Origin of the sequence: Rahnella sp. PD12R, assembly GCF_019200965.1 — a bacterium.
In the GTDB taxonomy this organism is placed as follows: Bacteria; Pseudomonadota; Gammaproteobacteria; order Enterobacterales; family Enterobacteriaceae; genus Rahnella; species Rahnella laticis.
Window position 1 is genome coordinate 108 of sequence record NZ_JAHTMS010000002.1, and the last position, 56849, is coordinate 56956.

The 56849-nt window shown below is 54.5% G+C and carries 55 protein-coding genes (1 of these 55 only partly in view); 27 read left to right on the forward strand and 28 right to left on the reverse strand.

Going from position 1 to position 56849, the window contains the following annotated elements:
* Positions 1–326 precede the first annotated feature (326 nt).
* From KWG64_RS04025 to KWG64_RS04050, 6 genes are all read right to left on the reverse strand, one after another.
* Positions 327–1421 (reverse strand): ABC transporter ATP-binding protein, encoded by a 1095-nt coding sequence (locus KWG64_RS04025; protein WP_218521000.1) that lies wholly within the window; start codon positions 1419–1421, stop codon positions 327–329.
* A 4-nt stretch (positions 1422–1425) separates the two neighbouring features.
* Positions 1426–2268, reverse strand: coding sequence for a carbohydrate ABC transporter permease (locus KWG64_RS04030; protein WP_218521001.1), 843 nt, complete (start codon positions 2266–2268; stop codon positions 1426–1428).
* A 10-nt stretch (positions 2269–2278) separates the two neighbouring features.
* Positions 2279–3202: a carbohydrate ABC transporter permease gene (locus KWG64_RS04035; protein WP_101078854.1), complete on the reverse strand. Its 924-nt coding sequence runs from the start codon at positions 3200–3202 to the stop codon at positions 2279–2281.
* Between the two features lie 58 nt (positions 3203–3260).
* The gene (locus tag KWG64_RS04040; RefSeq protein ID WP_218521002.1) at positions 3261–4544 is read right to left on the reverse strand and encodes a sugar ABC transporter substrate-binding protein; all 1284 of its coding nucleotides are present in this window, start codon (positions 4542–4544) and stop codon (positions 3261–3263) included.
* A gap of 65 nt (positions 4545–4609) precedes the next feature.
* Positions 4610–5788 carry an aminotransferase class I/II-fold pyridoxal phosphate-dependent enzyme gene (locus KWG64_RS04045; protein WP_218521003.1) on the reverse strand — a complete coding sequence of 393 codons (1179 nt, stop codon included), beginning with the start codon at positions 5786–5788 and terminating at the stop codon, positions 4610–4612.
* Positions 5775–6488, reverse strand: coding sequence for a FadR/GntR family transcriptional regulator (locus KWG64_RS04050; protein WP_101078857.1), 714 nt, complete (start codon positions 6486–6488; stop codon positions 5775–5777). Before KWG64_RS04050 ends, KWG64_RS04045 begins: the two co-directional genes overlap by 14 nt.
* Before the next feature lie 299 nt (positions 6489–6787).
* Here KWG64_RS04050 and KWG64_RS04055 point away from each other — a divergent pair, with 299 nt between their 5' ends.
* The 10 genes from KWG64_RS04055 (at position 6788) to nth (ending at position 17098) form a co-directional block, all read left to right on the forward strand.
* A complete protein-coding gene (locus KWG64_RS04055; protein ID WP_218521004.1) occupies positions 6788–7996 on the forward strand; it encodes an FAD-dependent oxidoreductase in 1209 nt (402 codons plus the stop codon).
* 798 nt (positions 7997–8794) lie between these two features.
* Positions 8795–10159 (forward strand): anaerobic C4-dicarboxylate transporter DcuC, encoded by a 1365-nt coding sequence (gene dcuC, locus KWG64_RS04060; RefSeq protein ID WP_218521005.1) that lies wholly within the window; start codon positions 8795–8797, stop codon positions 10157–10159.
* 169 nt (positions 10160–10328) lie between these two features.
* Positions 10329–10769 carry a DUF2569 domain-containing protein gene (locus tag KWG64_RS04065; protein ID WP_152326145.1) on the forward strand — a complete coding sequence of 147 codons (441 nt, stop codon included), beginning with the start codon at positions 10329–10331 and terminating at the stop codon, positions 10767–10769.
* Between the two features lie 39 nt (positions 10770–10808).
* Positions 10809–11390 carry an electron transport complex subunit RsxA gene (gene rsxA / locus KWG64_RS04070; protein WP_101078861.1) on the forward strand — a complete coding sequence of 194 codons (582 nt, stop codon included), beginning with the start codon at positions 10809–10811 and terminating at the stop codon, positions 11388–11390.
* Positions 11390–11956 (forward strand): electron transport complex subunit RsxB, encoded by a 567-nt coding sequence (gene rsxB, locus KWG64_RS04075; protein ID WP_218521006.1) that lies wholly within the window; start codon positions 11390–11392, stop codon positions 11954–11956. Before rsxA ends, rsxB begins: the two co-directional genes overlap by 1 nt.
* Position 11957: 1 nt before the next feature.
* Positions 11958–14081, forward strand: coding sequence for an electron transport complex subunit RsxC (gene rsxC, locus KWG64_RS04080; RefSeq protein ID WP_218521007.1), 2124 nt, complete (start codon positions 11958–11960; stop codon positions 14079–14081).
* Entirely contained in the window at positions 14082–15134 is a 1053-nt protein-coding gene (gene rsxD, locus KWG64_RS04085) for an electron transport complex subunit RsxD (protein ID WP_101078864.1), read from the forward strand.
* A gap of 9 nt (positions 15135–15143) precedes the next feature.
* The gene (gene rsxG / locus KWG64_RS04090; RefSeq protein WP_218521008.1) at positions 15144–15776 is read left to right on the forward strand and encodes an electron transport complex subunit RsxG; all 633 of its coding nucleotides are present in this window, start codon (positions 15144–15146) and stop codon (positions 15774–15776) included.
* The gene (locus tag KWG64_RS04095) at positions 15769–16467 is read left to right on the forward strand and encodes an electron transport complex subunit E (RefSeq protein WP_195816497.1); all 699 of its coding nucleotides are present in this window, start codon (positions 15769–15771) and stop codon (positions 16465–16467) included. The genes rsxG and KWG64_RS04095 overlap by 8 nt, the downstream gene beginning before the upstream one ends.
* Positions 16460–17098: an endonuclease III gene (gene nth / locus KWG64_RS04100; RefSeq protein ID WP_101078867.1), complete on the forward strand. Its 639-nt coding sequence runs from the start codon at positions 16460–16462 to the stop codon at positions 17096–17098. The genes KWG64_RS04095 and nth overlap by 8 nt, the downstream gene beginning before the upstream one ends.
* Before the next feature lie 150 nt (positions 17099–17248).
* Here the strand turns inward: nth and KWG64_RS04105 are convergent, their stop codons facing one another.
* The 8 genes from KWG64_RS04105 to KWG64_RS04140 form a co-directional block, all read right to left on the reverse strand.
* Positions 17249–17815 carry a hypothetical protein gene (locus KWG64_RS04105; protein WP_218521009.1) on the reverse strand — a complete coding sequence of 189 codons (567 nt, stop codon included), beginning with the start codon at positions 17813–17815 and terminating at the stop codon, positions 17249–17251.
* Positions 17815–18309: a DUF2501 domain-containing protein gene (locus KWG64_RS04110; RefSeq protein ID WP_101078869.1), complete on the reverse strand. Its 495-nt coding sequence runs from the start codon at positions 18307–18309 to the stop codon at positions 17815–17817. The genes KWG64_RS04105 and KWG64_RS04110 overlap by 1 nt, the downstream gene beginning before the upstream one ends.
* Positions 18310–18409: 100 nt before the next feature.
* Entirely contained in the window at positions 18410–19339 is a 930-nt protein-coding gene (locus tag KWG64_RS04115) for a LysR family transcriptional regulator (protein ID WP_218521010.1), read from the reverse strand.
* Between the two features lie 199 nt (positions 19340–19538).
* Positions 19539–20558: a Gfo/Idh/MocA family oxidoreductase gene (locus tag KWG64_RS04120; protein ID WP_218521011.1), complete on the reverse strand. Its 1020-nt coding sequence runs from the start codon at positions 20556–20558 to the stop codon at positions 19539–19541.
* A 66-nt stretch (positions 20559–20624) separates the two neighbouring features.
* Entirely contained in the window at positions 20625–21302 is a 678-nt protein-coding gene (gene deoC / locus KWG64_RS04125; protein WP_195825908.1) for a deoxyribose-phosphate aldolase, read from the reverse strand.
* An 80-nt stretch (positions 21303–21382) separates the two neighbouring features.
* Positions 21383–21652 (reverse strand): HPr family phosphocarrier protein, encoded by a 270-nt coding sequence (locus KWG64_RS04130; protein ID WP_195815881.1) that lies wholly within the window; start codon positions 21650–21652, stop codon positions 21383–21385.
* Positions 21653–21678: 26 nt separating this feature from the next.
* The gene (locus KWG64_RS04135) at positions 21679–23103 is read right to left on the reverse strand and encodes a PTS fructose transporter subunit IIC (RefSeq protein WP_218521012.1); all 1425 of its coding nucleotides are present in this window, start codon (positions 23101–23103) and stop codon (positions 21679–21681) included.
* 118 nt (positions 23104–23221) lie between these two features.
* Positions 23222–23677, reverse strand: a complete 456-nt coding sequence (locus KWG64_RS04140; RefSeq protein ID WP_218521013.1) for a PTS sugar transporter subunit IIA — start codon at positions 23675–23677, stop codon at positions 23222–23224.
* A 190-nt stretch (positions 23678–23867) separates the two neighbouring features.
* On the opposite strand from KWG64_RS04140, the gene KWG64_RS04145 reads away from it, so the two are divergent.
* From KWG64_RS04145 to KWG64_RS04155, 3 genes are all read left to right on the forward strand, one after another.
* Positions 23868–24905: an alcohol dehydrogenase catalytic domain-containing protein gene (locus tag KWG64_RS04145; protein ID WP_218521014.1), complete on the forward strand. Its 1038-nt coding sequence runs from the start codon at positions 23868–23870 to the stop codon at positions 24903–24905.
* Positions 24906–24928: 23 nt separating this feature from the next.
* A complete protein-coding gene (locus KWG64_RS04150) occupies positions 24929–25732 on the forward strand; it encodes a DeoR/GlpR family DNA-binding transcription regulator (RefSeq protein WP_218521015.1) in 804 nt (267 codons plus the stop codon).
* 114 nt (positions 25733–25846) lie between these two features.
* Positions 25847–26119 carry a YqjD family protein gene (locus KWG64_RS04155; protein WP_101078878.1) on the forward strand — a complete coding sequence of 91 codons (273 nt, stop codon included), beginning with the start codon at positions 25847–25849 and terminating at the stop codon, positions 26117–26119.
* A 94-nt stretch (positions 26120–26213) separates the two neighbouring features.
* Here KWG64_RS04155 and KWG64_RS04160 read toward each other — a convergent pair whose 3' ends face one another.
* Positions 26214–27128, reverse strand: a complete 915-nt coding sequence (locus KWG64_RS04160; protein ID WP_218521016.1) for a nickel/cobalt efflux protein RcnA — start codon at positions 27126–27128, stop codon at positions 26214–26216.
* A gap of 121 nt (positions 27129–27249) precedes the next feature.
* Here KWG64_RS04160 and rcnR point away from each other — a divergent pair, with 121 nt between their 5' ends.
* Positions 27250–27522: a Ni(II)/Co(II)-binding transcriptional repressor RcnR gene (rcnR, locus tag KWG64_RS04165; protein WP_218521017.1), complete on the forward strand. Its 273-nt coding sequence runs from the start codon at positions 27250–27252 to the stop codon at positions 27520–27522.
* Between the two features lie 55 nt (positions 27523–27577).
* Here rcnR and KWG64_RS04170 read toward each other — a convergent pair whose 3' ends face one another.
* Positions 27578–28996 (reverse strand): NarK family nitrate/nitrite MFS transporter, encoded by a 1419-nt coding sequence (locus KWG64_RS04170; protein ID WP_218521018.1) that lies wholly within the window; start codon positions 28994–28996, stop codon positions 27578–27580.
* Positions 28997–29358: 362 nt separating this feature from the next.
* Here KWG64_RS04170 and narX point away from each other — a divergent pair, with 362 nt between their 5' ends.
* Entirely contained in the window at positions 29359–31149 is a 1791-nt protein-coding gene (gene narX / locus KWG64_RS04175; RefSeq protein ID WP_218521019.1) for a nitrate/nitrite two-component system sensor histidine kinase NarX, read from the forward strand.
* A complete protein-coding gene (gene narL, locus KWG64_RS04180) occupies positions 31146–31796 on the forward strand; it encodes a two-component system response regulator NarL (protein ID WP_195815873.1) in 651 nt (216 codons plus the stop codon). Before narX ends, narL begins: the two co-directional genes overlap by 4 nt.
* A gap of 3 nt (positions 31797–31799) precedes the next feature.
* On the opposite strand, the gene KWG64_RS04185 is transcribed toward narL, so the two are convergent.
* A complete protein-coding gene (locus KWG64_RS04185; protein WP_255562082.1) occupies positions 31800–33233 on the reverse strand; it encodes a YchO/YchP family invasin in 1434 nt (477 codons plus the stop codon).
* 542 nt (positions 33234–33775) lie between these two features.
* Between KWG64_RS04185 and KWG64_RS04190 the strand changes: the two genes are divergently transcribed.
* Genes KWG64_RS04190 through KWG64_RS04200 form a run of 3 tightly spaced genes read left to right on the forward strand, consistent with a single transcriptional unit; the run spans position 33776 to position 37536 of the window.
* Positions 33776–34525 carry a gluconate 2-dehydrogenase subunit 3 family protein gene (locus tag KWG64_RS04190; RefSeq protein WP_218521021.1) on the forward strand — a complete coding sequence of 250 codons (750 nt, stop codon included), beginning with the start codon at positions 33776–33778 and terminating at the stop codon, positions 34523–34525.
* A gap of 15 nt (positions 34526–34540) precedes the next feature.
* Positions 34541–36304, forward strand: coding sequence for a GMC family oxidoreductase (locus tag KWG64_RS04195; RefSeq protein WP_165057389.1), 1764 nt, complete (start codon positions 34541–34543; stop codon positions 36302–36304).
* On the forward strand, positions 36301–37536 hold the full coding sequence (locus tag KWG64_RS04200) for a cytochrome c (protein WP_218521022.1): 1236 nt from the start codon (positions 36301–36303) through the stop codon (positions 37534–37536). Before KWG64_RS04195 ends, KWG64_RS04200 begins: the two co-directional genes overlap by 4 nt.
* 78 nt (positions 37537–37614) lie before the next feature.
* Here the strand turns inward: KWG64_RS04200 and KWG64_RS04205 are convergent, their stop codons facing one another.
* The gene (locus KWG64_RS04205; protein WP_104922006.1) at positions 37615–38034 is read right to left on the reverse strand and encodes a hypothetical protein; all 420 of its coding nucleotides are present in this window, start codon (positions 38032–38034) and stop codon (positions 37615–37617) included.
* 360 nt (positions 38035–38394) lie between these two features.
* On the opposite strand from KWG64_RS04205, the gene rstA reads away from it, so the two are divergent.
* From rstA to asr, 4 genes are all read left to right on the forward strand, one after another.
* A complete protein-coding gene (gene rstA, locus KWG64_RS04210; protein WP_152326119.1) occupies positions 38395–39126 on the forward strand; it encodes a two-component system response regulator RstA in 732 nt (243 codons plus the stop codon).
* Complete coding sequence (gene rstB, locus KWG64_RS04215; RefSeq protein ID WP_195815869.1) at positions 39123–40448, forward strand: two-component system sensor histidine kinase RstB; 1326 nt, start codon at positions 39123–39125, stop codon at positions 40446–40448. Before rstA ends, rstB begins: the two co-directional genes overlap by 4 nt.
* A 2-nt stretch (positions 40449–40450) precedes the next feature.
* Positions 40451–41932: a carboxypeptidase M32 gene (locus KWG64_RS04220; RefSeq protein ID WP_218521023.1), complete on the forward strand. Its 1482-nt coding sequence runs from the start codon at positions 40451–40453 to the stop codon at positions 41930–41932.
* 558 nt (positions 41933–42490) lie between these two features.
* Entirely contained in the window at positions 42491–42970 is a 480-nt protein-coding gene (gene asr / locus KWG64_RS04225) for an acid resistance repetitive basic protein Asr (RefSeq protein WP_195815867.1), read from the forward strand.
* Positions 42971–43010: 40 nt separating this feature from the next.
* Here the strand turns inward: asr and KWG64_RS04230 are convergent, their stop codons facing one another.
* Entirely contained in the window at positions 43011–43172 is a 162-nt protein-coding gene (locus KWG64_RS04230; protein ID WP_218521024.1) for a hypothetical protein, read from the reverse strand.
* 144 nt (positions 43173–43316) lie between these two features.
* On the opposite strand from KWG64_RS04230, the gene KWG64_RS04235 reads away from it, so the two are divergent.
* The gene (locus tag KWG64_RS04235; RefSeq protein ID WP_195824700.1) at positions 43317–44198 is read left to right on the forward strand and encodes a serine protease; all 882 of its coding nucleotides are present in this window, start codon (positions 43317–43319) and stop codon (positions 44196–44198) included.
* A 224-nt stretch (positions 44199–44422) separates the two neighbouring features.
* On the opposite strand, the gene KWG64_RS04240 is transcribed toward KWG64_RS04235, so the two are convergent.
* Entirely contained in the window at positions 44423–44620 is a 198-nt protein-coding gene (locus tag KWG64_RS04240; RefSeq protein WP_195815865.1) for a hypothetical protein, read from the reverse strand.
* Between the two features lie 117 nt (positions 44621–44737).
* Between KWG64_RS04240 and KWG64_RS04245 the strand changes: the two genes are divergently transcribed.
* Entirely contained in the window at positions 44738–45220 is a 483-nt protein-coding gene (locus tag KWG64_RS04245; RefSeq protein ID WP_218521025.1) for an Hcp family type VI secretion system effector, read from the forward strand.
* 21 nt (positions 45221–45241) lie between these two features.
* On the opposite strand, the gene KWG64_RS04250 is transcribed toward KWG64_RS04245, so the two are convergent.
* From KWG64_RS04250 to hrpA, 3 genes are all read right to left on the reverse strand, one after another.
* A complete protein-coding gene (locus KWG64_RS04250; protein ID WP_218521026.1) occupies positions 45242–45586 on the reverse strand; it encodes a DUF1493 family protein in 345 nt (114 codons plus the stop codon).
* The gene (locus KWG64_RS04255) at positions 45571–46035 is read right to left on the reverse strand and encodes an STM2901 family protein (protein WP_218521027.1); all 465 of its coding nucleotides are present in this window, start codon (positions 46033–46035) and stop codon (positions 45571–45573) included. Before KWG64_RS04255 ends, KWG64_RS04250 begins: the two co-directional genes overlap by 16 nt.
* 228 nt (positions 46036–46263) lie before the next feature.
* Positions 46264–50157 (reverse strand): ATP-dependent RNA helicase HrpA, encoded by a 3894-nt coding sequence (gene hrpA, locus KWG64_RS04260; RefSeq protein WP_195824697.1) that lies wholly within the window; start codon positions 50155–50157, stop codon positions 46264–46266.
* Positions 50158–50457: 300 nt separating this feature from the next.
* Here hrpA and KWG64_RS04265 point away from each other — a divergent pair, with 300 nt between their 5' ends.
* On the forward strand, positions 50458–51075 hold the full coding sequence (locus tag KWG64_RS04265) for an FMN-dependent NADH-azoreductase (protein WP_218521028.1): 618 nt from the start codon (positions 50458–50460) through the stop codon (positions 51073–51075).
* 120 nt (positions 51076–51195) lie between these two features.
* Here KWG64_RS04265 and KWG64_RS04270 read toward each other — a convergent pair whose 3' ends face one another.
* Genes KWG64_RS04270 through KWG64_RS04280 form a run of 3 tightly spaced genes read right to left on the reverse strand, consistent with a single transcriptional unit; the run spans position 51196 to position 54460 of the window.
* Complete coding sequence (locus tag KWG64_RS04270; RefSeq protein ID WP_255562083.1) at positions 51196–51534, reverse strand: YdbL family protein; 339 nt, start codon at positions 51532–51534, stop codon at positions 51196–51198.
* A gap of 8 nt (positions 51535–51542) precedes the next feature.
* The gene (locus KWG64_RS04275; protein ID WP_152326108.1) at positions 51543–51737 is read right to left on the reverse strand and encodes a YnbE family lipoprotein; all 195 of its coding nucleotides are present in this window, start codon (positions 51735–51737) and stop codon (positions 51543–51545) included.
* Positions 51734–54460, reverse strand: coding sequence for a YdbH family protein (locus KWG64_RS04280; RefSeq protein WP_218521029.1), 2727 nt, complete (start codon positions 54458–54460; stop codon positions 51734–51736). Before KWG64_RS04280 ends, KWG64_RS04275 begins: the two co-directional genes overlap by 4 nt.
* Before the next feature lie 237 nt (positions 54461–54697).
* Between KWG64_RS04280 and KWG64_RS04285 the strand changes: the two genes are divergently transcribed.
* Entirely contained in the window at positions 54698–55690 is a 993-nt protein-coding gene (locus KWG64_RS04285) for a 2-hydroxyacid dehydrogenase (protein WP_195815861.1), read from the forward strand.
* Between the two features lie 45 nt (positions 55691–55735).
* Here KWG64_RS04285 and KWG64_RS04290 read toward each other — a convergent pair whose 3' ends face one another.
* Positions 55736–56680, reverse strand: a complete 945-nt coding sequence (locus KWG64_RS04290) for a metallophosphoesterase (protein ID WP_218521030.1) — start codon at positions 56678–56680, stop codon at positions 55736–55738.
* Between the two features lie 18 nt (positions 56681–56698).
* Positions 56699–56849: the end of a carbohydrate ABC transporter permease gene (locus KWG64_RS04295; RefSeq protein WP_218521031.1), read on the reverse strand. 695 nt of this gene lie beyond the right edge of the window; 151 of the gene's 846 nt are visible here — the last part of the coding sequence; its start codon lies beyond the right edge, outside the window — the gene reads right to left on this strand; the stop codon is at positions 56699–56701.

Below are 56849 nucleotides of genomic sequence, written 5' to 3' on the forward strand. Positions count from 1 at the left end.
CTTTCAGAAAGCTTGCCGAGCGAAGTGTTTCGAGACCAATGGCTCGAAACCGAGTAAGGGAACCGCGCAGCGGCAAGTTTTCGCGGCAATAGCGGTAGCGCCTGAAACGTAGCCAGCGAGCGATAGCGCGCAGTTAAAAAGCGCGGGTGTCCAGAGGGCGCGCGCGTTAACGCGCCCTTTGGGCCAGTTTGGGCGGCGAGCCCAAGGTTTTGACCTTAAAGCCAGTTTGGGTGGCAACCCAAGGTCTTGACCTGAGCTGAGTGATAACAGCTTTTGAAAAACCAAATTTAGCTAATCCGCAGCGGGTTCAGGGCTGCCAGCCCGAATCACTCACCAAGTTTAGAAAACCGCCTCTGGCTGTCAGCCTCAAATAACTGCATCCGTGCAGTATCAATCTGCACCCAAACTCTGTCCCCCGGTGCGGCACCGGATCTCACCATGCTGTAAACACTCAGCCGTTCGCCACCGAAAGTACCGTGGATAAGCTCACTCAGTCCGGTGGGTTCGATGAGCGTGACGTCCAGAGGAACCGCGCCAGGCGCGCCCTGTTCGCACAAGACAATGGCTTCGGGGCGCACGCCGTAGGTAACTTCTGCGCCACTTTTCAGGTTCGTAATCTGCGGGTCAACCGGCAACGTCTGGCTGGCATTGATGCGCAGCTGCGGCGCGGAATCGCCCAGTTCGATTGTGCCGTTAATGAAGTTCATTGAGGGCGAACCGATGAAGCTGGCGACGAATTTATTGGCGGGCGTGTCATAGAGTTCCAGCGGTGTGCCAACCTGCTGGATGACGCCGTGGTTGAGCACCACGATGCGGTCGGCAAGCGTCATGGCTTCGACCTGATCGTGGGTGACGTAAACAATGGTGTTGCGCATGCGCTGGTGCAGGCTTTTGATTTCAATGCGCATCTGCCCGCGAAGCTGAGCGTCAAGGTTGGACAACGGTTCATCGAACAGGAAAACCTGGGGTTCGCGCACGATCGCCCTGCCCATTGCCACGCGCTGACGCTGGCCGCCGGAAAGCTCTTTCGGACGACGGTGCAACAGCGCCGTCAGTCCGAGAATATCCGCCGCTTTGTTCACGGCCGCGTCGATTTCGGCTTTCGGGCGTTTTTGCACTTCAAGACTGAAACCCATATTCCGCGCGACAGTCATGTGCGGATACAGCGCGTAGCTCTGAAACACCATCGAGATATCACGGTCTTTTGGCGCAACCTGATTCATCAGGCGCGTGCCGATGTGAATGTCCCCCGCCGTCGCCAGTTCCAGCCCGGCGATGGTGCGCAGCAACGTGGATTTTCCGCAGCCCGAAGGCCCGACTAACACCACAAATTCGCCGTCCTGAATCGTCAGGTTGATATGACGCAACACTTCGACATTTTCGTAACGTTTTTGAAGATCGGAAATCGTAATCTGAGCCATAAAATTATCCTTTAACCGCGCCAGCCGTCAGCCCCTGAACCAGGTAACGCTGAATGAATGCAAAGAAAAGACAGGCAGGGATCAGCGCCAGTACCGCCGCCGCCATCATGTCGCCCCAGGAAACCGCGAATTTCGACACAAAACTGAGCAGCCCGACCGGGAAGGTCATCACCTCGTTTTTGTTGATGAGCATCAGCGAGAACAGCAGTTCGCTCCACGCGGCAGTAAACACAAACCCCAGCGTGGCGGCCATCCCCGGCAGCGTCAGCGGTATAATGACTTTGCGCAGCGCCATAAAACGGCTGCACCCTTCGAGCATCGCCGACTCCTCCAGATCTTTCGGAATACTGTCGAAAAACGACTGCATCAGAAAAGTGGCGAACGGCACGTTGAACGCCGTGTAAATCAGGATCAGCCCCAGCAGGCTGTTGGTCAGTCCGAGCGGAGCCATCACTTTGTAAATCGGCGCGAGGATCATCACCAGCGGAAACATCTGCGTGAACAGCAGCAGTGCCGCCATCACGGTTTTGCCGCGAAAGCTGAAGCGCGAAAACGCAAAACCTGCACCGGCGGCGATTACAGTCGTCAGAAATGCCGTGCCGAATGACACAATCAGGCTGTTAAAGAAATACAGCGGAAACTGGCTTTCGGTAAATACTCGCTGGAAATGCACGAGCGTCAGTTCACTGGGCCACATCCGCACGCCTTCGCTGTAGAGCAGTTTGTCCGGCGTGAACGAAATCTTGATCAGCCAGTAAATCGGAAACAGCGCGAACAGCAGGTAAAAGAGGATCCCCAGCCGGTGTCCGCCTTTGCGGAGCCATAAATTTAATGACAGTGCGTTCATCGGGTTCTCCTTATTTCAACAACTGGTGACGGATACGCAGTAAAACCAGCGCGTACAGCGTCATCAGAACCAGCAGGAATACCGCCATCGCCGAGGCATAGCCAAAGTCGAGTTTCCGGTAGGCCGTGGTGAAAATGAAACTCGACAGAATCGACGTCGAATTCGCCGGGCCGCCGTCGGTCATGACCACAATCAGGTCGGCAAAATTGGCAATCCAGATGGTGCGCAGCATGACGGTAATCGCGATCATCGGTGCCAGAAACGGCAGCGTGACTTTGCGGAACTGCTGCCAGCCGGATGCGCCGTCCATCGCCGCCGCTTCATACAAATCTTTCGGAATCGACTGCAACGCCGCCAGCAGCGTGATGGCAAAAAACGGGATGCCGAACCAGACATTCGCCAGCACCGGGCCGTAAAGCGCCAGCGTCGGGTCTGACAAAATGTTGTAAGGCTCAGAAATGATGTGCAAATCCGTCAGCCAGTATGGCAGCACGCCGATCACCGGATTCAACAACCACGCCCAGGTCAGGCCGGAAAGAAACGCGGGCACCGCCCACGGCAGGAACACCAGCGCCTGCACCCAGCGGCGGCCGGGGAATTCACGGTTGAGCAGCAGCGCCAGACCGAGCCCCAGCGCGAACTGTAAAACCAGCGACGTGGCCGTCCAGTTGAAGGTGTGGCGCAGCGCGGCGTAAAAATGCCGGTCATCAAACATTGTGCGAAAGTTATCAAGCCCGACCCAGCCAGTATCAAACGGGTTAAGCAGCTGAATATTCTGGAAAGCATAAGAAATGCCGATCGCCATCGGTACAAAAATAAACAGGCCAATCAGCACCATCGTCGGGCTGAGATAAACCCAGGGTTCAAGCAGCGCCCGCAAACGGGGAAAGCGTGGCGCGGCAGCGGTGTCTGGCGGTGAAACTTCCAACATCATGACGCGTCTCCAGTTGTAAAAGATGGTAACTCCGGCACCGCGTGCCGGAGCCGCATGCTTATTTCTGCGTAGCCAGCCACGCCTTTTGTTCTTTGGTCAGGTATTTCGCCCAGTCTTTCACCATGCTTTCTGTGTCGTTCTGGCCGAGCAGCGTTTCCTGCGAGCTGTCTTTTACAATCACCGAGTTGAAGTAACCCCAGCCTTTAAGATGCGTCGGCATAGTCAGCGGGATGTAATCCGGGCTGTTAAGCTCGGCAAACCAGCCGGCGAACTGCGGGGCGTGGTAATACGCGTCCTGCTCCGCACCTTTGTAAATCGGCAGCGTGCCGACGAACTTCGACCACGTCAGGTTGTTTTCTTTATTACTGAGGAAGGAAATCAGATCCCAGCTTTGATCCTGATTTTTGCCCTGTTTGAACATCGACCAGCCGGTGTAACCGATGGTCGGATAGGCTTTGCCGTTCGGCCCGAGCGGCATCGGCGCGACCGAGAAATCGTCCGGGTTCATGCTGTTTTTGATGGCGATCAGCGCGTCCGGATCCTGATCGAGCATTGCGCATTTCCCGGAATAGAAGCCGGAGACTATTTCGTTAAAACCCCAGTTCACACTGTCTTTCGGCGCGTAACCTTTCTGGTACATGTCCACCAGGAACTGCGCCCCTTTAATTGCGCCCGGATGCGTCAGCGTGCTGTTACCGTCTTTGTCGAAAAAGTCCGGCGAGCCGTTCATCGCTGCCATAAACATCATCCAGGCGTTGGTGCCGCCGACGCCGCCGCGCATGCAATATCCGCTGATGCCGTTGCCCAGCGCACTGATTTTCTTCGCATCGGCCATGAATTCGTCCATGGTTTTCGGCGCGTCAGTCAGCCCGGCCTGCTGGAAGAGTTTTTTGTTCCAGAACATCGCCCGCAGATAGAAACCGTAAGGGATCATGGTCGCCGTGCCGCCGGAAGATCGCGCCATTGTCAGCGTTTTATCGGTCAGATCCGGCGTACCGCTCCAGCTTTTGAGGCGCGGCTCAAGATCGGCCAGCATCCCGTTGCTGGCGTACAAACCCTGCCAGGTGTCAGGCATTTCCACGACGTCCGGATATTGCCCGCTCTGAATCATCGTGCCGAGCTTTTCAAACGCCTGCCCCCAAGGCAGTGACACCACTTCAATCTCGACATCAGGATGTTGCGCCTTGTACGCGGTCAACATTTTTTGCAGCATTTCGGTACGCGCCGGGCTGGTGATCACTTCCACCAGTGTCAGTTTGGTGGCGGCAAAACCGGCACAGGAAAACAGGCTGACGCTGAGGGCCAGCGCGCTGAGCAAAGCATGACGTTTCGGGTGTCGCATAATCTTGGTTCTCCACGGAGCTAAGGGTCGGATCACAGGAACAGTCGTTGTTGTTTTAACCGGGTTCAGGAACAGGCGTTTTCGATGGCGTTTTTCAGGTCGCGCCACAGATCGCCGGTGTCTTCAAGGCCGATAGAAATGCGGATCACACGTGGCGATACGCCAAAATCAATCGCCGAGTTAAATTCGCCCGCCTGATTCAGCACGGAAATGGCGGGCATCACCAGGCTTTCAAAACCGCCCCAGCTCACGCCCATCCGGAACAATTTCAGCGCGTTACAGAATGTCGGAATGTCGATGCCTTCGCTGAGTTCGAATGAAAAAAGGCCGCTGTAGCCGGTCAGCGTGGACGTCGGCAACGGGTCTAAACCGGGATGATTAACCTGCGTAATGCGCGAATAGCCCTGTAACCGTCGCGCCAGTTCCAGCGCACTTTCGTGATGCTGACGCATACGTAGCGGCAAAGTCCGTAGGCCGCGCAGCAACAGCCAGGCTTCGTTGGCCGACAGTTTTCCGCCTAAAAACGGGCTGATGTGACGGGTAATCGCGCCAATACGCTCCTGGCTTGAGATGACCAGACCGGCTACGACGTCGCTGTGTCCGCTGATGTATTTGGATGCGGAATGGATCACCAGATCGATACCGGCCGCCAGCGGTTTCTGGAAAACCGGCGATGCCCAGCTGTTGTCGATCATCGTGATCACGCCGTATTTTTTAGCCAGTGCGGCAATCGCTTTCAGATTCTGCTCGCCCATCACCCAGCTGTTCGGGCTTTCCAGATACAGCAGTTTCGCGCCCTGAATCGCCTCTTCCAGTGCAGGAAGTGAACTGCCATCCACAAACTGAGCTTCAATCTGAAAACGGGTGCAGAACCCGCGCAGGAAGCGGTAGGTATCCGGGTAAACGTGATTTACGCACACCACTTTGTCGCCCGGCCCGGCCACGCTCAGAATGGAATTACTGATCGCCGCCATGCCGCTGCCGAAAGCCAGACAGGCTTCGCCGCCCTCCAGTTCCGCGACCTTTTTCTGCAATTCCACCACCGTCGGGTTATCGACGCGGGAATACAGCGCGTGATCACTGTCTCCGCGAAAACGGGCGATCATGCTGTCATAATCGGTGAAACTGAATAACGACGACTGGTAAATCGGCGGTGAAATCGCGCCGCGATCATGGCGTCCGTCGTGGACTAAACGGGTGTATTCGTGCAACTCATCGTGCGGGCTTTTATCATCTTGCTGCATTGATCACTTCCTTCATGTCACGTTCAGTTATGTTCAGAATGTCGTTGCTCAGCCTGCGTGCAGTTTCCGGCTCGCGCCGCGCAATGGCTTCAAATAAGGTCCGGTGCAGCGGAAAAGAGTCGCTGAACAGCGCCTGTTCCGGCGGAGATTCAAAAAAGGCGTGGAGTAAGTCGTAGATCCCGCCGACCATTTGCAGCAGCAGCGGATTGTGCGCGGCGGTGTAAATCGCGGCGTGAAACTGCCAGTCTTCGGCTCCGGCGGAACCGACACTCAGATGTACTTTTTCCATCACATCGAGCTTTTGTTCGATGAACAGCAAATCGCTTTCCGTCGCCCTGACCGCCGCCAGCGCCGAGGCTTCACATTCAATAATCCGGCGGACTTCCAGCGCGTGAAGCATGGTGGCGGAGTCGTTTTTAAAGCGCAGGGACAGAAAGCTATCGTTAGCGGTGACCTCAGATTGCAGGAAAGTGCCGCTGCCTTTTTTTCGCACGATAATGCCCAGCGCTTCCCAACGTTTCAGCGCCTCACGGACGGTATTGCGGCTCACCGCCAGCCCTTCCGCCAGCACGCGTTCGGGCGGCAATTTTTCACCCACGCGGGTGCCGGACTGCGCCACATAGCGGGTCAGCGCATCAAGCACCAGCGTGTCACTTTGCTGAGGAGCAATCGGGTGCAGCAAATTCAGTTCACCGTGCATACCGTGCATATTGTTCTCCGCACATCGGCCGGAATTGGCCCAACAACTCAACCTGTGGACCACTTTGCAATTTGTTTGCCAGTTTTTGGATAACGCGCTAACCCGATGATTTTTAGACAAATAGCGTATTTAGGCACCGGTCCAGGTAATAAAACCGCGATCGCCGTGGTGCAAAAACCACCGGTTTTGTTACGTCGCTATGCAGGATTTGTTCAGACATGTAGCACGCAATGGATTGACGCTCGGTAGCGCAAATGATAATTGTTATCATGTAAATTCATTTCATCAGGCAGGTTTGTATGACCACGAACACTGACCGCACGTCCGTCGCCACCGTTTGTATTGTTGGCGGCGGCCCTGCCGGATTAATGCTGGGCTACCTGCTGGCCCGTCAGGGAATTGACGTGACGGTGCTGGAAAAACACCTGGATTTTCTGCGTGATTTTCGCGGCGACACCATCCACCCTTCGACACTGGACATCATCTGTCAACTGGGTTTTCTCGATGAGTTTCTCGCCCTGCCGCATCAGCGCGCAGAGAAGCTTTACGGCGAAATCAACGGCAGAGAAACCACGCTGGCGGATTTCACTCATCTGCCGACGCAGTGCAAATTCATCGCTTTTATGCCGCAATGGGATTTTCTGAATTTCATCGCCAGCAAAGCCGCGCTGCTGCCAAATTTCCGGCTGATTCACAATGCGCAGGTGCTTTCGCTGCGGGAGAATAAATCTCACGTAACCGGCGTTCTGGCGGACGTTAACGGCGAAACGCAGCATTTCGACGCCGATCTGGTGGTGGGTTGTGATGGCAGAAATTCGATAGTGCGCGAGCAGGCCGGCATGGAAATCCGCCGTTTCGGCGCACCGCGTGACGTGCTGTGGCTGAAAATCAATAAACGCCCGGACGACCCGAAGTGGTCGATGGGGCATCGCGGGCCGAAGAAAAACTTCATCATGATCAACCGCGGCGATTACTGGCAGTGCGGTTATTCGATTCCAAAAGACAGCCTCGACGCGCTCAAAGCACGTGGCATCCCGCCTTTTCTGGATTTGCTGACCGAGGTCTCACCATTTGAGCGTGAGCGTCTGGGCGAAGACATTCAAAGCTGGGACGACGTGCGCCTGCTGGTGATCCGCATCGACCGCCTCAAAGAATGGGCCAAACCCGGCCTGCTGTGCATCGGCGACGCCGCCCACGCGATGTCCCCGATTGGCGGCGTCGGCGTAAATCTGGCGATTCAGGATGCCGTGGCGACCGCAAATATTATCGCGCAACCGCTGAAGTCCGGGCGTCTGACACTCCGCCACCTGAAACGCATCCAGCGGCGACGGACTTTCCCGACGTGGGCAACGCAGACGTTACAGATTATGATCAGCAAAGTCGGTCAAAAACCCCGCAAGCGCGCCCCTTCACGGCTTGAAATCTGGCTACGGGGGAGGAAGTTTATTCCCTTCTTGTTCGGACGGCTGATCGGAGTCGGGTTTTATCGGGAGATCCCGAAACTGTGAGCGTAAGCCTTTTGGGAAAAGGCTTTAAAACTTTTTGAAAAGATGAAAATTTCGGTTTTTCAATAACTGTGATCACTTAACGAGCTGCGCAGAAACCGCCAAAGAGGGAGGAAAGCGCCTCCCTCTTTGATCTCCCACGCATTTTTCACTGCGCGCTATCGCTCGCTGGCACTGTTTCAGAAGCCGCAATTATTGCCGCGAAAACTTGCCGCTGCGCGGTTCCCTTACTCGGTTTCGAGCCACAGGTCTCGAAACGCTTCGCTCGGCAAGCTTTCTGAAAGCGGCCGGAGGCTTATCTAAATTCAAAGGCATTTTGAATAACAATTAGTGGTGAGGTTGCGAATTAGAAAGTCACTGGCCGCTATCAAAACGACGTTGAGAGAGTGGTGAGAAACAGCGAGAGTCTKTTTTCGAGCAGGTTCGAACCCGAAGCGAAAGWACCGCGCAGCGGCGGCGTTTGCGGCACTAACCGGCGTTGCTGAAACAGTGCCAGCGAGCGATAGCGCGCAGTGAAAGAGCCCGGGATTCTCAAGGGGCGCGGCGACAGGCGCTCCTTGAGGCCAGTTTGGGTGGCAACCCAAGGTTTTGACCTTAAGCCAGCTTGGGCCGCAACCCAGGCTCCTGACCCGAGCGAGCACCGCAAAAACCGTCTCGTGATGTCGGTCATACATCACAAATATCAATCCTCTCCCCTATTTCATCACCGATAATTGATAAGCGTCATTACGCCGGACCGGTTAATTGTTCAAAGTGCCCGCCTTTCACTTGGATCCAAATTTAATCTCGGGGAATACATGTATGACAGAGTTATTGATAGGTCTGGTGGTCGCCGTGTTTGTCGGGCGGTACATCATCAAGGGATATTCGCCAACCGGCGTACTGATGGTTGGCGGTTTATTACTGCTGATTATCAGTGCCTTAATGGGCCACAGCGTGTTGCCGGAAGGCACGAAGAGCACCGGCTGGAACGCCACGGATATCGTGGAATACGTCAAAATCCTGCTGATGAGCCGCGGTGGCGATCTCGGGATGATGATCATGATGCTGTGCGGTTTTGCGGCGTACATGACACACATCGGTGCTAACGACGTGGTGGTCAAACTCGCATCACGTCCGCTACAGATGATTAACTCGCCATACATTCTGATGGTCGCGGCCTATATTCTTGCGTGTCTGATGTCGCTGGCGGTGTCTTCCGCAACCGGTCTCGGCGTACTGCTGATGGCGACGCTGTTCCCGATTATGGTGAACGTCGGGATCAGCCGCGGCGCGGCGGCGGCGATTTGTGCGTCTCCGGCGGCCATTATTCTTTCCCCGACGTCCGGCGATGTGGTGCTGGCGGCGCAGGCGGCCAACATGCCGCTGGTCGATTTTGCCTTCAAAGTCACCCTGCCGATTTCAATTGCCGCCATTGTGGCGATGGCCGTCGCGCATTTCTTCTGGCAGCGTTATCTGGATAAACGCGATACCGCCGTGGTAGATAGCGTGGATTCCAACAAAGATGACGTCATTGAAACCAATGCCCCGGCGTTTTACGCCATTTTGCCTTTCACGCCGATTATCGGGGTGCTGATTTTTGACGGTAAATGGGGGCCGAATCTGCACATCATTACCATCCTGGTGATTTGTATGTTGCTGACTGCGCTGATTGAAACGGTGCGAAACCGCAACGGGAAAGCCGTATTTGCCGGGCTGGACGTGGCGTACCGCGGCATGGCGGATGCGTTTGCTAACGTCGTGATGCTGCTGGTGGCAGCAGGCGTTTTCGCGCAGGGTCTGAGCACCGTCGGCTTTATCAGCAGCCTGATCGGGCTGGCGCAAAACTTCGGTTCCGGCAGCATTATTATGATGCTGGTGCTGGTCACCATCACCGTTCTGGCGGCCATGACCACCGGCTCAGGCAATGCATCGTTTTATGCGTTCGTGGAACTTATCCCGAAACTGGCGGCGAAAATGGGCATCAACCCGGAATATCTGGTGATCCCGATGTTGCAGGCGTCTAACCTCGGCCGCACCATTTCACCGGTCTCCGGCGTCGTGGTTGCCGTAGCGGGTATGGCAAAAATCTCCCCGTTCGAAGTGGTAAAGCGCACCTCCGTGCCGGTTCTTGTCGGGCTGATAGTGGTTATTGTCGCCACAGAAATTCTGGTTCCTGTTCACTAATTCCCTTCTGCCAATCTATCCATCAATATCCCCTTAAAAAATGAAGGGGATATTGATCACATAAATACGATAACGAGAATTACCCTCACAGGTTAAGCTACTGCGCCTTGAAGGTCGGGGAAAACGCCCCGTCTGAGTGATGGCGAAATCCGCGTAATATAGGCTTTTTATGTCGAATAATCCGGGCTACAAACGAATCGGCGGGTGGTTACTGGCCCCGATGGCGTATCTGATTGTCACGCTGCTGAGCGTTGTATTAATGCTGTTCCTGTTTTCAATGGCCATATTTATGCCGGAATCACGCGAATATTTAATCACCAATTCGCAGGCTTTTACGCTGCAATGGTATTTCTCGGTGGTGACCACATTAGCGATGGGGTTATTTACCGTTGCGGTTCTCTGGCAATTTTGTAAGCGTGCCAGAGCGTTACCCAAAATGTATATTATCTGGTTGCTGTGTACGGTATTGCTGGCGGTAAAAGCCTTTGCATTCTCGCCGGTTACCGATGATCTGGCCGTGCGTAACTTGCTGTTACCCTTATTGGCTGCTGCGGTGTTTGTGCCTTATTTCAAGCGCTCACTGCGGGTGAAAGAAACCTTCACGGAATAACCCTGAAGTTTTAATGTTTATTATGTCCGGGCAATTCTCATGACCTCTTACTTATTACTGTTTGTCGGCACCATGCTGGTGAATAACTTTGTTCTGGTGAAGTTCCTCGGACTTTGCCCGTTTATGGGCGTGTCCAAAAAACTGGAATCCGCCATCGGCATGGGCCTGGCGACCACGTTCGTGATCACCTTGTCGAATATCTGTTCGTGGATGGTCAACACCTTCATTCTGATGCCGCTGGGCCTGGTGTATCTGCGCACCATGGCATTCATTCTGGTGATCGCCGTCGTCGTGCAGTTCACCGAAATGGTCGTGCGCAAAACCAGCCCGTCGCTGTATCGCCTGCTGGGTATTTTCCTGCCGCTTATCACCACCAACTGCGCCGTGCTCGGCGTGGCGCTGCTTAACATCAACCAGCAGCTGAATTTCATGCAGTCCGCGCTCTACGGTTTCGCCGCCTCACTCGGCTTCTCGCTGGTGATGGTGTTGTTTGCCGCCATTCGTGAGCGTCTGGTTGTCGCTGACGTGCCTGCACCCTTCAAAGGTTCTTCGATTGCGCTGGTCACGGCGGGCCTGATGTCACTGGCCTTTATGGGCTTCACGGGTCTGGTGAAATTCTGATGTTTGAATTATGGGTAGCGATTGGCGCGGTGACCGCACTGGCACTGGTTTTTGGCCTGCTGCTGGGTTACGCATCGCGTCGTTTTGCCGTTGAAGGCAACCCTGTTGTCGATCAGATTGACGATATCCTGCCGCAAAGCCAGTGTGCGCAATGCGGTTATCCCGGCTGTAAACCTTACGCCGAAGCCGTGGCCAATGGCGACAACATCAACAAATGTGTGCCGGGCGGCGAAGCGGTCATGCTCAAGCTGGCCACCCTGCTCAACGTCGAGCCACAGCCGATGGGCGAAGACGTCGCCGCCGCCGTACCGGTGCGTAAAGTGGCGTACATCGACGAAAGCAACTGTATCGGCTGCACCAAATGCATTCAGGCCTGCCCGGTCGATGCGATTGTGGGCGCGACCCGCGCCGTGCACACCGTAATTACGGATTTATGTACCGGCTGTGATCTGTGCGTCGCGCCGTGTCCGACGGACTGCATCGAAATGCTGCCGATCAAAACCACCACCGCAAACTGGAAGTGGGATTTGCAATCCATTCCGGTTCAGGTCATCCATGCGGAGTAACATGTTTAATCTGTTTGCCGCGCTCAAAAAAGACAAAGTCTGGGACTTCGACGGCGGTATTCATCCGCCGGAAATGAAGACACAGTCGAGCCACGTTCCGCTGCGCAACGTGCCGTTGCCTGAGCGCTTTATCATTCCCCTTCAGCAGCATCTTGGCCCTGAGGGCGAGCTGTGTGTAAAAGCCGGTGACCGGGTTTTAAAGGGCCAGCCGCTGACGACAGGCCGTGGCCGCACCGTGCCGGTCCACGCACCGACATCGGGCGTGATTACCGCCATCGAACCGCACATTACCGCGCACCCTTCCGGCCTGAAAGAACTCTGCGTTCTGATTGAAGCCGATGGTCAGGACACCTGGTGCGAACGCGACATTGTGGCCGATTACCGCCAGCTTTCCGCCGGGGATCTGAACCAGCGCATCAGCCAGGCCGGTATCGCCGGATTGGGCGGCGCAGGTTTCCCGACTGCCAGCAAACTCGCAGGCGGCCTGACGTCCACGCGCACGCTGATCCTCAACGCCGCCGAATGCGAGCCTTACATTACCGCCGATGACCGGCTTATGCAGGAACACGCGGATCAGATCCTCGAAGGCACGCGAATTCTCTGCCATATGCTCAGCCCGGAACGCGTTCTCATCGGCATTGAAGACAATAAACCGGAAGCCATTGCGGCGTTTAAAACCGCAATTAAAGCCACTGCTCAGCAGGATCTGGCTAACGGTATCCGCTTCGAACTGCGCGTGGTGCCGACCAAGTATCCGTCCGGCGGTGCCAAACAGCTGACCAAAATTCTGACCGGCCTCGAAGTGCCGAAAGGTCATCACTCGTCGTCAATCGGCGTGCTGATGCAAAACGTCGGGACGGTTTACGCGATCAAACGCGCGATCCTCGACGGCGAACCGCTGATCGAACGTGTCGTGACGCTGACCGGCGAAGCGATGGCGAAACCCGGCAACGTCTGGGCGCGTCTGGGCACGCCGGTTTCGCATCTGATGCAGGAAGGCGCATTACAGCCGCAGGGCGATAAAAAGATGGTGATCATGGGCGGGCCACTGATGGGCTTTACCCTGCCGTCGCTCGATGTGCCGGTCGTTAAGATTTCCAACTGCCTGCTGGCTCCGTCCGAATCGGAACTCGGCCAGCCTGAGCCGGAAGAAGCCTGTATCCGTTGCAGTCTGTGCGCGGAATCCTGCCCGGCAGGTTTACTGCCGCAGCAGCTTTACTGGTTCAGCCGAGGCGAAGAACACGAAAAAGCGCGCAACCATAACCTGTTCGATTGCATCGAATGCGGCGCCTGTGCGTACGTTTGCCCGAGCAACATTCCGCTGGTGCAATATTATCGTCAGGAAAAGGCCGAAATCCGCGCCATCGACAGCGAAACCGCACGTGCGACCGAAGCCAAAGCGCGTTTCGAAGCCAAACAGGCGCGTATGGAACGCGACAAAATCGCCCGTGAAGAGAAACACCAGAAAGCCGCCGTGAAGCTGAGCGAAACGCCGGCTGACGACGCGCCGGTCGCCGAAGCCACGGCTGAAACGGCGGAAGTGGATCCGCGTCAGGCCGCACTGGCCGCCGCCATTGCCCGCGCTAAAGCCAAAAAAGCGGCTGCCGCACAGGAAATCCCGGTCGCGTCTGAACCGGTGCCTGAAACACCGCCGACCGCTGAAGACGATCGCAAAGCCGCCGTGGCTGCCGCTATCGCCCGGGTAAAAGCGAAGAAAGCGGGAAATGGCGTGGTGGTGGAAGCCACCGACAGCGTGCTGAATGTTACTCCGCCAGCGCCGGCAGAAGACGACCGCAAGGCCGCCGTAGCCGCAGCGATTGCCCGCGTGAAAGCGAAGAAAGCCGCCGCCGCGCAGGCCAATACTGACGAAAGCGTGACAACGTCACCGGCTGAACCTTCTGCTGACGACAAACGTAAAGCCGCGGTTGCCGCCGCCATTGCCCGTGCGAAAGCTAAAAAAGCGGCGGCGCAGAGTGACGCCGAAGAGTCCGCTGCGGACAACGGCGCATCTTCAGAATCAGACACAACACAACAAGAAAGCGATCCACGCAAAGCCGCCGTGGCTGCTGCGATCGCCCGAGTTAAGGCCCGTAAAGCCGCTCAGACAATGTCGAACGAGGAATAGATGGCCTTCAGGATCGCAAGTTCACCTTTTACACATAACCGCCAAAATACCAGCACCATCATGATGATGGTGATTCTGGCGTGTATCCCGGGTCTGATCGCTCAGATTTGGTTTTTCGGCTACGGAACACTGGTTCAGCTCGCACTGGCTATCGTGATTGCTTTACTGGCGGAAGGTGCGGTTTTACAGCTGCGCAAACAGCCGGTAAAAAAACGTCTGGGCGATAACAGTGCCCTGCTGACGGCTATTTTGATCGGCATCAGCCTGCCGCCGCTCGGCCCGTGGTGGATGGTGGTGCTTGGCACGTTTTTCGCCATCATCATCGCCAAACAGCTGTATGGCGGTCTGGGGCAAAACCCGTTTAACCCGGCGATGGTGGGTTATGTCGTGCTGCTGATTTCGTTCCCGGTGCAGATGACCACCTGGCTGCCGCCGGACGCGCTGCAACATCATCACGTCAGCTTCACCGATACGCTGCTGACCATTTTCACCGGCCACAGCGGGCAGGATCTGACCGCCTATCAGTTGCAGATGAACGTGGATGGTGTGACGCAGGCGACGCCGCTGGATGCATTTAAAACCGGCTTACGCTCCGGCCATACCGCCGATCAGATTCTGGCAACACCGCTGTTTGGCGGCACGCTGGCGGGTCTGGGCTGGCAGTGGATTAACCTCGGTTTTCTGGCCGGTGGCCTGTTCCTGATGTGGCGAAAAATCATCAGCTGGCACATTCCGGTGGCGATGCTCGGGATGCTGGCGTTCTGCGCCGCCATCGCCTGGGGTCTGGCACCGGAAAGCTATTCTTCACCGCTGGTCGGCCTGTTCTCCGGTGCGACCATGCTCGGTGCCTTCTTTATCGCCACCGACCCGGTCACGGCGTCCACCACGCCAAAAGGCCGCCTGGTATTCGGTGCATTAATTGGTTTGCTGGTGTGGCTTATCCGCACGTACGGCGGGTATCCTGACGGCGTGGCTTTTGCCGTTTTACTGGCCAACATTACCGTGCCGCTGATTGACCACTACACGCAACCACGTGTTTACGGGCATCGCTGAGGAAGAATTATGTTAGCTACAATGCGACGCCACGGCCTGATTCTGGCTTTCTTTGGCGCACTGATGACCGGCATGACCGCCATCGTAAACCTGCTGACCAAGCCGACGATTGAACATCAGGCGCTGTTACAGCAAAAAACGTTGTTTGATCAGGTGATCCCGGCCAGCGTTTACGATAACAACATGCAGGACGAATGTTACAACGTCACCGATGAATCCCTCGGTACCGCTACGCCGCACCGCATGTATCTGGCGCGCAAAGGCGGTGAACCGGTGGCTGCCGTGGTGGAAACCACCGCGCCGGACGGTTATTCCGGCGCAATCCAGCTGCTGGTCGCCGCTGATTTTCATGGCAAAGTCTACGGTTCCCGCGTGCTCGAACAACATGAAACGCCGGGGTTGGGTGACAAAATTGAAGTGCGTATTTCTGACTGGATCAAGCATTTCGCCAACGAAACCGTGAACGGCGCCAGCGACCCGCGCTGGGCTGTGAAGAAAGATGGCGGCGTGTTTGATCAGTTTACCGGCGCGACCATTACCCCGCGCGCTGTCGTGCGTTCGGTAAAACGCACGGCGTTATTTATCGGGACGGTGCCGTCTCAGCTTTCCCACCTCACCCCTTGTGGAGCCCGTGATGAGTGAAGCCAGAAAGATAATCGTTCAGGGTCTGTGGACCAATAACTCCTCGCTGGTCCAGCTGCTGGGGCTTTGCCCGCTGCTGGCCGTGACGTCCACCGCGACTAACGCCTTAGGTTTGGGGCTGGCCACCACGCTGGTGCTGACCTGTACTAACGGCATGATTTCCGCATTCCGTAAGTGGATCCCGGATGAAATCCGTATTCCGATTTACGTGCTGATCATTGCATCGGTGGTCAGTACCGTTGAAATGCTGATCAATGCGTATGCCTTTGGTTTGTATCAGGCGCTGGGGATTTTCATCCCGCTGATTGTGACCAACTGTGTGGTGGTCGGTCGCGCGGAAGCCTGCGCCGCGACCAGCCCGGTGCATCTGGCAGCGCTGGACGGCGCCATGACCGGCCTCGGGGCGACGTGCGCAATGTTCGTCCTCGGTTCGATGCGTGAAATTCTCGGCAGCGGCGTGTTGTTTAACGGCGCAGATTTGCTGCTTGGCGGCTGGGCGAAAGTGCTGCGCGTTGAAGTGATTCATCTGGATAACCCTTTCCTGCTGGCGATGCTGCCGCCGGGCGCGTTTATCGGATTGGGCCTGCTGCTGGCGGCTAAATACCTGATTGATCAGCGCATGAAAGCGCGAAAAGCGGCGCAACACGTTGCCGCCGAAGACAGTTTGCCGAAGGGAAGTGTTCATGAATAAGGAAAAGCGCATTGAGATCCTCAGCCGTTTGCGGGACAACAACCCGCATCCCACGACCGAACTGGTTTACACCACGCCGTTCGAGCTGCTGATTTCGGTGTTACTTTCCGCGCAGGCCACGGACGTCAGCGTGAATAAAGCGACCGCGAAACTGTATCCGGTCGCCAACACGCCGGAGTCCGTTCTGGCGCTCGGCGTGGACGGTGTGAAGGAATACATCAAAACCATCGGCCTGTTTAATTCGAAAGCCGAAAACGTCATCAAAACCTGCCGGATTTTGCTGGAAAAACACAACGGCGAAGTGCCGGAAGACCGCGCCGCGCTGGAAGCCCTGCCGGGCGTCGGGCGTAAAACCGCCAACGTGGTGCTCAATACCGCCTTCGGCTGGCCCACCATTGCCGTCGATACGCATATTTTCCGGGTCTGTAACCGGACGAAATTCGCGCCAGGTAAGACCGTCGATGACGTGGAAGAAAAACTCCTTAAAGTCGTACCCGCCGAGTTTAAGCTCGATTGCCATCACTGGTTTATCCTGCACGGGCGCTATACGTGCATTGCGAGGAAGCCGCGGTGCGGATCGTGTTTGATTGAAGATTTGTGTGAGAGTAAAGAGAAGGTATATGCGGAGTGAAAGGGAGATCCCTTTGACCCCGTTTTATTTTCAATTGCAACTTCAATCTTAAATTCAAATTAAAATCAAGACCTTGGGTTGCCACCCAAACGGGATTTTAACGGGATCGAGAAAGTTTCGGTTTCTCAATTGCGGTGATCACTTAGCGCACTACGCCGAAACCGCCAAAGAGGGAGGAAAGCGCCTCCCTCTTTGATCTCCCACGCTTTTTTTACTCCGCGCTATCGCTGGGCCGATGGACATGTTCTGGAACATCAGCGTGTGGCGCGAAATCTTGCCGCTGCGCGGTCCCTTCCCTACGGGCTTCGAGCCTTGCGGTCTCGAACCCTCGGTCAGCAAAATTTCTGAGCGCGCCATCTCACCATTCAAAAGAATCGCTTCTGATGCTTCTTCGTTTTTCAAAATAATGAATGGCATGGCAAGGTTGCGAACTAAAAAGCCAGTGGCCGCATTCAGAAAGCTTGCTGAATGAGTGTTTCGAGACCTTAGGCTCGAAGACCGAAATGAAGGGACCGCGCAGCGGCAAGTTTTCGCGGCAATAGCCGGAGTGGCTGAAACACAGCCAGCAAGCGACAGCGCGCAGTTAAAAAAGCGCGGGTGTCCAGAGGGCGCGCGCTTACGCGCCCTTTGGGCCAGTTTGGGCGGCGAGCCCAAGGTTTTGAATTTGAATTTGAATTTGAAGTAAAAAGCCGCCATTGCAGCGGCCTCTGCAATCATCAGATGAATGATTTCGCCTGCTTCAGCACCACATCACATGCTTTGGTTTTCACTTTCTCTTTCACCTGCGTCAGCCCGCTCCCGAGATTATTCAGGTCAACGCTCTGATCTTTACCGGTTTTCAGCAACCCACCCAGCCCCTGCTGGTAGTCCTTGCTTTCAGCGCCGGAAGCACTCTGGATCCCCAGTTTGTTCAGCAGCTGATCTTTCACGTTTTCTGTGCTGGCTTTGGAAAGTACGTTGTTTTTCACGCAATACTGCAATACACCGGCGACGTTGGTCGCGCTGGTGGAAGTCAGCGCTTTATCGCCGCCGTTAAGCAGTGAAGTCAGTGATGATGTGGTTCCCGTCCCTGAGGTTGTTCCCGCACTGTTCAGGCCGTCGGTGGCTGCCTGTTGCAGTTGTCCCAGCAGATTATTTGATGCCTGTGCGGAGGCTGCCACTAACAGGCTGCCCGCGACGATTGCCAGAACGCCAGCTTTTAATGCTTTCATGTGCTACTCCATTCATTTCACTTATATATTGCGGGAAAGCTTGGTCTTAAATGATGAATTCATCAATAGGAAAATGGGAGATAAACCGGCAATGCCGGTTTTATTTGATCGTCGACGGGGGTTTAAGCGGATGCTGCTGCGTCAGCCACAGACCGGCGGCGGTGAAGAAATGCTGTGCCAGCGCCGTCGCCCTGCCCGGTTCGGCCACCACCAATGCTGCGTGGCGGGTCATCGGCGTGATGTCCAGCGGGCAGCGTTTCAGCGCCGGATGCATTTCATCAATCAGATGCCCGCTCGGCACCAGCGCACAGCCAATGCCGACAAACACGCCCTGCATCAGCTGAAATATCGAGGTGCTTTCCAGACGCGGATGCAGTTCCAGCCCGGCCTGACGGAAAAAATTATCCAGATACCGGCGGAAATAACGGCTCGGCTCGGACAAACACAAAGGCAACGCCGCGGCCTGTTCGGCGGTCATCAGCCCGACATTGTCCAGCTCAGGGAAATGGTCCGGGTGATACACCACGTCCACGCCGCCGTCATCAAGCGACACCAGCTGGAAACGCAGTTCATTGAGGGTCGAAAATTCGAAAAAGCCGATACCGACATCCACGGAATGGCTGCTCAGCGCTTCAATCAGCTGATCGGCGCTGACTTCCGAGACGCGGTAATCCAGCCCCGGATGCGCCTGGCTCACCGCTTTGATCAGTTGCGCCAGCGAAACGCTGCACTGCGGCATAACACCGATGCGTAACGTCCCGCTCATGCCTTGTTTGAGAGATTCCACCTCCAGCTTAAGGCCTTCGTAAACCGCCACGATTTCGCGCGCCCAGCTCAGCACCCGCAGGCCTTCGGCGGTGAATCCTTCGAAGTTGTTACCCCGGTTGATCAGGTTCAGCCCGAGTTCTTTTTCAAGGTTTTTGAGCCGCATCGACAGCGTCGGCTGGCTGACAAAACTGGCTTCCGCCGCCCGCCCGAAATGACGTTCCCGTTCAAGATTGCACAAATAAATAAGCTGTTTGATGTCCATTTTATTGAATATTCATTGAGTTACAGTGATTAATTCAGAACACAATGTGAACGGAATTGCCCGCGGAAAGCGACTTCCCGGATGATGCATACCGCATGATATCCCACATTCACGAAATTTGTTTTTCGGGATACGCGGGAAATCATGCCGGAATCACATTTGATTACTTTATAACTCGCAGCTTATTCATAAGAGCAGATTATTCAATAAAGACCGGGCGCTTTTCGCGCAGCGACTTCAGCCCTTCTCTGACCAGAATCAGCGCCATTTTCCCGTCGTGACCGGTGACCTGCGTTTCGGTGTCGTGACGAATGGCGTCGATAAAGGCTTCGGCTTCGCGTACATAGGCTTCCTGATATAACTTCGTCCAGGACGGCATGGATTGCGCCTGAATGGTTTTGTCGCGCGTCACCACCTCCACGTTATTACTGTTCTGGCGGCCAACTTTGACAATGCCGTGCGTGCCAAGAATTTCCGCGCGGGCATCGTAGCCGTACTGAACGTACTGCGCGCCGTCGATCATGCCGATGATACCGTTGGTGAACTGCATCATGACCGCGCAGGTGTCGTAATAATCGGGGTATTCCGCGGCTTTTTCCGGTGAACGGAAATTATGGCCGATGACGTGGATCATGCTCACTTCGGCTCCGGCGTACCACCTGAGCGTATCGAGATCGTGGCTGTTCACTTCGGCAACCGGCCCGCCACTTTTGGCAATATCGAACATCCACTCTTTAGGCTCGCTCGGGCCATGCGTCAGTGATTTCAGTAACGTCACTTCGCCGACGGTTTTATTTTCAATCACCTCTTTGCCCGTTTTAAAATTCTCATCAAAACGGCGCATAAAACCCAACTGTAATTTGACGTTATATTCCCGGCATGCGTCGATCATGTCGTTGCATTCTTCTTCCGTTCCGGCCATCGGCTTTTCGCAGAAAATATGTTTTCCGGCTTTCGCGGCGGCAACCACAATATCACGGTGTAAATGCGTTGGCGTTACCACTACAATGGCGTCGATGCTTTCGTTATTCAGGGCTTCGCGATAATCGGTGTATTGATATTCCACCTGAAGTTCTTTCTGTACTTCCGCCAGATTTTCCGCGTCGGGATCGCATATTGCCATTAACCGGGCATGACGGAGATTGCCGTTATAATTCCGGGCATGAATCATCCCCGCGCGGCCACAGCCAATCAGACACACATTAATCATTTTATTCATTTTCAGCCTCAGTCAGGGCATATTTCGTTATTTACCGGCCTGCATGACAGGCCGGTTTTCTGAATGCTATTTCGCGGCGATGAGTTCATTAACGATTTTTATTCCGGCAGAACTGCCCAGACGCGTCGCGCCCGCGTCAATCATGGCAAGCGCGTCGCTCAGTGTGCGAATTCCGCCCGCAGCTTTAACCTGAACGTGTTCGCCCGCGTGTTCTTTCATTAATCTGACGTGTTCAGTGGTTGCGCCCGCCGTGCCGAATCCGGTGGAGGTTTTAACAAAGCCCGGTTTCACTTCTGAGGCGATTTTTGCCACGTTGATAATCTCTTCTGTCGTCAGGTAACAGGTTTCGAAAATGACTTTCGACACAATCCCGGCTTTATTGGCAACAGCCACCAGTGCCGCCATTTCTGCTCTGATATAGGCGTAGTCATGCTCTTTGACTTTGCCGACATTGAGCAGGTAATCGAATTCCTGGGCGCCATTATTCACGGCGTCCTGTGCTTCAAACACTTTAGCGGCGATGGTCATCTGGCCCAGCGGGAAACCGATCGCCGCGCCGGTCAGCACCGGTGAACCTTTCAGCATTTCGCGGCAGGTGGCGACCGGCCAGGAGTTGATGGCGACAGAAGCAAAACCGTATTCTTTCGCTTCATCACACAGTTTTTGGAAATCATCTTTGGTCGCATACGCATGAAGATTGGTATGGTCAAAGAATGCAGCCAGTTTTTCAGCAGAGTATTTCATTTTCTATTCCTTAATCAGGTTTCAGTATTCAGGGAATTGCCTGCCGGCAAATAAATTCATGGGTTACGATGACAATAAGTTCAGCCCGCCTCTTCCACCAGCGTGGATAAATAATGACTCAGTATTTCACTGGCCTCTTTTTCCTGTTCGCCTTCGCAGAGTAAAGTAATCGTCGAATCATGTACGATGCCCAGTTTCATCAGCGCCAGCATACTTCTGCCATCGGCTGCTTTTTCTTTATTCACCAGACTAACGTTGCAGTTGAATTTCTTCGCCATTTTCGAAAATGTTGCACAAGGACGACTGTGAAATCCCATGGGGTTAATAAAACGTATTTTCGATGCAATCATAACGTTCTGTTTCCTTATTAATCAGATTAAACAGTCAGCGCGGATTTATTAAATTTAGCCTTGCGATATAACCCGTAAATAATGCCGCCGGTCAGTCCGCCGCTGAGAATAGCGATTACCCAAAGTAAACCGTGCGTGACGAGCGGAAGAATAATCAGCCCGCCGTGCGGGGCGGGCACCGCGACTTTAAAGAAGAACGTCAGCGTGGCACCGATCGACGCACTCAGCATGAGTATCGGGATCACACGCAGCGGATCTTTTGCGGCAAAGGGGATCGCGCCTTCGGCAATAAATGTCGCGCTGAGAATAAAGTTCACCAGCCCGGCGGCCTGCTCTTCTTTTTCGAAATACTTTCTGAACATCACGGTCGCAAAGGCAATCACCAGCGGCGGCACCATGCTGGCGGTCATGACGCCGGCCATAAATAATGCGTTGCCCTGCTCGGCCAGCAACATCGTACCGGTAACATACGCGGCTTTATTTACCGGGCCGCCGAGGTCAAACGCGCTCATACAGCCAATCACAATGCCGAGCAATAACGGGTTCGCGTGTTCCAGCCCGGCCAGCCACACCATCATGCCTTTATTTAAGGCCGCGATGGTCGAACCGGCATAAAGCATGAAGACGCCGACCACCAGAACGCCAATCAGCGGCATCAGAAAGATGGACTTGAAACCTTCCAGCGAACGGGGAAATGAACGGGTGATGTGCAGCATCCATTTCATGAAATAACCGGCGAAAAAGCCCGCGATAATGCCACCAAGAAAGCCCGCGCCGATGTCAGTCGCCAGCAGGCCGCCGACGAATCCGGCCACAAAACCGGGGCGATTCGAAATGGAGTACGCGATAAACGCGGTAAAGACCGGCACCATTAATGAAAACGAGAGTTTGCCGAGTTTAAACAGGCTGGCGGCAATCGGGTTGTATTGCGCGCTGGTCGGGTCAAAAGAGTAAATGCCCCAGAAGAAGGAAATGGCGATTAAGACGCCGCCTGCGACCACAAACGGCAACATGTTCGACACGCCGTTCATCAGGGAGATATAAACCGACCGCCCGACACCCTGACGCTCTGCTTTTTCGGCGGCAGGTTTTTCATGATCAGGCGTTGCGGGTTGTTCGTTCCGGTAAACGTCTTCTTCACCGGCCATCGCCCTGCCCACCAGTTCAGTGGCTTTTTTGACGCCGTGGCCGACCGATGCGCGGATTAACGGCTTGCCGTCGAAGCGTGCCATTTCCACCGCTTTGTCGGACGCCAGAATCACCATATCGGCCCGGGCGATTTCTTCTGCCGTCAGCGCGTTTTCAATGCCCACGGCCCCGTTGGTTTCAACGCGGATCCCCGCACCGGCTTTTTCAACGGCCTTTTTCAGCGCGGCTTCCGCCATAAACGTATGGGCGATCCCCGTCGGACATCCCGTTACTGCGACAAAAAACTTTTCTCTGGTCGACATGATTCTGGCTCCATAAAGAGTGACTTTTCCGGCCTGTCATTTATTGCTGATTCACTCTGTTGATTATCGTTTTCTATCGATATCAGATGAATTCAGGCCAGAACAGAACGTGAAGAGGTTAATCAACGTAACGGGTCATGATTTCAATGACCTGCGCTTTATCCTTCACCGCAGCAATCTGGTCACGGAAATTATCTTCCATAATCGCGCCCGCGAGTTTCATCAGGATCCTGATATGTTCATCACCTGCGCTTTCTTCCGGCACGGCAATCATGAAGACGTACTGCGCCTGGTCATCTTCTTCGGCATCCCATAAAACCGGCTTCGCCAGCCGGGCAAAGGCAACGACCGGCAACGCAACCGCGTCGCTCTTGCCGTGCGGGATGGCGAAGTCGTGGCCGACTGCCGTTGAGAACTCAACTTCTCTTTTACGGATGGCCGCCATGAAGTGTTCGAAACCACCCGGTTTCAGGCACCCGGTCGCTTCGATCTTTTTGCCCATCTGCCGCAGAACGTCGTCTTTATCCTCAACGTCCAGACGCAACATTACGGTGTCTTCTGAAATAATCCTCATACTGGCTTTCCCTTTTGTTGTTAATTGTCGTTTATTATCGTTTATGCGTAAACCAAGAGCAAAACGATAGTAAACAATTGACATCGGTAATTACATGACTAAACTCACAAGAATTCACATTGAGTCGATTTTTTGATCAACACCCCGTTCAGCAAAAGACGCTCCGTCCTGTAACCATTGAGAGGCTGTTATGAAAGCAATTCAGTTATTTGCCAAAGGTGAACTCCGTTTAACCGACCTGCCTGAACCCGAAATCGCGCCAGACGAAGTGCTGCTGGCGTGTAAAGTCGGGGCGATTTGCGGTACCGATTTGCGGATGTTCTCCAACGGCCATCGCCAGTCACCGCAGGCGTTAACGCTGGGGCATGAATTATCGGGCGTCATTGAGAAAGTGGGGGCGAACGTCAGTCCGGAATGGCGTGTGGGAATGCGCGTGGCGGTTGCCCCTAACTATGGGTGCGGTACCTGCGACAGCTGCATCAGCGGCAATACGCAAACCTGCAAGGAATTCCAGGCGTTGGGTATTCAGAAAAACGGCGCGTTTGCCCGTTATGTGGTGATCCCCGCCCGCGCCGTGCAGCAGGGAAATATCGTGCCGTTGCCGGACCACGTTTCGTTTGAAGAAGGCGCGCTGATTGAGCCTTTTTCCTGTGTCTATAATGCATTTGAGCGCTGCCATACCCGCGTCGGCGACACGGTTCTGGTGATTGGCGCGGGGCCGATTGGCCTGATGCACGCCATGCTGCATAAAGCGGCGGGCGCCGGAAAAGTGCTGATCAGCGACATCAACCCGGAACGGCTGGCGATGGCGTGTAATTTTGACCCGGACTTTGTGCCGGTAAGCGGCACCGATACGCTGGCGGACGTCATGCGCATTACGCAAAATCGCGGCTGTGACGTGGTGATTACGGCGGCGTCGATTGCGGAAATTCAGTCGCTGGCCTTTGAACTGACGGCGTTAAATGGCCGCGTGCTGTTCTTCGGCGGTTTGCCGCACGGTAAAGAAATGGTCAGCCTGAATACCAACATTATTCATTACCGGCAGATCACGGTGACCGGCATGAGCGGGCAGAATTTACGTCAGTATCGCGAAAGCCTGAGAATGATTTCCAATGGACTGATTAATCTGAAAGAAATCTTGACTCACAAGTACACTCTTGAACAATATGACGAGGCTTTCAGCGCCGCCCGTTCAGGACAGGCGCTGAAAGTGGCCTTCGTTTTATAACCCGCTGGACACTGAGAAAAATCATGAACGATCATTCGGAAGATAAAGTTTTTTCACTCGAACGCCAGCAAGCCATTCTTGCGTTTGTGGAGGAAAACAAGAAAGCCACGGTCGCCGAGCTTTGCCAGATATTCAAAGTCTCGACTTCCACGATCCGTAATGATCTTCGTGAAATGGAAAAGAACATGCTGGTGACGCGGACGCACGGCGGCGTGCTGATCCGCAGTAAAACCGGCGTGGAAATGATGTCCACGGAAAAAGAGGTCTGCAACCAGGATGCGAAAGTCATGGTTGCGCAGCTCGCACTTGAGCAGATTGAAGACGGCGATACGCTGTTGCTCGATACCGGCACCACCACGCTGGAACTGGCGAAAATTCTGGGTGAACGCCAGCAACTGACGGTGATCACCAACGATTTAAAAATTGCCCTGACGCTGGAAGATTCGCCGGGCGTGGTGAATCTGTTCTTTATCGGCGGCGCGGTGCGCAAACAACTTCACTGCGTGATCCCGTTCAGTAACGACAACAGTTTGTCTGATCTGATCATCGATAAAGCCATCATGGGCACCAACGGTTTTACGCTTAAAAATGGCGCGACGACGCCGGATGTGCGGCAGGCGGCATTTAAAAAGAAGATGATTACCTGTTCGACCAGCGTGATTTTGCTGGCGGATTCAACCAAAATCGGCCGTGACGCATTCGCCAAATTTGCCGATATCTCCGATATCCATATTTTCATCACCGACAGCATTAAAGATGACGTCCGTTCCGGGCTGGAAGCGCAGGGAATGCTGGTCTGCGACGGCTCAGCGAAAGGCCGCGGGTAATATTATTGCTATTAGGTAATCCTCCTAATTGTGCCATGCCGTTGTGCGGGAAACCGGCAGACATCAGGTTTTCCGACTACGCTTAACAGCTGACACAAACAAAGGAGCACTAAAATGTCATCTCAAGAATTCGATAACGATGCAGACCGTCTGGCTGATAAGGTCGAAAACAAAGCAAACGAGTTTGCTGGCGAAGCGCAGAAGCAATTTGGGGACTTTGTGGATTCACCGAAACATCAGCTGAAAGGCGCGGCACGCAAATACTCTGCTCAGGCAAGTGACGCGGTTTCGGATGTTGCAGAAAAGATTAAAGAAAATCCGCTGTCAGGGTTGATCGCCGCAGGTGCTATCGGCGTCGTGCTCGGTTTACTGCTTGGCCGCAAATAAGCCTTACGGTTAATCAGTTTTAAGCTTCAGCAAAAGAAAGCCCGCCGGGCTTTCTTTGTTTTATTAGCTAGTGAATCCCCGCCAGTTCCCTTCCTTACGACGTCAGCCCGATAACACCGTGTACGCCCATATAAATTCCGACAACGCCAATCAGCACGCTGGAAAAATACGGTGCGCGCCGGGCAAGCGTGTTGAATCCGCTCCAGCGTTTGGCAACCTGACGGACACTCACCGCTGCCCCGACGCCCACGGTCACCAGCGTTAACGCCAGCCCGAGGCTGAAACAGACCACCAGCGCGGCACCCAGCGCCAGCGCTTTCAGCTGGATGCAAATCAGCAGCACGGTAATCGCCGCCGGACACGGGATCAGCCCGCCGGTCAGGCCGAAGAACAGAATCTGCCAGTTGGTGACTTCCTGTGTCGCAAACCGCCGCGCGATATCCCCCGCATGCGCCCTTTCGTGTGCGTCCTGATATTCCTGCGCAGCGACGTTAACGCGAAACCCTGTCAGGCTCGCCGGTCTGGCGTTAACAGCGCGAGGCACGCTGGCCGCCTGAAGAATCCCGTGATCGTGACCGTGATGATGGTCATGCGGATGATCGTTATGGTGATCATGAGCGCCGTGATCATGGGTATGCCCCGCGCCATTTTGCTGCTGTTTCCACGCGCTTTCTCCGCGATATGTCCGCCAGAACATCCACGTGGCCGTTCCGACGATAATCACGGCCGAGATCAGCTGGAGCCAGGGCTCCGCCGATTCGGCAGTAAAACGGTTACTGATAACCATCCCGCCAAACGCAATCAGCCAGACGATGGCGGTATGCGAAACCGTAGCCGCCAGCCCGAGCATCACTGCCTGCCGGACGGTGCCTTTGATCGCGATGATGAATGCCGCCATCATCGTTTTCGAATGCCCCGGCTCAAGGCCGTGCAAAACCCCTAACAATATGGCACTGGGAATAAATACCCAGGCATTCCCCTGCTGCAACAATGTGGCAAAGTCGTTCATGATTATTATTCTCAAGGAAAGTGGCGCTGGCGATTGTACTCCCCCCCAGTATCAAATACTACCCCCCAGTATCCTGAGGGTGTTATGCTGTCCGCGTATTTTCGGCCATCAGGGAGTTAACATGTCACATACCATTCGCGATAAACAGAAGCTGAAAGCGCGTACCAGCAAGATTCAGGGACAGGTTGTGGCATTGTATAAAATGTTGGATGAGCCGCACGAATGTTCAGCGGTTTTGCAGCAGATTGCGGCAATCCGGGGCGCGGTCAACGGGCTGATGCGCGAAGTGATCAAGGGACATCTGACCGATCATCTGGTGCATGAAGAGGATGTGGCGAAGCGCGAGGCCGATCTGGATGTCGTACTGAATGTGCTGAATTCTTACGTGAAGTGATTTGCGCCCATGAAAAAAGGGGCCGGAGCCCCTTTTCGTTACTGTCTGTCAGACTTTATTTTCTGACCTGTTTGGTCGCAAAACCTTTGTTCAGCTTACGCCAGTACACCAGCCAGGTGATCAGCGCACACACCACGTAGAACACCAGGAAGACTTTCATCGCACCCGCCGGTGAACCGGTCAGCGCCAGAGAAGTCCCGAAGGCTTTCGGAATGAAGAAGCCGCCGATCGCACCAATCGAAGAGATAAAGCCCAGTGCCGCCGCCGTGTCCGTGACGGCTTCACGCAGCGCTTCGTCGTCGGTTGCACCGCGCGCTTTCGCCTGATCGGTGGTGATTTTACGGAAGATCACCGCAATCATCTGGTAAGTCGAACCACTGCCCAGCCCGGCCGTCAGGAACAGCACCATGAAGACGGCGAAGAAGGCCGGGAAATTGCCGCCCACACCGCCGACCGGCAGGGTCAGGAACAGCAAACCAGCGAAAACAGCCATCAGAATGTAGTTCACCAGCGTGACGCGGATACCGCCCAGACGGTCAGACAACATGCCGCCCGCAGAACGAGCCAGTGCGCCAACAAACGGACCAAAGAACGCGTACGAAATGATGTTTATTTCCGGGAACTGGGTTTTGGTCAGCATCGCAAAACCGGCAGAGAAGCCGATGAACGAGCCGAATGTTGCCAGATACAGCACGCTCATGATCCACAGGTGACCGCGTTTGAGTACCGGCAGTTGCTGGCGGATAGACGCTTTAGACGTCGCCAGGTCATTCATGCCAAACCATGCGGCAATTGTGCCGATAATCAGGAACGGTACCCAGATCCACGCCGCATTTTGCAGCCACATATCAGCACCGTTCGCCAGCGTTTGTTTGTCACTGAACGCGGCAAACACGCCGAGGGAAATCACCAGCGGAGCGACCAGCTGCATTACGCTGACGCCCAGATTACCCAGACCGCCGTTAATACCCAGTGCGCCGCCCTGCTTCGTTTTCGGGAAGAAGAAGCTGATGTTGGACATGCTTGACGCGAAGTTTGCGCCGCCGAAACCGCACAGCAGTGCGATAATCAGGAACGTGTTGTAAGAGGTGCTGACATCCTGCACCGCGAAGCCCAGCCATGCGCACGGCAGAACCAGGAAGATGGTGCTGAGCGCCGTCCAGCGTCGACCGCCAAACAGCGGGATCATGAACGAGTAAGGAACGCGCAGCAGTGCGCCGGAAACGGAAGGAATGGCGGTCAGCATGAACAGCTGATCGGTGGTGAAGTTAAAGCCGACTTTGTTCAGGTTTACCGACACCAGGCTGAACAGCATCCAGACGCAGAAACCCAGTAACAGACAAGGCACTGAAATCCAGAGATTTCGGCTCGCCACTTTATGCCCGGTTTTTTCCCAAAATGCCGGATCTTCCGGCCGCCAGTCCTGTAGCAGGCGTGACGGCTTTTCCGTTGATGGAGCAGATGTTTGTGACATAAGTACCTCGTGTAGCAGCGCGTTATAGTTGTAATGACTGAGTTATGTCGCACACACTAGGTAGAGCACCGCTTCCGCATGTTGATGCAAATCAACGCAACGGCAGGTGTAAAAAGGCGAAAAAAAGACCACAAATCCTTTGTGAGTATCCGGCGGGTTTCAGATAAAGTGCTAAGATTCATTGAGTTGGTCACTCAATCTCCCTGTGGTTATCAGGAGTATCAACCTGATGGAAATAAAGGAGTAATCACAAAGAGGTATAGGGAAACTCCCCCTGATCATAAAAAATGCCACTCCGTAATTATATCGTTTCAGCTTTTCACGGTATTTACCGCTCCCGACACAGGTCCAGGAACCCAGTTATGTTTAAACGCGCTTTGCCTTCTCTTTCGCTGGTCAGCCAGATCACCCTGCTGATGCTGCTGCTCGGCCTGCTGGGCATTGGCGGAATGAGCATGGCGGCGTGGATGGCGGGAAGTATTGAAGGTAACGCCCACGCCATTAATAAAGCCGGTTCGCTGCGCATGCAGAGTTACCGGTTATTGTCCGAAGTGCCGCTGAACGGCAAAAGCGCCGCATATATCCGCCAGATGGAAGTTGACCAGAACAGCGCCGATTTGTTGCAGGCCGTTGAGCGTGAAAATCTCCAGCCGCAATTTTTTGCCCTGCGCCATTACTGGCAAACCACCTTGCGCGATCAGGTTCTGGCGGCGAAACATCCGCAGGACGTCTCCGCGAATATGGCGGTGTTTGTCAGCCAGCTCGATACGCTGGTCGCCGAGCTGGAACATAAAACCGAATACCATTTGCAGCAGATTGCGCTGATCCAGCGCGGTCTGGTGTCTTTCACCCTGATCCTGCTGGCGCTGACCATCTGGTTCCTGCGCCGCCATCTGCTGACGCCGTGGCGCAGCCTGCTTTCTCAGGCCAGCGCCATCACCGCCGGCGACTTCACCCGCCGCTATGAACGCAAACGCGTGGCGACCGGCAATGCGCATAACGAGATGGATATTCTCGGTGATTCGCTCAACAGCATGTCAGTGGCGCTGGGTGAAATGGTCGATAATCTGGCGCAGCGCGTGGCGGAGAAAACCGCCGATCTGCAACAGAAAAACCGGATGCTGGATTACCTGTACCGCGTCAGCCGCCAGCTGCACACCAGCGCACCGCTGGAAATGCGGATGCAGCCGGTGCTGAAAGAATTGCAGTCACTGACGCCGCTCAGTGGCGTGCAGGTGCGGCAATACGAAAATAACGGCGCGGAAGTGTTTAATGAATTCAGTCAGGCGTCGCCGCGCCAGCCGGTCAGCCCGAAAGTGGGCGAACATGCGGGCGAAACCGGGGAATCCCTGAGCTGGAGCCTGCGCGATGAGCGCGAAAACTACGGCGTTCTGCTGGCGCAGTTGCCGCCGGGGCAACATCTTAATGACGATCAGCAACAGCTGGTGAATACCCTGCTTGAGCAACTGACCAGTACATTAATGCTGGCGCGGCAGGCTGAGGATCAGCAGCAGCTGATGCTGATGGAAGAACGTTCGGCCATCGCCCGCGAGCTTCACGATTCGCTGGCGCAGTCCCTCTCCTGCCTGAAGATTCAGGTGGCCTGTTTGCAGATGCATCAGGAAAGATTGTGTGAGGAAGATGCGGCACTGTTACAGCAGATGCGTGAGGAACTGAGTACCGCATACCGCCAGTTGCGCGAATTGCTGACCACGTTCCGCCTGACGATTAACACGCCAGGCCTGCGGGCTGCGCTGCAACATACGGTGGACGAATTCTCGCGCCGCATGGGGCTGGCGATAGATTTCGATTATCAGATCCCGCCGCGATCGGTTCCGGCGAATCAGGGCATTCACCTGTTACACATCGCCCGCGAGGCGCTGAACAATGCCTATAAACACGCGAAAGCGACGCAGGTTTCCCTTTCGCTGCACGCCAGTGAAGGCGAAATCACCATGAGCATCTGCGACAACGGCGAAGGCATTTCCCCTGACGCAGAGCGGCAAAATCATTACGGCCTGATCATCATGCAGGATCGCGCCAGCACATTACACGGCCAATGTCGGGTTGCCCGACGTCCGGACGGCGGCACAGAAGTCACGGTCCGTTTCCGTCCGGAAGCGTTACCCATTAATCCCCAGGAGCAAGTATGAACGACATCACCCCTTCCACCATTTTGCTGATTGACGATCATCCTATGCTGCGCAACGGCGTGAAACAGCTGATTGCGCTCGATGCCAGCCTGCAAGTCATTGGCGAAGCCAGCAACGGCGAACAGGGTGTCGAACTCGCGAAACAGCTCGACCCGGATCTGATCCTGCTGGATCTGAATATGCCCGGCATGAACGGGCTGGATACGCTCGACAGCATGCGTCAGACCTCACTGTCTGGCCGCGTGGTGGTGTTCAGCGTATCCAATCATGAAGATGACGTGGTGACGGCGTTAAAACGCGGCGCGGACGGCTACCTGCTCAAAGACATGGAGCCGGAAGATTTACTGGCCGCCCTGCACAACGCCGCGGCGGGCAAAATGGTGCTGAGCGAAGCGCTGACGCCGGTGCTGGCGGCAAGTTTGCGTGAAAGCCGTCCGAGCGGCGATCGCGATATTCAATCCCTGACGCCGCGTGAACGCGACATCATCAAGCTGATTGCCGAAGGTTTGCCGAACAAGATGATTGCCCGCCGCCTGAACATCACCGAAAGCACAGTGAAAGTTCACGTGAAGCATTTGCTGAAAAAGATGAAGCTGAAATCCCGCGTCGAAGCGGCGGTCTGGGTGTTGCAGAGTAACGTGATTTAACGTTTAGAAATTCAGTCCGGCGTCATCGCCGTATTGCGGTTGCGCCGTCAGCGGTGGGGAAACGGTCAGCGTGATCCAGTTTGACGTTACTTTCTGCGATTTACTGTCTTCCACCGTCACCGATAAACGGTAGCTGTTGGTGGCGCCCGGCGAATTGTCCCATTGCGGCACGATCACGCTCCAGCCTTCCGCGTTACGGTTATTGGCCGGCGGCGTCAGGCTCAGCGCCTGCGTATCGCCCTGCCAGCTCAGCGCGACGACAGAATTAAGCGCGCGCAGTTGCAGTTTCAGCGGCACCGTCTCGCCCGGTTGCAATGACCACGGCGGCGTCGCCAGATATACCGACAGGGTTTTCCGCTGTTTAAACTCCATCACCGGCATGTTATTGCGATCGACCATATCAAACCGGCTGCCGCGCAGTGAACGCGCTGCGGCAACGTTGCGCGATGACAACTGCTGATCCAGCGGCACGCCCAGACGGTAATTGAGCGTCAGTTTTACCACATCCTGATTATCGCCATCCTGCCCGGCCTGATGTTCTGCCATCACGGTCACCAGCGGCACCGGCGTGTAATTCAGCCCGAACGAAACCGCCGAAGGATTGCTCTGACGCGTACCGTTGCCAAACAAATCCACCTGATTGCCAAAATACTGCTCGTAGCTCAGCGACGCCCCCAGCTGGCGGTAAAACGGCAAATAGCCTTTGGTGGTGATGTCGTAACCGCGCGCCTGGCGCCGCAGTTGCGCAGACGTGCTGCTGTCGGCGCGATACGAGGTCAGCGGATGATAATAGTTGGTGGAAAATCGCAGGTAATCCGTCCAGGCTTCTGCGCCCAAACTTCCGCGTGTCAGCTGATGGTCGAAATCATTATCGATAAACGCGTTGTAGCCAAGCATCCACGCGCCGGTATTAAAACGCTGGCCCAGACCGAAATTCCCCACCGTGGCGTCCGCCGCGCTTTGCAGGCCGATCTGGCTGTAGACCAGATTATTCTCTGAATTGTACAGCGGGCTGAAAAGCTGGCCGGAGCTGCCATCCAGATTATGACCGGTGACATCCAGCGTCGTGCTGACAGTGCCCAGCGGAGAAAGCAAACTGCTGGTTTCTTTTTGCACCAGTTTGGCGGCCTGGCTGAGCGCGATATTTTCCGCCTGCAAGCGCAGCGGATCGTCGCTGTCTGATGTGGTCGTGCCGAGTTCTTTCAGCGTGGTGGCGAGCTGTTTTTCCGTCGCGCTCGGGGCATTGTCATTTTTAATGTACTGACTGCCGAGGCTGGGTAACACATTGGATTGCCGGAGGTTTCCGGTATTAAACGCGGACTTTTCATCACCCGCTGGCAGGAAACCGGAGAGATCATACGAAAGCCCCCGGGTGCCGGAAGCAACTTCAGAAGGGTCTGCCGTCAGCGCAGAGGCACTTCCAGCATAGAAAGCCAATCCCCCTGCCACGAACAGAGAGAAGCAGGTTGAGCCCGCATAACGCTTCAATAAATAAGAAAAAAAATCTGTGACATTTGTCATGCCTTACACATTTTAAACGTAAGGTTTGATCTTACCTGACAAACGACATATTTCAACCTTCATGCCATGAATGGCCACATAACCCTTTTCATAAAGTGGAATTATGCGGGGGTATTCCCTGCAATACGTGCGGTTAAATCCACGCACATCACAAAAAAACGTCTAAAATTACAACATTAAAAACCATTCGCACACATTTCATAACATTTTTAACAAATTAACCATTTATCTTTACAGGTCATTTTCATTTATCCTTAGCAGGTTAACGATTTATTCCGGTGCCACCCGACTGCTTTTGCAGAGCGCACCTGAATTCAGACCGGCATTTTTAATAGCAGCCGTCAGGCCGTAAAAAATGCTTGTGCACGCGTCCCTCTCCCCTTTTCTTCCGCCCGGAAGACGACGGGATGTGCGCCATTTATAGCTGCATATTGCTACATAAAAAACAGGGAACATAAATGAGCAAAAAAACGTTACCGGGCGTCACCCGCAGGCAAATTCTCTCGTTCACGGCAGCCTCCGCAGTATTGGGCGCGGCCAAGGCCGCAAACGCGGTAACCCTCAAAGGAACGCCCGTGTGGAGCCCCTTTGACGCCAGCCCGCCTCCGCAAATTGATATCGATGGCTGGGCGTTCTTCACCGACGCCGAAGCCGCCGCCATGGAAGCCATTGTTGACCGGCTGGTACCCGCCGACAATCTGAGCGTCGGAGGTAAAGACGCCGGATGCGCAGTGTTTATCGACCGCCAGCTGGCCGGTTTCTACGGCACCTACGCCCGCCTTTACATGGAAGGCCCGTTCCAGGACGGCACCCCCGAACAGGGCGATCAGTCTCCATTAGTTCCTCAGCAGCGTTATCGTCTCGGCCTGGCAGCGCTGGATAAATACAGCCAGTCGCAGCATCAGAAACTGTTCAAAGATCTGCCCGGCGACCAGCAGGATCAAATCCTGTCCGGCCTCGAAGGCGGAAAAATTGCTCTGGATGGGATCGATTCCAAACTGTTCTTCGCCATTGCGCTCAAGAACACCATGGAAGGTTTCTTCGCTGATCCGATTTATGGCGGTAACCGCAATATGGTGTCGTGGAAAATGCTGGGCTTCCCCGGCGCACGCTACGATTACCGCGAATATGTCGGCAAACATAACCAGAAACTCGATCTGGAACCGCTGAGCATTTCAGGCGGCGACGCATGGAAAATGAAGAGCTAAGGGCAGAAAAACATTATGGCAAAGAAATTACCTAAAACCGACGTGGTGGTTATCGGGCTCGGCTGGGCCGGCTCGATCATCGCCAATGAACTGTGTGACGAAGGTCTGAACGTCGTGGCTATCGAACGTGGCCCGTGGCGTGATACGGCGCGCGATTTTAACGTGGCCACCGTCGCCGACGAACTGCGTTACAACTCCCGCCAGGAACTGATGTTACGCACGCGTCAGAACACCATTACTATCCGTAACAACCCGGCACAAACCGCCTTACCGATGCGTGAATGGGGCTCATTCCATCCGGGCAACGGCACCGGCGGCGCAGGCAACCACTGGGCGGGCATTACCTTCCGCTTCCAGCCGGACGAATTCCGCCTGAAAAGCCATCTGACCGAACGTTACGGCGCAAAAGCCATTCCTGAAGAACTGGTTTTGCAGGACTGGGGAACCGACTGGGAAGAGATGGAGCCGCATTACGCCTCGTTTGAACGCATCGCCGGGGTTTCCGGTAAAGCCAGCAACGTGAACGGCGAGCATCGCGACGGCGGTAACCCGTATGAAGGCATGCGCTCAATTGAATACCCGACCCGCCCGATGGACCAGCCTTACGGCCCGACGCTGTTTGCCGAAGCCGCACGCAATATGGGATACAAAGCGTTTCCGGTGCCCTCTTCACTGATCTCCGAGCCTTACACCAACCCGCTCGGCGTCAAAATGGGGCCGTGTACGTTTTGTGGTTTCTGCACAAACTACGGCTGCGCCAATTACTCCAAAGCCAGCGCTATCACCACCGTCTTACCGGCGCTAATCCGCAAAGAGAATTTCGAAGCCCGCACCAACTGTGAAGTGATGCAGGTACTGAAAGATTCCACCGGTAAACGCGCGACCGGCGTAGTTTACATCGACTCTTCCGGCGACGAATGGGAACAGCCTGCCGATCTGGTGATCGTCAGCGCCTTCACCTTTGAAAACGTCCGCCTTATGCTGCTTTCCGGCATCGGCAAACCTTATGATCCTGTCACGTTAGAGGGCACCACCGGCCGTAATTACGCGTATCAGACGGCCAACGGCGTGCAGCTGTTCTTCGATGACAAGAACTTCAACCCGTTCATCGGCGCAGGTGCGGTCGGGATGGGCATTGATGATTTTAACAACGATAACTTCGACCACAGCGGGCTCGGATTCTTTGGCGGCGGCAGTATCCGCGTCACGCCAATCGGTGGCGCGCCGATCGGCTATCGCCCTGTTCCGCCCGGAACGCCTAAATGGGGTTCCGAGTGGAAAAAAGCCACCGTGGCCAACTATCTCAGCTCGATGTCCATCGGCTGCGAGGCCAGCAGCTACACCACCAAAACTAACTATCTGTCGCTCGATCCGAACTACAAAGATCGTCTCGGTCGCCCGCTGTTGCGCGTCACGTTCGATTTCCCGGAAAACGACCTGAAAATGGCAGCGTATTGCACCGGTAAAGTGGCGGAAATTGCGAAAGCGATGAACCCGCGCCAGCTGGTTGCCAACCCGATGAAAGGCCACTGGAACGGTACGCCGTATCAGTCGTCTCACGTCGTCGGCGGATTTGTGATGGGTGCCGATCCGTCCACCAGTTCCGTGAACAAACACCTGCAAGTCTGGGACGTGCCGAACCTGTTTGTGGTCGGCGCATCAGCCTTCCCGCAGAACCCGGGATACAACCCGACCGGCACCGTCGGCGCACTGGCGTTTAAAGCCGCTCATGCGATCCGTAACTATTACCTGAAAAAACCGGGAGAGATGATCGCATGAAAAAGTTAACGTCATTCTCACTCGGCTTGCTGGCGCTCAGCGTTTCCGGCCTGGCGCAGGCCGCCGGTGACGGCTCTTTCGAGCAGGTTGAACGGGGGCGCTATCTTGCCACCGTCGGCGACTGCGCGGCCTGCCACACGGCTTCCACACCGGACGCCAAACCGTTCGCCGGTGGCGTACCGATCGAAACGCCGTTTGGCCGTTTAGTCGGTGCCAACATCACGCCGGATCCGGAAACGGGTATCGGTAAATGGTCTTTCGATGACTTCCAGCGCGCGATGTCCGAAGGCGTGGGCCACGGCGGTAAACGTCTGTACGGCGCGATGCCGTTCACGGCCTACACCAAAGTGACCCGCGAAGATAACGCCGCCATCTGGGCGTATCTGCAAACCCTGCAACCGGTACATCACGAAGTGGAAACCAATCAGCTGCCGTTCCCGTTCAACGTGCGCGCCAGCCTGATGGGCTGGAACTGGCTGAACTTCAAAAAAGGCGAATTCAAACAGCAGATGGATAAATCCGCGGAATGGAATCGTGGCGCGTATCTGGTTGAAGGGCTCGGCCACTGCGGCACCTGTCATACGCCGAAAAACATGATTGGCGGCGATAAAGACAGCGAGTTCCTGCAAGGCGCTGTGGTGGAAAACTGGGTTGCGCCGGACATCACCAGCAATAAACACACGGGTATCGGTAACTGGACGCAGGAAGATCTGATGCAATATCTGAAAACCGGCTCTAACCGTTTCGATATTGCCTCAGGCCCGATGGCAGAAGAAGTGACGAATTCTTCGCAGCACTGGACGGATGCGGATCTCAAAGCCGTCGCGGTTTACCTGAAAGACAGCGGTCACGACAGCGGCAGCACCGCGCCTTCGCCGGTCAAAGCCGAAGACAGCGCGATGGTGGCCGGTAAAAATATCTACGCCGACCGCTGTTCCGCCTGCCACACGCCGTCCGGCATGGGCCAGGAAGGGTTGTTCCCGCGCCTCGCCGATTCCGCGCTGATCAACCAGCCAAACGCGACATCTCTGATCCGCGTTGTACTGGCGGGCAGCCGTCCGGTCGCGACCGACAGCAAACCGACCGCGCCGTCTATGCCGTCATTTGATGCCAATATGAGTGACGCGGACGTGGCAAACGTGCTGACTTACATCCGTAACAGCTGGGGAAATGCCGCGGCACCGGTTTCGGCAAGCGATGTGAAAGACTTACGCGCAGAGCTGAAGAAATAACCGGACGCCAGACAGGACAAAGGCCGCGAAAGCGGCCTTTTTTCTTACAGACGTTTGAAGACTTTTCGTGCTGAACGGTCAGTGCTGAGAAGGCATCTGCATAATCTGCACTAACAGGTGATCGTTGTTCTGACTCAGCTGCACAAGATGTTTGCATTCCACTTTGATAGCGGTGAGCTGGTCATCGGTCAGCGAGTACGGCAGGTTAATATCGATGCTGTACATATTTTGCTGCTCTGCCAGTTCAATCAGCCGGACGATGTTCGTTTCGTCGCTGACCTGCGTGGAAACCACCTGCAAAGCAAGGGCACGCAAGGCTTCCTGCTTCGATTTATCTTTTTTCGAACGGGATTTCAGAACCATGCCGAAGAACGGCATCACGCCATAAATAGCGTCGACAAAACTCCATTTCTTTTTGCAGGATGCGGACAAATATTCCATGTAGTCAAAGGACGCTTTTTGACTGCGCGCATCGGGTACCAGGCGATTTTCATTCATCCCCGTTTCCTCTTCCTGGTCAGGGCCTGTTCATTTGAACGTCTGTACAGAACGTGCGAAGGTGTGCTCAGTGCTCTGCCTGCTGACAAAGGATCTGCCGGCAGATAGATAATGCAGATCAATTTATGAAGCTAAATTTATTCGTCTGTATAATGGCATAATTCAACAACACTTTGCCAGTCGGTTCAGGCGCTTTCCATCACTGAAACGCACTTTGCTAGCATTTCAGAATTTAGCCAAAGTATTTAGCGGATATGGAATTTATGCCGCAAAAATGTCACGTTCTATTACGCTACCGCGATGGCGTCAGCAGACGTGTCACGCTATGCTACTCACCGGATTTCTTATAACAGCAAGCCAATGAATAGAATCGTTTTTGTAGAAGATGATGCAGAAGTCGGCAACCTAATCGCCGCCTATCTGGGTAAACATGATATCGACGTGCTGGTCGAGCCCCGTGGTGACACGGCGCAGGCGCGTATTGAGAAAGAAAAACCCGATCTTGTCCTGCTGGATATCATGCTGCCGGGCAAAGATGGCATGACACTGTGCCGCGATTTGCGCCCTATTTTCCCCGGCCCGATCGTGCTGCTGACCTCGCTCGACAGTGACATGAACCACATTTTATCGCTCGAAATGGGCGCCAGCGATTACATCCTGAAAACCACGCCACCGGCCGTTTTGCTAGCACGATTACGCCTGCATTTGCGCCAGAACCCGGTGCAATCCGCGCAAAACGAACAACCGGTTCAGACGCTGAAAAGCGGCAACGCCCTGCACTTCGGCCAGCTGTGTATTGACCCGGTGAACCGCGAAGTCACGCTGGTGGATGAAACCATCATTCTTTCCACCTCAGACTTTGATTTGCTGTGGGAACTGGCGACGCACGCGGGCCGCATTATGGATCGCGAAGCGTTGCTGAAAAACCTGCGCGGCGTGAGCTACGACGGGCTGGATCGCAGCATTGACGTGGCGATTTCTCGCCTGCGCAAAAAACTCTACGACAACACCCTCGAACCTTTCCGCATCAAAACCGTGCGCAATAAAGGGTATTTGTTTGCTCCGAACGCCTGGGAGTCTTTACAGGAATGAGAAAGCTTTTCGTCCAGTTCTTTCTGTTACTGCTGGTCTGTTTCCTGGTGATGGCGATGCTGGTCGGCCTGGTGTACAAAGTCACCGCCGAACGCACAGGCCGTCAGTCCATGAATGACCTGATGAAAAGTTCGCTTTACCTGATGCGCAGTGAGCTCAGGGAAATCCCGATTAAAGACTGGAACAAGACCATTAATACGCTGGATCTGAACCTGTCTTTCAAACTCCACATTGAACCACTCGGGAAGCGCAAACTCAGCCCGGCGCTGGATCAGCGCCTGAAAGACGGCGAGATTATTGCCCTCGACGACGAATACACCTTTATCCAGCGTGTTCCGCGCAGCCATTACGTGCTGGTCGTCGGCCCGATCCCGTATCTGTTTTACATGCACGAAATGCGGCTGCTCGATTTGGGATTGCTGATCTTCATCGGTCTGTCGCTCGCGCTGCCGGTTTTCCTGTGGATGCGCCCGCACTGGCAGGATTTGCTGCGGCTGGAAAACTCCGCGCTGCGCCTCGGGAACGGGCACCTCGACGAACGCATCGATTTTGATTCGACCTCCAGCCTCAACCGGCTGGGCGTCGCGTTTAACCAGATGGCGGACAACATCAGCACGCTGGTTGCCAGTAAAAAACAGCTGATTGACGGCATCGCCCACGAACTTCGCACACCGCTGGTACGTCTGCGCTACCGGCTGGCCATCAGCGAGAACCTGCCGGAGTCCGAACAAAACGCCATTAACCGCGACATCGGGCAACTCGAAGCTTTGATCGACGAACTGCTGACCTACGCCCGGCTGGATCGCCCGCAGGTGGCGCTGAATCTGGAAAAAGTGAATCTGGCGCACTGGCTGGAAGACAAGGTCGAGGATTTCCGCCTGATCAATGCTGAACGCACTATCCTTTATCAGGCGCCGGAAAACCTCGATTTCGGCGGCGTCGATTTACGGCTGATGGAGCGCGTGCTCGACAATCTGGTCAACAACGGCCTGCGTTATTCTCAGGAAATGCTGCGCATCAGCCTGTGGCTCGATGGCGAAATGGCCCATTTACAGGTCGAAGACGACGGCCCCGGCATTCCGGAAGAAGAACGAGTGCGCATCTTCGAACCCTTTGTCCGCCTCGACCCAAGCCGCGACCGTGCAACCGGCGGCTGCGGGCTCGGGCTGGCCATCGTTCACTCTATCGCCGTGGCGTATCAGGGCCGTATTGCAGTTGAAAGCAGTTCACTCGGCGGAGCCAGCATGCGTTTCAGCTGGCCGGTAAAACCCCTATTCAATCTGGCTGTTGAACAGCCTGACCAAAACCAGGAAGGGAGCTAATAATGACCATCGCGTATAAAAAATTGCATGACACCTTCGCCCGTTTATCCCGCTTCGGCCATTTATCGGCGATTGCAGGCTGGGATGCAGCGGCTATGATGCCCCCGCAAGGCGGCCAGGCGCGCTCCGAAGCGCTGGCTGAACTGAGTGTGCTGACGCATCAGATCCTCACTGCGAAACAGGTCGGCGAATGGCTGGAACAGGCCGGTGGCGAGCAGCTGAACGATGTGGAACAGGCGAACCTGCGTGAAATGCGCCGTCATTATCAGCAGGCCGCGCTGTTGCCGGAAAGTCTGGTACAGGCAAAATCACTGGCTGGCGCACGTTGCGAACAGGCATGGCGTATACAGCGCAAATCCAACGACTGGGAAGGTTTCTCCGATAACCTGAAAGAAGTTGTAAAGCTTAGCCGTGAAGAAGCCAAACTGCGCGCCGAAGCCGCGGGTATCAGCCGTTATGACGCCCTGCTCGATTTATATGAACCGGGAATGACTTCGCAGAAACTCGACGTTCTGTTCGGCGACCTGAAAACCTGGCTGCCGGACCTGCTGCAAACCGTAGTGGAAAAGCAGAAAACAGAATCCCGCATTGCGCCGCAAGGCCCGTTTGACATCGAAAAACAGCGTCAGCTCGGCCTGAAAGTGATGGATCGTCTGGGCTTTAATTTCGATGCCGGTCGTCTGGATGTCAGCGCTCACCCGTTCTGCGGCGGTGTTCCGCAAGACGTACGCATCACCACGCGTTACAACGAAAATGAATTCCTCAGCGCCATGATGGGCGTGATCCATGAAACCGGTCATGCACGTTATGAGCAAAACCTGCCGAAAGAATGGCTGGGTCAGCCGGTTTCCAACGCACGTTCAATGGGCGTTCATGAATCGCAAAGCCTGCTGTTTGAAATGCAACTGGGTTGCAGCGAACCGTTCCTGAAATCGGTGTATCCGCTGGTTATCGAACAGTTCGGTCAGCGTCCGGGGCTGGATGAAAGCAATTTCATCAAGCTGAACCAGCGCGTCCAGCCGGGCTTCATCCGCGTTGACGCCGATGAACTCAGCTATCCGGCGCACGTCATCCTGCGTTATGAAATTGAAAAAGCGCTGATGGAAGGTGAAATCGAAGTCGACGATATTCCGGCCTTGTGGAACAGCAAGATGAAGGAATATCTGGGCATCGATACCGTGGGGAATTACCGTGACGGTTGCATGCAGGATATCCACTGGACCGACGGCGGTTTTGGTTACTTCCCGACGTACACGCTCGGCGCAATGTACGCCGCACAACTGTTCCAGTTCGCCAATAAAGCGATCCCAACCTTGCAGGATGATATCGCACGCGGCGACCTGACAGCATTGTTCCAGTGGTTACAGCAGAATATCTGGCAACACGGGAGCCGGTTTACCACAGACCAGCTGATGGCGAATGCAACCGGAGAGACACTGAATCCGGGGTTCTTCAGGGCACACCTGGAGAATAGATACCTGTAAGGTAGCAGCCTGGCATTGAATTCAAATTCAAGACCTTGGGTTGCCACCCAAACTGGCCTCAGGGGTGGCTTATCGCCGCCACCCCTAAGAACCCCTGGCTCTTTCACTACGCGCTGCCGCTGGCTGGCTATGTTTCAGGTGCCACAGCTATTGCCGCGAAAACTTGCCGCTACGCGGTTCCCTCACTGGGTTTCGAGCCACAGGTCTCGAAACGCTGCGTTCGGCAAGCTTTCTGAAAGCGGCCGGAAACTTTCCAACTCGCAACCTCACTGCTGATAGTTATCTAAATAATGCAGTTGAATTTAGATAAGCCTCCAGTACCGCGGCACCAGCACCGGCACATGAAAAACCAAAATTTCACCTTTCTGAAAGGTACCGAGCCGCCACCGCTGCAGCCCCACCGCATAACCCACTGATTTCCCTGAAATCCCCAGTTTGTACATTCCGTTACACGCCGAAACCAATCACTCACGGACTTCGTGAGTGAACCCGCCTAGTATTCTTCATACCGGCCCCGCAGTGGGGTGGACACTTAAACGAAATTCCGAGGAATTAAAGATGAAAAAAGTATTAGCTCTGGTTGTAGCCGCTGCAATGGGTCTGTCTTCTGTCGCTTTCGCTGCTGAAACTACAGCAACTCCAGCGCCAGCCGCTGCTGCAACGACTACTGCTGCTCCAGCGCATGCTGCTAAGCACAAGACTCATAAGAAAGTAGCTCAGAAAGCTCAGGCTGCTAAAAAACACAAAAAAGCCGCTAAGAAAGCTGCTCCGGTAGCTCAGAAAGCACAAGCTGCTAAAAAACACGTGAAACACGCTAAAAAAGCTGCTCCGGTAGCTCAGAAAGCACAGGCTGCTAAAAAACACGTAAAACACGCTAAGAAAGCTGCTCCGGTAGCTCAGAAAGCGCAGGCTGCTAAAAAACACGTGAAACACGCTAAAAAAGCTGCTCCGGTAGCTCAGAAAGCGCAGGCTGCTAAAAAACACGTAAAACATGCTAAGAAAGCTGCACCAGCTGCAAAAGCAACTCCAGCAGCATAAGTCGTAAAGAAGTCTTTGTGAGCGTATCTACTCACCATTATCAAGACTGATGACTTAACACCCGGTTCGCCGGGTGTTTTTTCTCCGGTTCTTTATCTTGAGGTACTGATGGAAGATGCTGCGCCGCTACCTGTTCGAAATCACCCTGTGCTCTCTGATCCTCTGCGGTCTGATCACCCTGTTCTTCTACTTCTGATGTCATTGTGATGTACCCTGAGATGGCGCCCGCCGTCTGCTCAAAAGATTGAGTTATCAGACAAATATATCCACCACGAAAGATAACCGTCTATAATCGTTCCATAATAACTGGTTCACGGGTTCTCCCTGTTTTCAAGGTCAGAATGTTATGCGCATCGCGTTACCGCTGTTTTTGTGCTTTTTCTGTTTTACCGCCAGCCCTCTCGTTCATGCAGATTCTCCGGATGATGCAGATAGCGACGCACCTGCTATCAGCCTTAAAGAAAAAACCGCCCTGTTCTTCGGACACGATCAGCGCACTCCTGTTGCTGCCGCCGCACACTGGCCGTGGCAGGCAATCGGTCAGATTGAAACGGAAAGCGGCAATTTATGTACCGCAACCTTAATTTCTAAACACCTGGTTCTCACCGCAGGCCACTGTGTACTGGCCCCTCCGGGGAAAATCGACAAAGTGATCGCCCTGCGTTTCATTTCGCACAACCAGAAATGGCGTTATCAGATCACCGCATTACAAACGCTGGTTGACCCGAAACTGGGCAAAAAACTGAAAGCTGACGGCGAAGGCTGGATTGTGCCACCGAAAGCAGCACCGTTTGATTTCGCGCTGATCCGCCTGACAGATGAAAAAATCGCATTGCCGATCAAGCCATTACCACTTTGGGAAGGCTCCCGTGACGACCTGACCGCCGTGCTGAAACAGGAAGGCAGAAAGGTGACGCAGGCAGGATATCCGGAAGATCATCTGGATGATTTGTATGTCCATCAGGACTGTCAGATCACCGGTTGGGCGCAGCCTGGCGTGCTTTCGCACCGTTGCGACACGCTGCCGGGCGACAGCGGTTCTCCGTTGCTTATCAAAAATGCAGAAGGCTGGTCGCTGATTGCGATTCAAAGCTCTGCACCGGCGGCTCAGGATCGCTATCTGGCTGACAACCGCGCGCTGGCCGTGCCGGCAATACGCGACGCCCTGAGCACATTGTCTTCCGGTGTGATCAGCGCCAGCTCCCCGGCGGCCCCTGCCGCACAATAGTTTATTGAATCCGAAAACGAAAAAGGCCGCTGAAAAGAGGCCTTTTTGATTTTTTAACTGGTCTAATCACTTAAATACCGTGCTATTTATGCAGTTTACTCACGAATGAGATTTTTGCGCAGAGGGTATGATGGTTCTGTTCTGCCCTAACAAGGTTTTCGAATACTGATGTCGTCTTGCCCGCACTGGTTGCGGGCTTTTTTTCGCCTGCAATTTGATACAGTTTAAAGCCCTTTACTCACCAGCTGCGCGGCCTTGACGAAGACTTCATCCTCAACGCCGTCGCCTTTCTGACGGCCAAGCTTTTGCAGTTCTTCAATCAGACTTTCGCGGTTTATGGGTTTCTGTCCGGAAATCAGCCCCATCACAGCGGCGCCGATCGCCAGACCAATTAAACCGGTTTGTTCTTTTTCATCGATCACAATGTTCACCCTGGTAATAAGCCCGTTTCAAAATTAGCAGAAATTCGATTCATTGCTCTCTGATATCTCCGGGCGTACGTTGACTCAAATTTTCATAAACTCACGGAGATATGAGAAATGGCAATTCCAGCTTACTTATGGCTCAAAGATGACGGCGGCGCGCTGATTAAAGGCGGAGTGGATGTTAACGGACGTGAACATAGCATCGAGGTGAAAGGATTTCATCACAACCTGATGATCCCGACTGACAACGCAACAGGGAAAGTTACAGCTACACGCATGCACTCCCCTTTGCTGATCGTAAAAGATTTTGACTGCTCAAGCCCTTATATTTACAAGGCTGTGGCAACAGGCCAGAACCTCGAATCAGCTGAAATTAAGTGGTATCGCATTAATGATGCCGGTCAGGAAGTGGAATATTTCAACATGCTTTTGGAGAAAGTGCGGATAGTTTCGATTTCTCCTGCAATGGCCGCAGCCAGCAATCCAAATGAGAACCATATGGAAACGGTTGAAATCCGTTACGAGAAAATTACCTGGAAGCACAACGACGGCAATATTATTTTTGCCGATTCGTGGAATGACCGTCAGACAGCTTAGTTTGAGAGGGGCGAAAGCCCCTTAATCGTAAATCCATTTCCCTGCCTTGGCTGATTCAGCAAACATTCGAACCGTAAGAGGCTTTCTGGTCTTTTCTACTTCTTTACGCTTGGCCTTAAACCAACGAGTTAACAAAGGGAGATTTTCCCACGGAAAGTAGCAGGACCAATTTACGGCAGATAAATCGACCTTAAAGATTTTTTGATAGGCTTCGAGAGCGTCTAAAAAATCATCACCCGGAGCGAAATCCTGAAGTTCTGTGTCAAACTCAAGAGGCACCTCCCTCTTCAAATCAAAATCGTAGTAGCCGGGAATTTCCTCACGGAACATTGATAAAACCTGGTCGTCCATTAGAAGTATGTCCATGCAACACGATGCTCTGGCCGTGCAATCAGGTTATATTTTGATTTAGTTTCCGTAGCAACTCGCTCAACCAATATTATTGCCATCGCGTAACCAACAAAAGGCACATACCTATCTATCAAAGCTGCCCATTTGGTAGTCTGTCTCATTGTCAAAGTGTTGAACGATTTACCTACAGGCGTCCAGGCTTTGATACCAAATGGCAGCTTTGCCTGTTTCAAAATTGCCCTCGCTAACTTGGACGCTACGCTGGTACCTGGTATTGCAGTCACCATTTTGCTTGGAACTGGGATGTAGGGCTGCCCTGTTATAATTAGGGCCGTAGCAGTGGTATCAAGGCCAAGGTGGTTCGATAAGCTTTCAAGAAAAATTAGACCGAACAACTCTTGGTTCGTCAGATTAGCATGCCCATGGTAGAAATAAGTCCCACCCAACTCTTCGGTAGTATCCATTCTCAATATCCATTTGATTAGAAGGGTTTAAGAATACGCCGCGCTTAAATCACTTTCAATAAATCGAATGAACGTCTCCATGTCTGGCTCATCAGGAGATTGCAAAAACAGGGATGAATGAAATGATAATGAACAGGTCAAACTACTCATGCAAAAATGGCACTATGAGGCATCAGCCCCAGAGTGCCACTAAGGGAAAACCGGTAATTTTAAAGCCAATAAATATAATTAATTACCGACTAGCTGTTCCATCGTCTGCAAGATTCGTTTATCTGAAATCGGGTACGGCGTGCCCAGCTGCTGGGCAAAATAGCTGACGCGAAGTTCTTCAATCATCCAGCGGACTTCCTTCACATCTTCGCTTTGCTGACGAACCGGCGGCAGTTTGTTCAGCCATTGCTGCCACTGCTGCTGGATATTTTCGACTTTCAGCATCTGCGCTCGGTCGCGGTGAGCATCCATCGCCAGCTTGTCCATCCGCCGCTCGATAGCCTGTAAATAGCGCAACGTATCCGGCAACCGTTTCCAGCCGTTTTGCGTGACAAACCCGCGATAAATCAGGCCGGACATCTGCGCTTTAATATCAGAAAGCGCCAGCGCCATCGTGATATCAATCCGCCCTTTCAGCCGTTTATTGATGTTAAAGACCGTCGTCAGGATCTGCTCAACCTGAATCGCGATTTGCACTACGGTGTCATTGAGATTAGCGCGCACATGCTCGTGGAGCTTCGCGAAATCTTCCTCGCGCCACACCAGCCCGCCGGATTCCGCGATCAGTTTATCGATACCGCAGGAAATACAGTCGTCTATCAGATCCAGCACTTTGCCGTAAGGGTTGAAATACAGCCCCAGCTTGGCTTTGTTCGGCAGCTTTTCATGCAGGTATTTCACCGGCGACGGGATATTCAGCAACAGCAAACGCCGCATCCCGGTAAGCATCGCCTGTTGCTGTTCCAGTTCGCTGTCAAACAGGCGGATCGCCACGCTGTCTTTCTCATCGACAATCGCCGGATACGCTTTCACTTCATAACCGCCGCGCTTTTGCTCGTAGCGTTCCGGCAGCGTGCCGAAACTCCAGACATGCAAATCGCGCTGTTCGATACCGTCATCGGCCACCGCAGAAAGCGTCTGCTGAACCTGCTCTTTCAGGCCAGACTTCAGCGCTGTCAGGTCCTTGCTTTCGCGCAGCGTTTTGTTTTTCTCATCAACAATGCGGAACGTCATTTTGAGATGATCGGGCACCTGATCCAGATGCCAGTCTTCGCGGTCAATGGTCACGCCGCTCATCTTGCGCAGCTCTTTTTCCATCGCATCAAGCAGCGGCATTTCGAACGGTTTGATGCGTCCGAGCAGCGCATCGGCATAGTTTGGCGCAGGCACAAAATTGCGGCGAACCGGTTTAGGCAATGACTTGATCAGCGCCATAATCAGCTCGCGGCGAATGCCGGGTATCTGCCAGTCAAACCCTTCCTCGCTTACCTGATTGAGCAGCGGCAACGGGATATGCACCGTGACGCCATCGGCGTCGGTGCCCGGCTCAAACTGGTAAGTCACGCGCAGTTTGAGATTGCCCTGATGCCAGAAATTCGGGTAATCATGGGCGCTGATGTTGCCTGCACCCTCTTTGATCAGCATGCTTTTTTCGAAATTCAGGCTGTCCTGCGGCTGCTTTTTCCACCACGTATCGAAGTGCTTCGCCGACACCACTTCCTGCCCGATGCGCTGCTCGTAGAACAGGAAAAGCGTCTCGTCATCGACCAGAATATCGCGGCGACGTGATTTGTGTTCCAGCTCTTCGACTTCGGTACGCAGGCGCAAATTGGCGCGGAAAAACGCATGACGCGTCTGCCAGTCGCCTTCCACCAGCGCATGGCGGATGAACAGCTCGCGCGAGACCACCGGATCGATCGTTCCGTAATTCACCCGGCGGGCAGCCACAATCGGCAGGCCGTACAGCGTGACTTTTTCCGTCGCCATCACCGCACCCTGCGCTTTTTCCCAGTGAGGTTCACTGTAACTGCTTTTCGCCAGATGTTGCGCCAGAGGCTCAATCCATTCCGGCTCAATGCGGGCGGCGATACGCCCCCACAGGCGGCTGGTTTCGACCAGTTCGGCCACCATCACCCATTTCGGCGGTTTTTTGAATAAACCGGACCCCGGGAACACCGCGAAACGGGCGTTCCGCGCGCCGGTATATTCCTGTTTATCCGCGTCTTTCTGCCCGATATGCGACAGCAAACCGGTCAGCAATGCACAATGCACCTCGCGGTATTCCGCCGGTTCACTGTTCACCGGCAGCCCGAGTTCTTTCACCACCTGACGCAGCTGAGTGTAAATATCCTGCCACTCACGCACGCGCAGATAGTTGAGGAAGTCACTGCGGCAAAGCTTGCGGAACTGCGCCGAAGACAGCTCTTTTTGCTGCACTTTCAGGTGATCCCACAAATTCACGAACGCCAGGAAATCAGAATCTTTATCCGCAAAACGGCGATGTTTTTCGTCAGACGCCTGCTGTTTATCCATCGGACGCTCACGCGGATCCTGAATCGACAGCGCGGCGGTGATGATCATCACTTCACGCACGCAGCCGTTTTTCTGCGCTTCCAGCACCATGCGCGCCAGACGCGGATCGACCGGTAACTGCGCCAGCTGGCGGCCCAGCGGCGTCAGCGAGTAACGGCCATCGACCGCATTATTGATGGCGTTCAGCTCTTCGAGCAGGCGCACGCCGTCCTGAATATTGCGTTTGTCCGGCGCTTCCACAAACGGGAATGCCGCGATATCGCCCAGCCCCAGCGAAGTCATTTGCAAAATAACGGAGGCTAAGTTGGTACGCAGAATTTCAGGATCGGTAAATTCAGGGCGCGACAGGAAATCCTGCTCCGAATACAGACGGATACAGATACCTTCGGAAACACGTCCACAACGGCCTTTACGCTGATTGGCCGAGGCCTGAGAAACCGGCTCAATCGGCAGGCGCTGCACTTTGGTACGGAAACTGTAACGGCTGATACGCGCGGTGCCGGGGTCAATCACATATTTGATGCCCGGCACGGTCAGCGAGGTTTCCGCAACGTTGGTCGCTAGAACGATACGGCGGCCAGCGTGTGACTGGAACACGCGGTTCTGTTCGCTGTTCGACAGCCGCGCGTACAACGGCAAGATCTCGGTATGCGGCAAGTCCAGGCGGTTCAGCGCATCGGCGGTATCGCGAATCTCTCGTTCACCGCTCATGAAGATCAGGATATCGCCCATGCTTTCGCGACCCAGTTCATCCACAGCGTCGAAAATCGCCTGCAACTGGTCGCGGTCAACGTCGTCCGCATCATCCACAATCGGGCGATAACGCACGTCAACCGGGTAAGTACGGCCGGAAACTTCAATGATCGGCGCGTTATTAAAATGCCGGGAGAACCGCTGCGGATCGATAGTCGCAGACGTAATAATGACTTTCAGATCCGGGCGTTTTGGCAGCAACTGACGCAGATAACCGAGTATAAAGTCGATGTTGAGGCTACGTTCGTGGGCTTCATCGATGATCAGCGTGTCGTACTGCATCAGCATGCGATCCTGCTGGATCTCCGCCAGCAGAATGCCGTCGGTCATCAGCTTCACCAGCGTGTTATCGCTGACCTGATCGTTAAAACGGACTTTATAACCGACGGTATTGCCGAGCGTGGTATCCAGCTCATCGGCGATACGGTTGGCGACAGTACGCGCCGCCAGACGGCGTGGCTGTGTATGCCCGATCACCCCTTTAATGCCGCGCCCGAGTTCCATACAGATTTTCGGGATCTGCGTGGTTTTACCGGAACCGGTCTCACCGGCGACAATCACCACCTGGTGGTCGCGGATGGCCTTAAAGATGTCATCTTTTTTCTGGCTGACCGGCAGATTTTCCGGATAGCTGATTTTTGGCCGCGAGGCTTCACGGGCGGTGACTTTCTTCAGGCTTTCGGAAATGGCGTTCTGAAGCTCAGCCGTTAATGCTTCAACGGCCTGAGGGTTGGTGTTCTGATCAAAAGTCTTTTTGGCACCCTGCAAACGACGTTGCAGGCGTTGCCGGTCACGTAGCATCAGCCCGTCTAACTGCGCTGATAATGCCGCGAGCGGTGATTTCACGTTCGATATTCCTTGTTGCAAGTCAGCAGACTGAATGTGCAAAGCATCCGTCATCTGAATTAGAAATGATTTGAGGCGGGTTCATACGAGCCTGTTTGCCAATATGTTAACACAAGCTATTGAGGATGAAGAAAGTTCGACAATTTTAGCCTTTCGTGTCTTGTTCAAAAATACTGAACGGAGGTCTCGAAATATTGCGCTATCACTGAATAAGCTTTGTGAATAAAGTAAGTTCCATTCCGGGGATGTTCTGGTTATAAAATCTGCTCCCCTATGTTCACACAGTTAAGGAACTCACTAATGAGCAAAGTACTCGTTCTGAAATCAAGCATTCTGGCTAACTTCTCTCAGTCTAACCAACTGGCCGATTACCTGGTTGCACAGTATCAGTCCGCTAACAGCGGTTCTACCGTAACTGTTCGTGACCTGGCTGCTGACCCGATCCCTGTACTGGATGGCGAACTGGTTGGCGCACTGCGTCCATCCGATGCTCCGCTGTCTCCACGTCAGGAAGAAGCACTGGCACTGTCCAACACCCTGATTGAAGAACTGCAAGCGCATGACGTGATCGTTATCGCTGCACCGATGTACAACTTCAATATCCCTACACAGCTGAAAAACTATTTTGACCTGGTTGCTCGTGCTGGCGTGACCTTCAAATACACCGAGAAAGGCCCTGAAGGTCTGGTGAAAGGCAAACGCGTTATCGTTCTGACCAGCCGTGGTGGCATCCATAAAGACACCGCAAGCGATCTGGTTGCCCCTTACCTGTCTCTGTTCCTGGGCTTCCTGGGCATGAGCGACGTTGAATTCGTTTACGCGGAAGGTATTGCTTACGGTCCGGAAGTGGCGACTAAAGCACAAACCGATGCGAAAGCAGCGATCGATGCAGCAATCAAAGAACTGGCTGCTGCATAACATCTGTTATCACAATCTGAGCCATCATTCACTTTAGAATCTTTCAGACCCGCTCAGATGATGTTGTGATAAAGCACTTGCGCGCCGAATGGCGCGCTTTTTTATGCCTTAATTTCCGGGTTACTTCTGCAACCACTTCCCGTTAATGCCGCGCACGTACTCACCTGATGCGGCTCTGGCGACCAGCTTTTGCCCGGCGAGCCTGGCGACGTCGTCGGTGCTGACGTTATTATCCTGCGCCACCTGCTGATATTGCTGTTTGCGCGCATCGTTGATTTTTGCCGCCAGCGCGACGCTTTCTGAATCCTGCTTCACGGGCGCCAGATAGCCGGAAAGCGTTTCACCCACGCGCCCCTGCTGTTTGGCTTCATTGAGCGTTAACGCAAAAGCCTGGCTGCAAAACAGTAATCCGCTGGCCAGGATCATCAGGCTGAATCTTTTGAACAATACTCCGGACATACAGGCTCCTAGAACAAATCGCTTTGATTTTTCAGCAGGTTCTCGACATCCTTGTCAACTTTGATATGAATTTCATGCTCGATTTTAACGTTCATGTTTATCGTGATCGGCTCTTTCGGCGCCGCCAGCTCGATGCGCGGAACACAGCCGCTGAGCATCATCACGCTGAGCGCCAGAGATGGCCCGACGAGTCGCAGTTTCATTGTTCCTTCCTCACTGTTTGTTCCTTTTTCTGTCCGGCAGAAACCGGACCTTTCGACAGCGCATCAGCAGGCAATGACACCTCCTGTTGCAGCCAGTCCTGAAGGTTGTCGCCAAAACGCAAACTGCGCCACAGCTGGTAAATGTTTTCCTGATGGGTGTAATTGAGCACGATTTCGCGCTTTTCCTTATCGCCGCCGTGAGTCGTGTCGGTGTAATTCACGCCGTCGACTTTCGCCGCCATCGTCAGCATGCCCAGATTATCGAGGCTGACCTGCGCGTCGGAACGGCTGATTTCCATGTAACGCAACAGACTCACCACCATTTTATTGGCAAAATTACCGCTGGCCATTGCATCGGCAAATTGCGGATCCAGACGCAGCGTCAGGCCGCCGTCATTTTTGATCCACCCGTTCTGAATGATCCATTTCGGATTCTCAACAAACAGCGGCAGTTCGCCGTAAATCACCCCGGACATCGCCAGTTGTTTGGGTTTCAGCGCCGTAAACAGCTCGCTGAGATTGATTTTTTCCAGTTTCAGCACCGCCGCATCGTGTTGCGGCATTCTCAGCGCCGACAGGCTCAGATGCCCGCGCAGCATATCCACGCCCAGATTGGTGAGCGTCAGCGGTTTGCCTTCGCTCCACGGATAATGTCCCTGTAAATCGGCGGTGATATTTTTCATCGCCACCAGATTATTCACCTCGCCAATACGCAGCGTGACGGGCTTTTTCACGCCGAGCTGCCAGACGGAATCCTGCAAACGGTACGGCAGACTGAAATCCAGCCCGCTCAGGTCGCCGTCTTTCATCCACAGCCCGCCATTTTTCACCACCCAGTGACCACCGGCGACAAAACCCTGACCCCGTGCGGCGGAAAACGCCGACTGCGCGTAGAAACTCCCGTCGCGCAGTTTGATGTTGAGATCTGGCGTCAGAAGCGTCTGGAAAGACGTCAGTTGCTGCTTCGGCCACCAGGCTTCGCCGCGCAGACGCTCACCGTCCCAGCGTCCGGTCAGCCGGATCGGGCCAATCGGTCTGGCGTCCAGCATACCGCGCATACCAAAACGATCCGGGCTGTCGCCGCTGAGTTGCAATACCAGCGTCGCAGGCGGCAGATAACCGCCGTTGGTGAGCGCAATTTTCTTCGCCACCAGTTTGATGTCGCCTTTGAATACTGTCGGTAAATCAGGATATTGCGGTTTGAATCGCGCAGCCGGAGGGCGCAGCCAGACCAGGGGTTTATCCAGCGTCAGGCGCGGCGCTTCCACGTCGACCAGGCCATAGTGCAGACGGTCGAAACCGGTCGAAAGGCTGTTAATGCTGATCCGGTTATCGTGCCATTGCCCTTTGCCGGACATATCCCAGCGGCCGTTAAGCGGCGGCAGATGCCCGTTACCCCAGTAGTTGAAATCCCACTGCCCGGCGTCCGGCCAGAATTCCTGCGATTTGCCGCTGAGGTGCAGATCGAATTTACCCCAGAAGCGGTGACTGGCTTTCAGAATCGCCTGCAATGGCCCGCTCACGCCCTGCGCAGATACTTTCACGCCCGCCAGCGGCCAGCGTGCGTCGGTGATGGTCAGCTCCGGCGTCGGTTTCCCCCACGCGCGCAGCAGTGAACCGCTGCGCAATAACAGCGTCGGGTTCAGCACAGAACCGCTCAGTTCGCCGGGCAATGAGGCGCTCAGAGAAGTGGCCTGCAAATTCGCCTGCCCGGTCAGCCGGAAACCTAAATTGCTGTCGAGCAGCCCGATGCGTCCCGGCCCCATGCTCAGCACCACGTTGGCTTTACCGTTGTGGCCCTGCGTCAGCACGTTCAGACGCGCGGTGATATTGGTCTGATCAAACGCCGGTGACCAGTCGCTGAGCGTCAGGTTAACACCACCGGCCAGCGGCTGCGCGGCATACGGCCAGCGCCATTGCCCTTGTGAAATCTGCAATGCATTGCCGTTGAGTTTCCACGGCAGCATCGCCAGCGGTTTGTCGCTGCCTTTTTCCGTCAGCGTGAGCTGGCCTTCCGTTGCCTGCCAGCTGAGAAGAATGTCCAGCGGAGATGGAACCTGCGCGGTTTGAATTTCTGCATGAAGCTCGCCGGACTCCGGCAGCTGATCGAATGTTGCGGGCAGAAGCAGTTTGCCGCTGAGCGTGACAGGTTGTTCGCTGCCGGGTGGGATCAGGCTGAACGAATGGATCGCCAGCGTACGGTCGGCACCCAGCACGGCGTCGAGTTTCAGCGCGTCGCCGCTCACGGTCAGATGCTGTACGCCGCCTTCGCTGCTGAGCTGAACCTGCCCCGCATAACGCTGCCAGGGCGTAACGGAAAGTTGCGTCACGTTGACGCGCCCGTCGGGCAGCAGATGTTGTAAATCCGCCACGGAGAGCGGCGTTGAGGCGTCACTTTTTGGCAGTTGCGCCAGACAGGCAGTATCGACTTTCAGCGCATCAATATTGAGCGCCCAGTGCCCGGCTTCTTTGCTCAGGCGTGCATTTTCCGCAGTCGCCAGTGCGCATTCACCGGCGGAATAACGCAGCCCCGGCAATTGCAACACGCCGTCCGACCAGTGCGGCGCACCGCTGAGCGTCAGTTGTGTTCCTTTCGGGAGCCAGTGGCTGGCAACCGGCGGCAGCCAGCTCGGCACCGTTTTCCACAACCCCCACATCAGCAGCGCGAGAATCACCACTATACTCAGGATAATTTGCGCGCTTCTCTTCAGTCCGTTCCTCATGACTTGCCTTGTTTTGCACTTAATCGTCTGACCGCCCGCAAGATATCATAATTAGCGTAACAACTGATGGTTGAAATACCAGTATCCGGCACCCAAATAGCACAGGAAAAATTGTCGGCACCCCGATGCTCTGTTAGTTTGGTGGCATATTGCGAATTGTTTCTGAAAATGTTTATTCCTTATAAAACATACGGAAACGGTTTCGCCAGAGATTCAAACTCACTGCGGAGAAACACCATGAAAGTGGCTGTCTACAGTACTAAAAATTACGACCGGAAATATCTGGAACTGGTCAATGAACATTATGGCTATGAACTGGAATTTTTCGATTTTCTGCTGTCCCCGCAAACTGCAAAAACCGCAGCCGGTGCAGATGCCGTCTGTATTTTCGTCAATGATGACGGCAGCCGCGAAGTGTTGCAGGAACTGGCTTCTCTGGGGATAAAAACGCTGGCGTTGCGCTGCGCGGGCTTTAACAACGTCGATCTTGAGGCGGCGAAAGAACTGGGCATTTCCGTTGTGCGCGTTCCGGCCTATTCACCGGAAGCCGTCGCAGAACACACCGTCGGCATGATGATGTGTCTTAACCGCCACATTCACCGTGCTTATCAGCGCACCCGCGAAGCCAACTTCTCACTCGAAGGGCTGATTGGTTTTAATATGTACCAGCGCACCGCCGGTATCATCGGCACCGGTAAAATCGGCGTGGCAACGATGCGTATTCTGAAAGGTTTTGGAATGCGGATCCTGGCTTTTGACCCGTATCCAAGCCCGCTGGCGCTGGAACTGGGCGCAGAATATGTCGATCTGGATACGCTTTACGCAGAGTCTGACGTAATTTCCCTGCACTGCCCGCTGACGCCGGAAAACCACCATCTGCTCAACGCTCAGTCCTTTGCCAAAATGAAAGACGGCGTGATGATCGTGAACACCAGTCGCGGCGCTTTGCTGGATGCAACGGCCGCCATTGACGCGCTGAAAAAACAGAAAATCGGCGCGCTGGGTATGGATGTGTATGAAAACGAGCGCGATTTGTTCTTCGAGGACAACTCAAACGAAGTCATCCTCGACGACGTTTTCCGCCGCCTGTCTTCATGCCACAACGTGCTGTTCACCGGCCATCAGGCATTCCTGACCAGTGACGCGCTGACCAGCATTTCTGAAACCACGCTGATGAACATTGATCAGCTGACCAAAGGGCAAAACTGCCCGAACCTGCTGACGGCGTAGCCCTGTCATAATGTTCAAAGCCCGCTACGGCGGGCTTTTTGCTTGTTACAGAGACTCAACCTGGCGGCTCAACACCCTGCTGATTTCCGGCCCGTATCCCGTGATTGTCAGCACTTCGCCGGTCAGCGTGACGGATGAAAATGGCAGACTGCTTTCCCCGTCCACCATGCCTTTGAGCGTAATAAAATCGGTGTTTTCCACGCGGTCATAGCCCCCGCGGTGATCGTGCCCGGCGAAATACGCGCGCACGTTATAGCGGCATAGCAATTCCACCAGCGTTTCGCAGTTCCACAGGTTATGCGTGTTCACCGGCGTCAGCGGGTAATGGCCGAACACCAGCACCGTTTCGCCCTGCGCACGCGCCTGTTTCAGGTTTTGCTCAATCCATTCCAGCTGTTTACGCCCTACCGCGCCGTTCCACGGCTGCGCCTGCGACTGCTGGCATTCGGTCAGTTCATCGAGCATAAATTCTGCCAGCTGACGGTCTTCGCCGTTGGCATGATTGCAGTACAAACTGACGTCGTTGCCGTCAATCACCAGAAAACGAAAGCCCGGCAGGCTGAACTGGTAATAGCTTTTCGGCAATCCCAGCGCTGGAGACTGCGCCGCCAGATGTTGGGAAATCACCTGCGCATCGTGGTTACCAATGAGCACGGCGTGCGGATGGCGCAACGCCTCGTAGCGCGCCAGCACCGCCTGATAACTGCTCCAGTCGCGATCCACCAGGTCGCCCAGCGTAACCACGAAATCGAGCTTTAAATCATTCAGCTCATTAATCGCGGTCGCCAGTTTATTCAGGCTGTTGCGGTAATGACGCTCTTTTTGTACATCGGCATCGGCGTATTGCGGGTCCGCAATCAGCCCGAAACGCAGCCTGACGCCTGAAACTGCCGCGTCATGCATATCCGGCAACTGATACAAAGCACTCACGTTGCCCAGAGCCCGTTCCTGCGCTTCCGATAACAAAGGGGATGAGGTGATGACGGTCATAAGATGCTCCGGTTGTTCTTAACGAATCCCAGCCCGCATGAAGGATTGAACGAACTGACGTTGAAAAATAAGGAATAAGGCCAATAACGGCAGCACCGTCATCAGCGTTGCCGCGCCGATAAGCGCCCACTGCACGCCCTGTTCCGGCGCGGAAAACAGCTGAAGCCCG

Coding starts and splice junctions, on each gene's coding strand:
- KWG64_RS04025 (WP_218521000.1), bottom strand. CDS start 1,421: ATGGCTCAGATTACGATTTCCGATCTTCAAAAACGTTACGAAAATGTC.
- KWG64_RS04030 (WP_218521001.1), bottom strand. CDS start 2,268: ATGAACGCACTGTCATTAAATTTATGGCTCCGCAAAGGCGGACACCGG.
- KWG64_RS04035 (WP_101078854.1), bottom strand. CDS start 3,202: ATGATGTTGGAAGTTTCACCGCCAGACACCGCTGCCGCGCCACGCTTT.
- KWG64_RS04040 (WP_218521002.1), bottom strand. CDS start 4,544: ATGCGACACCCGAAACGTCATGCTTTGCTCAGCGCGCTGGCCCTCAGC.
- KWG64_RS04045 (WP_218521003.1), bottom strand. CDS start 5,788: ATGCAGCAAGATGATAAAAGCCCGCACGATGAGTTGCACGAATACACC.
- KWG64_RS04050 (WP_101078857.1), bottom strand. CDS start 6,488: ATGCACGGTGAACTGAATTTGCTGCACCCGATTGCTCCTCAGCAAAGT.
- KWG64_RS04055 (WP_218521004.1), top strand. CDS start 6,788: ATGACCACGAACACTGACCGCACGTCCGTCGCCACCGTTTGTATTGTT.
- dcuC (WP_218521005.1), top strand. CDS start 8,795: ATGACAGAGTTATTGATAGGTCTGGTGGTCGCCGTGTTTGTCGGGCGG.
- KWG64_RS04065 (WP_152326145.1), top strand. CDS start 10,329: ATGTCGAATAATCCGGGCTACAAACGAATCGGCGGGTGGTTACTGGCC.
- rsxA (WP_101078861.1), top strand. CDS start 10,809: ATGACCTCTTACTTATTACTGTTTGTCGGCACCATGCTGGTGAATAAC.
- rsxB (WP_218521006.1), top strand. CDS start 11,390: ATGTTTGAATTATGGGTAGCGATTGGCGCGGTGACCGCACTGGCACTG.
- rsxC (WP_218521007.1), top strand. CDS start 11,958: ATGTTTAATCTGTTTGCCGCGCTCAAAAAAGACAAAGTCTGGGACTTC.
- rsxD (WP_101078864.1), top strand. CDS start 14,082: ATGGCCTTCAGGATCGCAAGTTCACCTTTTACACATAACCGCCAAAAT.
- rsxG (WP_218521008.1), top strand. CDS start 15,144: ATGTTAGCTACAATGCGACGCCACGGCCTGATTCTGGCTTTCTTTGGC.
- KWG64_RS04095 (WP_195816497.1), top strand. CDS start 15,769: ATGAGTGAAGCCAGAAAGATAATCGTTCAGGGTCTGTGGACCAATAAC.
- nth (WP_101078867.1), top strand. CDS start 16,460: ATGAATAAGGAAAAGCGCATTGAGATCCTCAGCCGTTTGCGGGACAAC.
- KWG64_RS04105 (WP_218521009.1), bottom strand. CDS start 17,815: ATGATTGCAGAGGCCGCTGCAATGGCGGCTTTTTACTTCAAATTCAAA.
- KWG64_RS04110 (WP_101078869.1), bottom strand. CDS start 18,309: ATGAAAGCATTAAAAGCTGGCGTTCTGGCAATCGTCGCGGGCAGCCTG.
- KWG64_RS04115 (WP_218521010.1), bottom strand. CDS start 19,339: ATGGACATCAAACAGCTTATTTATTTGTGCAATCTTGAACGGGAACGT.
- KWG64_RS04120 (WP_218521011.1), bottom strand. CDS start 20,558: ATGAATAAAATGATTAATGTGTGTCTGATTGGCTGTGGCCGCGCGGGG.
- deoC (WP_195825908.1), bottom strand. CDS start 21,302: ATGAAATACTCTGCTGAAAAACTGGCTGCATTCTTTGACCATACCAAT.
- KWG64_RS04130 (WP_195815881.1), bottom strand. CDS start 21,652: ATGATTGCATCGAAAATACGTTTTATTAACCCCATGGGATTTCACAGT.
- KWG64_RS04135 (WP_218521012.1), bottom strand. CDS start 23,103: ATGTCGACCAGAGAAAAGTTTTTTGTCGCAGTAACGGGATGTCCGACG.
- KWG64_RS04140 (WP_218521013.1), bottom strand. CDS start 23,677: ATGAGGATTATTTCAGAAGACACCGTAATGTTGCGTCTGGACGTTGAG.
- KWG64_RS04145 (WP_218521014.1), top strand. CDS start 23,868: ATGAAAGCAATTCAGTTATTTGCCAAAGGTGAACTCCGTTTAACCGAC.
- KWG64_RS04150 (WP_218521015.1), top strand. CDS start 24,929: ATGAACGATCATTCGGAAGATAAAGTTTTTTCACTCGAACGCCAGCAA.
- KWG64_RS04155 (WP_101078878.1), top strand. CDS start 25,847: ATGTCATCTCAAGAATTCGATAACGATGCAGACCGTCTGGCTGATAAG.
- KWG64_RS04160 (WP_218521016.1), bottom strand. CDS start 27,128: ATGAACGACTTTGCCACATTGTTGCAGCAGGGGAATGCCTGGGTATTT.
- rcnR (WP_218521017.1), top strand. CDS start 27,250: ATGTCACATACCATTCGCGATAAACAGAAGCTGAAAGCGCGTACCAGC.
- KWG64_RS04170 (WP_218521018.1), bottom strand. CDS start 28,996: ATGTCACAAACATCTGCTCCATCAACGGAAAAGCCGTCACGCCTGCTA.
- narX (WP_218521019.1), top strand. CDS start 29,359: ATGTTTAAACGCGCTTTGCCTTCTCTTTCGCTGGTCAGCCAGATCACC.
- narL (WP_195815873.1), top strand. CDS start 31,146: ATGAACGACATCACCCCTTCCACCATTTTGCTGATTGACGATCATCCT.
- KWG64_RS04190 (WP_218521021.1), top strand. CDS start 33,776: ATGAGCAAAAAAACGTTACCGGGCGTCACCCGCAGGCAAATTCTCTCG.
- KWG64_RS04195 (WP_165057389.1), top strand. CDS start 34,541: ATGGCAAAGAAATTACCTAAAACCGACGTGGTGGTTATCGGGCTCGGC.
- KWG64_RS04200 (WP_218521022.1), top strand. CDS start 36,301: ATGAAAAAGTTAACGTCATTCTCACTCGGCTTGCTGGCGCTCAGCGTT.
- KWG64_RS04205 (WP_104922006.1), bottom strand. CDS start 38,034: ATGAATGAAAATCGCCTGGTACCCGATGCGCGCAGTCAAAAAGCGTCC.
- rstA (WP_152326119.1), top strand. CDS start 38,395: ATGAATAGAATCGTTTTTGTAGAAGATGATGCAGAAGTCGGCAACCTA.
- rstB (WP_195815869.1), top strand. CDS start 39,123: ATGAGAAAGCTTTTCGTCCAGTTCTTTCTGTTACTGCTGGTCTGTTTC.
- KWG64_RS04220 (WP_218521023.1), top strand. CDS start 40,451: ATGACCATCGCGTATAAAAAATTGCATGACACCTTCGCCCGTTTATCC.
- asr (WP_195815867.1), top strand. CDS start 42,491: ATGAAAAAAGTATTAGCTCTGGTTGTAGCCGCTGCAATGGGTCTGTCT.
- KWG64_RS04230 (WP_218521024.1), bottom strand. CDS start 43,172: ATGACATCAGAAGTAGAAGAACAGGGTGATCAGACCGCAGAGGATCAG.
- KWG64_RS04235 (WP_195824700.1), top strand. CDS start 43,317: ATGCGCATCGCGTTACCGCTGTTTTTGTGCTTTTTCTGTTTTACCGCC.
- KWG64_RS04245 (WP_218521025.1), top strand. CDS start 44,738: ATGGCAATTCCAGCTTACTTATGGCTCAAAGATGACGGCGGCGCGCTG.
- KWG64_RS04250 (WP_218521026.1), bottom strand. CDS start 45,586: ATGGACATACTTCTAATGGACGACCAGGTTTTATCAATGTTCCGTGAG.
- KWG64_RS04255 (WP_218521027.1), bottom strand. CDS start 46,035: ATGGATACTACCGAAGAGTTGGGTGGGACTTATTTCTACCATGGGCAT.
- KWG64_RS04265 (WP_218521028.1), top strand. CDS start 50,458: ATGAGCAAAGTACTCGTTCTGAAATCAAGCATTCTGGCTAACTTCTCT.
- KWG64_RS04270 (WP_255562083.1), bottom strand. CDS start 51,534: ATGTCCGGAGTATTGTTCAAAAGATTCAGCCTGATGATCCTGGCCAGC.
- KWG64_RS04275 (WP_152326108.1), bottom strand. CDS start 51,737: ATGAAACTGCGACTCGTCGGGCCATCTCTGGCGCTCAGCGTGATGATG.
- KWG64_RS04280 (WP_218521029.1), bottom strand. CDS start 54,460: ATGAGGAACGGACTGAAGAGAAGCGCGCAAATTATCCTGAGTATAGTG.
- KWG64_RS04285 (WP_195815861.1), top strand. CDS start 54,698: ATGAAAGTGGCTGTCTACAGTACTAAAAATTACGACCGGAAATATCTG.
- KWG64_RS04290 (WP_218521030.1), bottom strand. CDS start 56,680: ATGACCGTCATCACCTCATCCCCTTTGTTATCGGAAGCGCAGGAACGG.